Source organism: Neisseria sp. HMSC070H10, from assembly GCF_001837635.1.
GTDB classification, from domain to species: Bacteria; Pseudomonadota; Gammaproteobacteria; order Burkholderiales; family Neisseriaceae; genus Neisseria; species Neisseria subflava_A.
Window position 1 is genome coordinate 127,250 of the sequence record NZ_KV833368.1, and the last position, 57,671, is coordinate 184,920.

General features: G+C 48.9%; 48 protein-coding genes (1 of these 48 cut by a window edge). 24 read left to right on the forward strand and 24 right to left on the reverse strand.

Annotated features, from left to right (window positions below):
* Positions 1–221 precede the first annotated feature (221 nt).
* Together HMPREF2606_RS04935 and HMPREF2606_RS04940 are read right to left on the reverse strand one after the other, a co-directional pair.
* Positions 222–1,199 (reverse strand): ABC transporter substrate-binding protein, encoded by a 978-nt coding sequence (locus tag HMPREF2606_RS04935; protein WP_004519356.1) that lies wholly within the window; start codon positions 1,197–1,199, stop codon positions 222–224.
* A 57-nt stretch (positions 1,200–1,256) separates the two neighbouring features.
* The gene (locus HMPREF2606_RS04940) at positions 1,257–3,176 is read right to left on the reverse strand and encodes a TonB-dependent receptor (protein ID WP_070713173.1); all 1,920 of its coding nucleotides are present in this window, start codon (positions 3,174–3,176) and stop codon (positions 1,257–1,259) included.
* A 309-nt stretch (positions 3,177–3,485) separates the two neighbouring features.
* Here HMPREF2606_RS04940 and fumC point away from each other — a divergent pair, with 309 nt between their 5' ends.
* Positions 3,486–4,874, forward strand: a complete 1,389-nt coding sequence (gene fumC / locus HMPREF2606_RS04945) for a class II fumarate hydratase (protein ID WP_070843401.1) — start codon at positions 3,486–3,488, stop codon at positions 4,872–4,874.
* A gap of 50 nt (positions 4,875–4,924) precedes the next feature.
* Here the strand turns inward: fumC and HMPREF2606_RS04950 are convergent, their stop codons facing one another.
* Entirely contained in the window at positions 4,925–5,449 is a 525-nt protein-coding gene (locus HMPREF2606_RS04950; protein ID WP_070843402.1) for a hypothetical protein, read from the reverse strand.
* A gap of 167 nt (positions 5,450–5,616) precedes the next feature.
* Positions 5,617–6,996: an argininosuccinate lyase gene (gene argH / locus HMPREF2606_RS04955; protein WP_070843403.1), complete on the reverse strand. Its 1,380-nt coding sequence runs from the start codon at positions 6,994–6,996 to the stop codon at positions 5,617–5,619.
* Between the two features lie 93 nt (positions 6,997–7,089).
* On the opposite strand from argH, the gene HMPREF2606_RS04960 reads away from it, so the two are divergent.
* Entirely contained in the window at positions 7,090–8,127 is a 1,038-nt protein-coding gene (locus tag HMPREF2606_RS04960; protein ID WP_070583547.1) for a sensor histidine kinase, read from the forward strand.
* 200 nt (positions 8,128–8,327) lie between these two features.
* Positions 8,328–10,913, forward strand: a complete 2,586-nt coding sequence (acnB, locus tag HMPREF2606_RS04965; RefSeq protein WP_070583545.1) for a bifunctional aconitate hydratase 2/2-methylisocitrate dehydratase — start codon at positions 8,328–8,330, stop codon at positions 10,911–10,913.
* 180 nt (positions 10,914–11,093) lie between these two features.
* Here acnB and HMPREF2606_RS04970 read toward each other — a convergent pair whose 3' ends face one another.
* The gene (locus HMPREF2606_RS04970) at positions 11,094–12,488 is read right to left on the reverse strand and encodes a DEAD/DEAH box helicase (RefSeq protein ID WP_141759959.1); all 1,395 of its coding nucleotides are present in this window, start codon (positions 12,486–12,488) and stop codon (positions 11,094–11,096) included.
* Positions 12,489–12,919: 431 nt separating this feature from the next.
* Between HMPREF2606_RS04970 and HMPREF2606_RS04975 the strand changes: the two genes are divergently transcribed.
* Positions 12,920–13,153 (forward strand): hypothetical protein, encoded by a 234-nt coding sequence (locus HMPREF2606_RS04975; RefSeq protein WP_070814360.1) that lies wholly within the window; start codon positions 12,920–12,922, stop codon positions 13,151–13,153.
* A gap of 267 nt (positions 13,154–13,420) precedes the next feature.
* Here HMPREF2606_RS04975 and clpX read toward each other — a convergent pair whose 3' ends face one another.
* Positions 13,421–14,686 (reverse strand): ATP-dependent Clp protease ATP-binding subunit ClpX, encoded by a 1,266-nt coding sequence (gene clpX / locus HMPREF2606_RS04980; protein WP_070713150.1) that lies wholly within the window; start codon positions 14,684–14,686, stop codon positions 13,421–13,423.
* 289 nt (positions 14,687–14,975) lie between these two features.
* On the opposite strand from clpX, the gene HMPREF2606_RS04985 reads away from it, so the two are divergent.
* Together HMPREF2606_RS04985 and HMPREF2606_RS04990 are read left to right on the forward strand one after the other, a co-directional pair.
* Entirely contained in the window at positions 14,976–15,908 is a 933-nt protein-coding gene (locus HMPREF2606_RS04985; protein WP_172884817.1) for a serine hydrolase, read from the forward strand.
* 108 nt (positions 15,909–16,016) lie between these two features.
* Entirely contained in the window at positions 16,017–16,790 is a 774-nt protein-coding gene (locus HMPREF2606_RS04990) for a M48 family metallopeptidase (protein WP_003745777.1), read from the forward strand.
* Positions 16,791–16,853: 63 nt separating this feature from the next.
* On the opposite strand, the gene HMPREF2606_RS04995 is transcribed toward HMPREF2606_RS04990, so the two are convergent.
* Positions 16,854–17,348 carry a DMP19 family protein gene (locus HMPREF2606_RS04995; RefSeq protein ID WP_036493773.1) on the reverse strand — a complete coding sequence of 165 codons (495 nt, stop codon included), beginning with the start codon at positions 17,346–17,348 and terminating at the stop codon, positions 16,854–16,856.
* A gap of 113 nt (positions 17,349–17,461) precedes the next feature.
* Between HMPREF2606_RS04995 and HMPREF2606_RS05000 the strand changes: the two genes are divergently transcribed.
* Entirely contained in the window at positions 17,462–17,659 is a 198-nt protein-coding gene (locus HMPREF2606_RS05000) for a zinc-finger domain-containing protein (protein ID WP_003745781.1), read from the forward strand.
* A 3-nt stretch (positions 17,660–17,662) separates the two neighbouring features.
* Entirely contained in the window at positions 17,663–18,019 is a 357-nt protein-coding gene (locus HMPREF2606_RS05005; RefSeq protein ID WP_003745784.1) for a hypothetical protein, read from the forward strand.
* 6 nt (positions 18,020–18,025) lie between these two features.
* Here the strand turns inward: HMPREF2606_RS05005 and mutY are convergent, their stop codons facing one another.
* Complete coding sequence (mutY, locus tag HMPREF2606_RS05010; RefSeq protein ID WP_003745785.1) at positions 18,026–19,060, reverse strand: A/G-specific adenine glycosylase; 1,035 nt, start codon at positions 19,058–19,060, stop codon at positions 18,026–18,028.
* A 162-nt stretch (positions 19,061–19,222) separates the two neighbouring features.
* Here mutY and HMPREF2606_RS05015 point away from each other — a divergent pair, with 162 nt between their 5' ends.
* On the forward strand, positions 19,223–20,263 hold the full coding sequence (locus HMPREF2606_RS05015) for a zinc-dependent alcohol dehydrogenase family protein (RefSeq protein WP_003745786.1): 1,041 nt from the start codon (positions 19,223–19,225) through the stop codon (positions 20,261–20,263).
* A gap of 69 nt (positions 20,264–20,332) precedes the next feature.
* Here HMPREF2606_RS05015 and trmA read toward each other — a convergent pair whose 3' ends face one another.
* The 7 genes from trmA to HMPREF2606_RS05050 form a co-directional block, all read right to left on the reverse strand.
* Positions 20,333–21,418 carry a tRNA (uridine(54)-C5)-methyltransferase TrmA gene (gene trmA / locus HMPREF2606_RS05020; protein ID WP_003745788.1) on the reverse strand — a complete coding sequence of 362 codons (1,086 nt, stop codon included), beginning with the start codon at positions 21,416–21,418 and terminating at the stop codon, positions 20,333–20,335.
* Positions 21,419–21,535: 117 nt separating this feature from the next.
* Positions 21,536–23,038: a phosphate acetyltransferase gene (gene pta, locus HMPREF2606_RS05025; protein ID WP_070843404.1), complete on the reverse strand. Its 1,503-nt coding sequence runs from the start codon at positions 23,036–23,038 to the stop codon at positions 21,536–21,538.
* 161 nt (positions 23,039–23,199) lie between these two features.
* Positions 23,200–24,276: a peptide chain release factor 1 gene (prfA, locus tag HMPREF2606_RS05030; RefSeq protein WP_049329850.1), complete on the reverse strand. Its 1,077-nt coding sequence runs from the start codon at positions 24,274–24,276 to the stop codon at positions 23,200–23,202.
* A gap of 155 nt (positions 24,277–24,431) precedes the next feature.
* Positions 24,432–25,700 carry an Nramp family divalent metal transporter gene (locus HMPREF2606_RS05035; protein WP_003745799.1) on the reverse strand — a complete coding sequence of 423 codons (1,269 nt, stop codon included), beginning with the start codon at positions 25,698–25,700 and terminating at the stop codon, positions 24,432–24,434.
* Positions 25,701–25,987: 287 nt separating this feature from the next.
* Positions 25,988–26,755, reverse strand: a complete 768-nt coding sequence (locus tag HMPREF2606_RS05040) for a TatD family hydrolase (protein WP_070713142.1) — start codon at positions 26,753–26,755, stop codon at positions 25,988–25,990.
* A 13-nt stretch (positions 26,756–26,768) separates the two neighbouring features.
* Positions 26,769–27,752, reverse strand: a complete 984-nt coding sequence (locus tag HMPREF2606_RS05045) for an asparaginase (RefSeq protein ID WP_070713139.1) — start codon at positions 27,750–27,752, stop codon at positions 26,769–26,771.
* Between the two features lie 66 nt (positions 27,753–27,818).
* The gene (locus HMPREF2606_RS05050; RefSeq protein WP_070843405.1) at positions 27,819–28,481 is read right to left on the reverse strand and encodes a DedA family protein; all 663 of its coding nucleotides are present in this window, start codon (positions 28,479–28,481) and stop codon (positions 27,819–27,821) included.
* Positions 28,482–28,730: 249 nt separating this feature from the next.
* On the opposite strand from HMPREF2606_RS05050, the gene ubiD reads away from it, so the two are divergent.
* The gene (gene ubiD, locus HMPREF2606_RS05055; RefSeq protein ID WP_070713134.1) at positions 28,731–30,209 is read left to right on the forward strand and encodes a 4-hydroxy-3-polyprenylbenzoate decarboxylase; all 1,479 of its coding nucleotides are present in this window, start codon (positions 28,731–28,733) and stop codon (positions 30,207–30,209) included.
* A gap of 267 nt (positions 30,210–30,476) precedes the next feature.
* Here the strand turns inward: ubiD and HMPREF2606_RS05065 are convergent, their stop codons facing one another.
* The 4 genes from HMPREF2606_RS05065 to nirK form a co-directional block, all read right to left on the reverse strand.
* Positions 30,477–32,570, reverse strand: coding sequence for an AsmA family protein (locus tag HMPREF2606_RS05065; protein WP_070713127.1), 2,094 nt, complete (start codon positions 32,568–32,570; stop codon positions 30,477–30,479).
* A 177-nt stretch (positions 32,571–32,747) separates the two neighbouring features.
* On the reverse strand, positions 32,748–33,017 hold the full coding sequence (gene rpsO / locus HMPREF2606_RS05070) for a 30S ribosomal protein S15 (protein ID WP_003679932.1): 270 nt from the start codon (positions 33,015–33,017) through the stop codon (positions 32,748–32,750).
* A gap of 211 nt (positions 33,018–33,228) precedes the next feature.
* Positions 33,229–33,984 (reverse strand): formylglycine-generating enzyme family protein, encoded by a 756-nt coding sequence (locus HMPREF2606_RS05075; protein ID WP_049329858.1) that lies wholly within the window; start codon positions 33,982–33,984, stop codon positions 33,229–33,231.
* A 268-nt stretch (positions 33,985–34,252) separates the two neighbouring features.
* Positions 34,253–35,434, reverse strand: coding sequence for a copper-containing nitrite reductase (gene nirK, locus HMPREF2606_RS05080; RefSeq protein WP_070713123.1), 1,182 nt, complete (start codon positions 35,432–35,434; stop codon positions 34,253–34,255).
* 399 nt (positions 35,435–35,833) lie between these two features.
* Here nirK and HMPREF2606_RS05085 point away from each other — a divergent pair, with 399 nt between their 5' ends.
* From HMPREF2606_RS05085 to HMPREF2606_RS05095, 3 genes are all read left to right on the forward strand, one after another.
* Positions 35,834–38,089, forward strand: a complete 2,256-nt coding sequence (locus HMPREF2606_RS05085) for a nitric-oxide reductase large subunit (protein WP_070713121.1) — start codon at positions 35,834–35,836, stop codon at positions 38,087–38,089.
* A gap of 95 nt (positions 38,090–38,184) precedes the next feature.
* Positions 38,185–39,084, forward strand: coding sequence for a 50S ribosomal protein L3 N(5)-glutamine methyltransferase (gene prmB, locus HMPREF2606_RS05090; RefSeq protein ID WP_049348929.1), 900 nt, complete (start codon positions 38,185–38,187; stop codon positions 39,082–39,084).
* Positions 39,085–39,358: 274 nt separating this feature from the next.
* Positions 39,359–40,048, forward strand: coding sequence for a toxin-antitoxin system YwqK family antitoxin (locus tag HMPREF2606_RS05095; RefSeq protein WP_283122347.1), 690 nt, complete (start codon positions 39,359–39,361; stop codon positions 40,046–40,048).
* A 45-nt stretch (positions 40,049–40,093) separates the two neighbouring features.
* On the opposite strand, the gene HMPREF2606_RS05100 is transcribed toward HMPREF2606_RS05095, so the two are convergent.
* A complete protein-coding gene (locus HMPREF2606_RS05100) occupies positions 40,094–40,654 on the reverse strand; it encodes an adenine phosphoribosyltransferase (RefSeq protein WP_003682296.1) in 561 nt (186 codons plus the stop codon).
* A gap of 168 nt (positions 40,655–40,822) precedes the next feature.
* Between HMPREF2606_RS05100 and gmk the strand changes: the two genes are divergently transcribed.
* The 3 genes from gmk to HMPREF2606_RS05115 all read left to right on the forward strand — a co-directional run bounded on the left by gmk (position 40,823) and on the right by HMPREF2606_RS05115 (position 43,961).
* A complete protein-coding gene (gene gmk, locus HMPREF2606_RS05105; RefSeq protein WP_070584275.1) occupies positions 40,823–41,440 on the forward strand; it encodes a guanylate kinase in 618 nt (205 codons plus the stop codon).
* Between the two features lie 52 nt (positions 41,441–41,492).
* Complete coding sequence (gene rpoZ / locus HMPREF2606_RS05110; RefSeq protein WP_003682294.1) at positions 41,493–41,699, forward strand: DNA-directed RNA polymerase subunit omega; 207 nt, start codon at positions 41,493–41,495, stop codon at positions 41,697–41,699.
* 105 nt (positions 41,700–41,804) lie between these two features.
* Positions 41,805–43,961, forward strand: coding sequence for a RelA/SpoT family protein (locus HMPREF2606_RS05115; RefSeq protein ID WP_070713115.1), 2,157 nt, complete (start codon positions 41,805–41,807; stop codon positions 43,959–43,961).
* 117 nt (positions 43,962–44,078) lie between these two features.
* Here HMPREF2606_RS05115 and HMPREF2606_RS10935 read toward each other — a convergent pair whose 3' ends face one another.
* The 3 genes from HMPREF2606_RS10935 to HMPREF2606_RS05125 form a co-directional block, all read right to left on the reverse strand.
* Positions 44,079–44,240 (reverse strand): hypothetical protein, encoded by a 162-nt coding sequence (locus HMPREF2606_RS10935; protein WP_039861975.1) that lies wholly within the window; start codon positions 44,238–44,240, stop codon positions 44,079–44,081.
* A gap of 75 nt (positions 44,241–44,315) precedes the next feature.
* Positions 44,316–44,777 carry a recombination regulator RecX gene (recX, locus tag HMPREF2606_RS05120; protein WP_070713113.1) on the reverse strand — a complete coding sequence of 154 codons (462 nt, stop codon included), beginning with the start codon at positions 44,775–44,777 and terminating at the stop codon, positions 44,316–44,318.
* Between the two features lie 96 nt (positions 44,778–44,873).
* Positions 44,874–45,587 carry a phosphoglycolate phosphatase gene (locus HMPREF2606_RS05125; protein WP_070713108.1) on the reverse strand — a complete coding sequence of 238 codons (714 nt, stop codon included), beginning with the start codon at positions 45,585–45,587 and terminating at the stop codon, positions 44,874–44,876.
* Positions 45,588–46,008: 421 nt separating this feature from the next.
* Here HMPREF2606_RS05125 and HMPREF2606_RS05130 point away from each other — a divergent pair, with 421 nt between their 5' ends.
* The 4 genes from HMPREF2606_RS05130 to HMPREF2606_RS05145 all read left to right on the forward strand — a co-directional run bounded on the left by HMPREF2606_RS05130 (position 46,009) and on the right by HMPREF2606_RS05145 (position 49,673).
* On the forward strand, positions 46,009–47,274 hold the full coding sequence (locus tag HMPREF2606_RS05130) for a Glu/Leu/Phe/Val family dehydrogenase (protein ID WP_070713104.1): 1,266 nt from the start codon (positions 46,009–46,011) through the stop codon (positions 47,272–47,274).
* Positions 47,275–47,435: 161 nt separating this feature from the next.
* Positions 47,436–48,251, forward strand: coding sequence for an FKBP-type peptidyl-prolyl cis-trans isomerase (locus HMPREF2606_RS05135; RefSeq protein WP_070584285.1), 816 nt, complete (start codon positions 47,436–47,438; stop codon positions 48,249–48,251).
* 96 nt (positions 48,252–48,347) lie between these two features.
* Positions 48,348–48,974 (forward strand): phosphoribosylglycinamide formyltransferase, encoded by a 627-nt coding sequence (gene purN / locus HMPREF2606_RS05140; protein WP_070713101.1) that lies wholly within the window; start codon positions 48,348–48,350, stop codon positions 48,972–48,974.
* A gap of 30 nt (positions 48,975–49,004) precedes the next feature.
* Positions 49,005–49,673, forward strand: coding sequence for a DUF3108 domain-containing protein (locus HMPREF2606_RS05145; protein ID WP_070713098.1), 669 nt, complete (start codon positions 49,005–49,007; stop codon positions 49,671–49,673).
* Positions 49,674–49,730: 57 nt separating this feature from the next.
* Here HMPREF2606_RS05145 and HMPREF2606_RS05150 read toward each other — a convergent pair whose 3' ends face one another.
* Positions 49,731–51,224, reverse strand: a complete 1,494-nt coding sequence (locus HMPREF2606_RS05150) for an Rne/Rng family ribonuclease (RefSeq protein ID WP_070843415.1) — start codon at positions 51,222–51,224, stop codon at positions 49,731–49,733.
* 237 nt (positions 51,225–51,461) lie between these two features.
* Between HMPREF2606_RS05150 and grxC the strand changes: the two genes are divergently transcribed.
* From grxC to recG, 4 genes are all read left to right on the forward strand, one after another.
* Positions 51,462–51,719, forward strand: a complete 258-nt coding sequence (grxC, locus tag HMPREF2606_RS05155; protein WP_003684090.1) for a glutaredoxin 3 — start codon at positions 51,462–51,464, stop codon at positions 51,717–51,719.
* A gap of 21 nt (positions 51,720–51,740) precedes the next feature.
* Positions 51,741–52,175, forward strand: coding sequence for a protein-export chaperone SecB (gene secB, locus HMPREF2606_RS05160; protein WP_003745844.1), 435 nt, complete (start codon positions 51,741–51,743; stop codon positions 52,173–52,175).
* Positions 52,176–52,438: 263 nt separating this feature from the next.
* Positions 52,439–55,483 (forward strand): TonB-dependent siderophore receptor, encoded by a 3,045-nt coding sequence (locus HMPREF2606_RS05165; RefSeq protein ID WP_070713421.1) that lies wholly within the window; start codon positions 52,439–52,441, stop codon positions 55,481–55,483.
* A 249-nt stretch (positions 55,484–55,732) separates the two neighbouring features.
* Positions 55,733–57,671: the 5' portion of an ATP-dependent DNA helicase RecG gene (gene recG, locus HMPREF2606_RS05170; protein WP_070843416.1), read on the forward strand. It continues 101 nt past the right edge of the window; 1,939 of the gene's 2,040 nt are visible here — the first part of the coding sequence; its start codon is at positions 55,733–55,735; its stop codon lies off the right edge, out of view.

Below are 57,671 nucleotides of genomic sequence, written 5' to 3' on the forward strand. Positions count from 1 at the left end.
CTGCGCGGAAATGACGGCTCTTTGTGTACTGTTCGAACTATTATCTGATAGGTAGTCTAAAAAGAGTAGGTCGGATACTCGTATCCGGCAGCCCCGTTTAGCCGAAATGTCGGGTTCAAGAATCCGACCTACACTGCTGATAATGTCCTGATAGGCCGTCTGAAAATGACAAGGCAGATTTCATGGCTACGCCACTATTTTCAGACGGCCTCTATCCCATTTTAAGCCAAGAAAAACCCGTTATCCGGCAGCTTGCCGCCCAAGAGTTTCGGGTTAAATTGCATCAGGATTTCGTAAAACTTCAAAATCTCGTTCTTCACTTCGCTGCCTTTGGTTACCGTCAGCCGTGCGCCGTCCAAGCCCATGACTAGGGCGGGTTCGGGAGCGGGGAGATAGTTTTTGCCGATTTTCGCCGCGCTTTGGCGGTTGGCGAGTATCCAGTTGAGCGCGTTTTTCAAATCCTGATGGAAGAGGTCGAACTGTGCTTTGTGTGCGTGGAAATATTCTTCGTTGGCGATGATGCCCGCCATCGGAATCAGCGGTTTGGTGTCAAACGCCTGCCCCCATGCTTTCACCAAATCAAAGCCGCGCACGACGTTTACGCCCATGGTTTTGCCTTTCAGTAGGCTGGCGGTTGCCATCGGTTCGGGCAGGATGGCGGCATGGTAGTCCTTGCTTAAAAACAGTCCCACCGCTTCGGGCGGCGTAGCGGTGTAGGTGATGCCGACTTTGTGCGCGTCGATTTTCAGTTTTTTCAACAAGGCTTGCAGCACGATGTCGGGCATGTCGTTTTTAAACGGCACGAGGATTTTTTTGCCGACCAAATCCTGCGGCGAGGCAATCGCGCTGCCTTTGCACATCAGCTGCGTGATGCCGTTGGTCAAAATATTCACCATGCCGACTTTCTGTCCTTGGTTGCGCAGGTTCACGCCGACATTGCTCGGGCTCATCATTACTTTAAATTGTCCGCTTGCTACGCCTGCACGCAGTTGGTCGGGCGAACGCCAGATTTTCAGCGATACATCTGCCTGTTTCGCCAGCTTGCCCTGTAACGCCGCTACTGCAATGGTAACGCTGGGCATTGCCGGTGCGCCGTATACGGTAAATTGTTCTTTACCAGCTGCCAACAATGAAGGCGAAACGCCTGCGGCTGCCAGCGCGGCGGTCATTTTTAAGAAATCGCGTCTTTTCATATCCATTTTTTATCTCCTAATTCTTAATAAGCCAGTGTAGGCATTCTTTCAGACGGCCTGATTTTAAAAAGCCGCATGCAAACTTAACCAATATGTCCTGCCCGGTGCATACACCACGCTGGGGGATAGGGCGAGGACGTGGTCGCCGCTGATGTATTCGGCGTATTTTTTGTTGAACATGTTGTTCACGCCCAAGCGCAAGCCGTATTTGTCTTTGATGTTCATACCGGCATACACGTCGGCAACGGTAAAGCCTTTGGCGGCTTCGCGTTTGTCTATGCCCAGACCGCTTGCTATATCAAAATCGCCGCGCGTTTGTTTGGCGACAAAGCGTGTTGCCGCGCCGATGTTGTAGCTGCCGTGGGCAAAGTAGTTTTTGTAGTCGGCTTGGACGGCGGCTTCAAACGGACGGATTTGATAGAGCGGCCTGCCGTCGGTTTCGTTGTGCCCGTAGTTGTAGGCGGCTTTGATGCCTGCCGCCCAATGCGGATTGAAGTTGTAACGCGCGTAGGCTTGCGCGGTAAACAGGCGTGCATCCACGTTGCGTGTGATGATGCCGCCGCCTTTGGAAGCCGTGCCGCTTTGTCCGTGGGCGCGGTCAAAAATAATCAGGTCTTTGACTTCGTCCGCCACAAGCGTGCTGCCTACGTTCCAGCCTGCGCCTGCCAACGAGTTCATATAGCCGTTGTAGTAGTCGTTGCGGCTGTCGGCGGTGAGCTTGATGCGGTTGTGTTTTTCGGTTTTCAGCAGGGGATTGCCTGCGATGGCGGCGGCTGGGTTCTGGTTCATCAGCGCGCCGTTCATGCGGTTTTGTACGATGGCGGCAAGCGAGTTGAAGCGTTCGGTGTTGTCGCCGATGCGTTCTAAGTGAGCAAGGGAAACGCTGTATTTTTGCGTTTCAGACGGCGTGAAATCGTATTTGAGTTCGCCTGAGAAGGCATGACGGCGCACTTTGCCGTTGAAGTCGTAGCCGTAATGGGTTTTCCAGATTTGTTGTGATGAGGCGAAGGCAAGGTTACGGTTCATCGGATGGGCGGGCTGAGCTGTATTTTTGCGTACGTCTGCTTCGTTGATTTCGTAGCTTAAGCCCAAGCCCAGTTTGTGTTGGTCGTCAAACTTGTAAGACAGGGTATCGGCAATGCGCCAGCGGTCGAGGTGTACATCGGCGAAACGGTAGCCGTTGAGGAAATCGCGCATGGCGGTGTGGGCGTTGCGCTCGCCGTTTTGGCTGTCGTTGCGGTAGCTGACGGTGGCGTTGTTGTGGAATTTGCCGAAGTCCGCGTCGTGTTTGAGCGAGAAGTCGTACACTTTGCGGTCAAGTTCTACAAACATTTGTTGCGGCGTGTTGTTTGGACGCAGTGAGTAATTGTCGGCATGGCGTTTGAGTTTGATGATGCCTGCTTCCGCGCTGACCGTATTGCTCAAATCGGCATTGCCCCAACGCGCGTTGAGTTTAGCGATGTGGCGTTCGGTGTCCAATGCGTCGTTAACGAACTGCGGCTGGCGGTCATCGTTGATGTCGTCGTGTAGGTAGGTGAGGCGGTATTCTTGATTTTCAGACGGCACGAAACCGAGTACCAAAGCTTGATTAAAACGGCTGTATTTCCAATCGGTCTGATTGCCGTCGCCGTCTTTATAGCCGTTGGTTTTGGTGTGATTGAGGTTGACCACGCCGTACACTTTCGCCCCACGCGCTTGTGCGGTAACGGAGTTGTAAAAGCTTTTGCCGTAAAAACCGCTGTTTGCTTTCAACGGACGGAAGGCTTGGTCTATGTTTTCGGTAACAAAGTAATGATCGCTGCGGTCGGTGCGGTCGAATTGGTTTTCGGGGAAATAGCCTTGTGCAGCGGTCGGGGCAATCGGTTTGGGAGGGGAAAAGGTTTTGACAGGCTGGATTTCATCGGGGTCTGCCAAGGTTTCGGCAAAGCCGTTTGCGGCGGCAAAACCGCTCATTAACAGGTAAACCAAATGTTTTCGTTTCATCTTCATCTCCTGATAATCATTTTTATTCATTATGCTCTTGGAGAGAAACAAAGTAAAGAAACGATAAGGTATTTATTGTCGATAAACACCTAGCGCAAAATACAAATCGGCAAGGAGGAAAATTTTTAGAAGAGGGGGAGTGGCGGCGCAGGTTGTGTTTGCTCCGAAATCGGGTTTTATCTTCTATTAATATTTCAGGTTGATAAAGCAAAATGTCGTCTGAAAACCTCTCTCTTTTCAGACGGCCTTTTGCTGGGTATAATAAATTTACGAATCATTATTATTTCTGTTTAAATATAGGAGAAACGCATGAGTACTCGTACCGAACACGACACCATGGGCAATGTCGAAGTCCCATCCGAAGCCTATTGGGGTGCGCAGACCCAGCGCAGCCGCAACAATTTCAAAATCGGCGGCGAAACCCTGCCGCAGCCTCTGATTTATGCTTTGGCGCTGGTGAAAAAAGCCGCAGCCGCCACCAATGTTTCCCTCGGCAGGATTAAGCCCGAACAGGCGGATTTGATTACGCAGGCGGCGGACGACGTGTTGAACGGCAAGCTCGACGGGCAGTTCCCCTTAGTGGTTTGGCAGACCGGCTCCGGCACGCAATCCAATATGAACATGAACGAAGTGTTGGCAAACCGCGCCAATGAAATTGCCGGTACGGGCTTGGCGGCGTATCAGCCCGTCCATCCCAACGACCATGTGAACCACGCGCAATCGACTAATGATGCGTTCCCAACTGCCATCCACGTCGCCGCCGCGATTGAAATCAACCGCCACCTTATTCCGGCGGTAAAAGCCCTGCGCGACACGTTGGACAAAAAAGCCCAAGCCTTCGCCCCCATCGTCAAAATCGGCCGCACCCACTTACAAGACGCGACGCCGCTGACTTTGGGTCAAGAGTTTTCCGGCTATGTTTCCCAGCTTGATCACGGTTTAGGCCGTCTGAACGATGCGCTTAAAGACTTATATGAACTCGCTTTGGGCGGCACGGCGGTCGGTACGGGTTTGAACAGCCATCCCGAATACGCCGAAAAGGCCGCTGCCAAACTCGCCGAATTGTCCGGCTTGCCGTTTGTCAGCGCGCCGAATAAATTTGAAGCCCTGGGCGGACGCGATGCCGCCGTTGCCGCTTCGGGCGCATTGAAAACGCTGGCGGCAAGCCTGAACAAAATCGCCAACGACATCCGCTGGCTGGCAAGCGGTCCGCGCTGCGGTTTGGGCGAAATCAAAATCCCCGAAAACGAGCCGGGTTCGTCCATCATGCCGGGCAAAGTCAACCCAACCCAATGCGAAGCGATGACCATGGTGTGCTGCCAAGTGTTCGGCAACGACGTTACCATCGGCATGGCAGGCGCATCGGGCAACTTTGAGCTGAACGTCTATATGCCCGTTATCGCCTACAACCTCTTGCAATCCATCCGTCTGTTGGGCGATGCGTGCAACAGCTTCAACGAACACTGCGCCGTCAGCATCGAACCCGTACCGGAAAAAATCGACTATTTCCTGCACCATTCCCTGATGTTGGTTACTGCGTTAAACCGTAAAATCGGCTATGAAAACGCCGCCAAGGTCGCCAAAACCGCCTATAAAAACGACAAATCGTTGCGCGAAACCGCCATCGAATTGGGCTTGCTGACAGGCGAAGAGTTTGATGAATTGGTCGTTCCTGCCGATATGGTTCATCCGCGTTAAGCTTTAATAATGAAACATGCCGTCTGAAAATGTTTTCAGACGGCATGTTTTTATGCTGCGGTTGTTTTTTCCTCGAATAGGGTAAAAATCATTGGCGTCAGATTGACGACCATTAGAAACATTATTGAGCTCAAAAATGTACGCCAGGCATAATGCCACGCTTCCGTTCTGTCTGCTTGGGGGAGGAGCGATGCAGTATAGCGGTTGTGTAGGGTTTTTGCGGTGTCATTGTTTTCCAAATAGTCCAACGAAAGTACCAATAATTTGCCCGTGTCTTTGTGTTGTAAGAATTTGGCATGTTCAACCCAGATTCCTGGCTTGGCTTGTTCGCATAAAGATTCAATGCCGACGCAAGAGGCTAAGCTGTTTTGGTTGTTTTGCAAAATCGACAGCTCGTTTTTTTCAGCCTGCATGGTGGCGGCGGAGGTTTGATGAAGGTATGCGCTCATGCCGTTGCTCTCTATTGCTTGAAAATCATGGAGCTGGCTGAATCCGCCATTTTCCCAGGCGACGAATACGGCATAGCATCCGCAGCATAGGCAGATCATGATCAATTTTAAGACAATGTTTTTCATCCTTGCTCCTTTTGTATGAAGATGGCGGCAAAGTCAGGAGGCGTGTTTTCTCGTTTGGAGGTAAGTTTAGGTTTGTCTGTTTTTATTGTGAGGTTGAGTGTAACACAGGTAATCAAAAGGCCGTCTGAAAATTTTCAGACGGCCTTTTATTATGTGTTTAGATGGGTTTAAGCCAACAATTCACGCCAGCGTTTAATTTGGAAACGGACTTGTTCAGGCGCGGTGCCGCCCAAGTGGTTACGTGCGTTTAAGCTGCCTTCGGGTGTCAGCACAGTGTACACATCGTCGGCAATCAAACCGCTGAAACCTTGCAGGACTTCAAGCGGCAATTCGCTCAAATCAACGCCAGCTTCATCGGCATAGCGCACGGCTTGAGCGACGATTTCGTGGCTGTCGCGGAAAGGCATGCCCTTTTTCACCAAGTAATCCGCCAAATCGGTGGCAGTGGCGAAGCCCTGCATCACGGCGGCGCGCATATTGTCGGGTTTGACGGTCACGCCGCGCATCATGTCGGCGTAAATGCGCAGGGTGTCGATAAGCGTGTCGGCAGTGTCAAACAGTGGCTCTTTGTCTTCCTGATTGTCTTTGTTGTACGCCAAAGGTTGCGATTTCATCAGGGTAACCAGGCCGATCAGGTGGCCAATCACGCGACCGGATTTGCCGCGCACCAGTTCGGGTACGTCGGGATTTTTCTTTTGCGGCATGATGGACGAGCCGGTGCAGAAACGGTCGGCAATATCGATAAAGCCGAAACGCGGACTCATCCACAAAATCAATTCTTCGGAAAGACGGCTCAGGTGAACCATAATCAGGGAAGCGGCGGCTGTGAACTCAATGGCAAAATCGCGGTCAGACACGGCATCGAGCGAGTTTTGGCAGATTTGTTCAAAGCCCAATAGTTCGGCGGTGATTTCGCGCTGAATCGGGTAGGTGGTACCGGCCAGTGCGGCGGCGCCGAGCGGCATACGGTTGACGCGTTTGCGGCAGTCGGCCATGCGCTCGAAATCGCGGCCGAGCATTTCGACGTAGGCGAGCATGTGGTGTCCGAAGCTGACCGGCTGGGCAACTTGCAGGTGGGTAAAGCCGGGCATGACGGTTTCCACATTTTGCTCCGCCAAATCAACCAAGGCCGTCTGAAGGTTTTGAATCAGGCTTTGGATAACGGTAATTTGATCACGCAGCCACAGGCGGATGTCGGTAGCGACTTGGTCGTTGCGGCTGCGGCCGGTGTGCAGGCGTTTGCCGGCGTCGCCGATTTTGTCGGTGAGGCGGCGTTCGATGTTCATGTGGACATCTTCCAAATCCAGCGACCAGGAAATAGTTCCTTCCTTGATTTCTGCTATAATCTCGGCCATGCCTTGACGGATGACGGAGAGGTCGTCTTCGCTCAAAACGCCCGACTGTGTCAGCATTTGCGCGTGTGCCAGCGAGCCTTGGATGTCCCATTCTGCCAGTCGTTTGTCAAAATCAATCGAGCCGGTATATTTTTTGACCAGCTCGGAAACAGGTTCGTTAAAACGGCCTGACCAGGTTTTGTCCTTGCTCATATCAGCATCCTTAAAATATAAATAAAAAAACAGGGTCTACGTCTTCAATATAGCAGACCCGTCTATACATTATGAAAGAAAACGGTTGAAATCATGTCTATTATACGTCAAATAAACCAGAATTTCGCAGTGCCGGATTTGCGCAATTCCGCAACTTTGGTGCGCCTGCTCATTGTTTTGTTAATCAGTTTGTTTATCTTTCCGTTGATGACGGTATCGGGCGTGCCTTATCCGGAACAGATTTTCCAACATTTTTCATGGGCTTGCCCCGTCATCCTTTTAATTTTACTCAAGGTCTATTTCTTACAGGCATTTGCGCCGTCCCTGCTTCGCTCGCAGTACAGCGTCGTGGTTTCCTACGTCTCCAACCTGCTGATTTTCTTGTTTGTCGATCTAGTGATTTTGAAGACGGAAATTTGGCCGCTGATTCAACACTTCTTCTTGCTGACCTTTTTTTGTTTCAGTTTCATGTACATCGAAGCAGCCCGCCGCAACAGCCTTGCGCCTTCCATTTCCGAAGCCAGACTGAGCGCGTTGACAGCGCGTATCCGTCCGCATTTCTTGTTTAACAGCTTGAATGCCGCCATCAGCTTAATCCGTCTGCGTCCGTATGACGCGGAAACTTTGCTGGAAAATTTGGCCAACTTGTTCCGCGCACAACTGCGCGACGGTAGTCAAAACAGCACCTTAGGACAGGAAATCGAGTGGGCGCAGGAATATATTGCCATCGAGCAAATCCGCATGGGACATATGCGCGTACAGGTTATGTGGCAACACCATGCACCCGACGATGCAGAAACGCCGCATTTGCTGTTGCAACCGCTTTTGGAAAATGCTGTATTCCATGGTGTCGAATCTATCCACCGTCCAGGGATAATTACGGTATTAACAAAATTGGAGAAATCATCTATTTTCATCAGTATCGAAAATCCGTGCGGAACGGAACCTAACGAAAATACCAAGCCGCATAAAGGCAATTCTATGGCTCTGCGCAATCTGAAAGAGCGCCTGACTTTGATGTATGACACCGATGCGAAAATCAGAAGCATCCAATCAGACGGCCTGTTCCGCGTTGAAATCATATTGCCGTACCGTAAAAAATCAGCCGAAGTTTCCCGTCTGTTTGGCTAAAACGCTTAGAAGAGGGCGGCTTTGGATAGGTTGGACTATTAATACATTAAACAAAATAGTTTAAATTTATTACGTTCAGTAACATAACTGTTCCCATTTTTTGAAAACTGGTCTATGATACTTAAAAGGATTGTTTACAATCCTTAATTGCAAATCATTTGCAATTGTCCAGAAGAAAAAACAGAAAAAGGAACAAAGAGATGTTAGAAGCCTATCGTAAAGCCGCCGCCGAGCGCGCCACCCTTGGTATTCCCCCCCTTCCTCTGACTGCTCAGCAGACTGCTGATTTGGTTGAGCTGCTGAAAAATCCACCTGCCGGTGAAGGTGAGTTCTTGGTTGAGCTGTTGGCTCACCGCGTACCACCCGGTGTGGACGATGCCGCCAAAGTTAAAGCCTCATTTTTGGCAGCCGTTGCCGAAGGCAGCGCATCCAGTCCGCTGATTTCCCCTGAGTATGCTACCGAGCTGTTAGGTACCATGCTTGGCGGTTACAACATTCATGCACTCATCGAACTCTTGGACAACGACAAACTTGCACCTATCGCTGCAAATGGTCTGAAACATACTCTGTTGATGTTTGACTCTTTCCACGATGTTCAAGAAAAAGCCGAAAAAGGCAATAAATACGCGCAAGAAGTATTGCAATCTTGGGCAGATGCCGAATGGTTCACTTCTCGTGCCAAAGTTCCAGAAAAAATCACTGTTACCGTATTCAAAGTCGACGGTGAAACCAATACAGACGACCTCTCTCCTGCACCTGACGCATGGAGCCGTCCTGATATCCCTCTGCACGCGCTGGCGATGTTGAAAAACCCGCGCGACGGCATCAATCCTGACAAACCGGGCGAAGTCGGTCCGATTAAATTATTGGAAGAACTCAAAGCCAAAGGCCATCCGGTTGCTTACGTTGGCGACGTGGTCGGTACCGGTTCTTCACGTAAATCTGCTACCAACTCTGTGATTTGGCATACAGGCGAAGATATTCCGTTCGTACCGAACAAACGTTTCGGCGGCGTATGCCTGGGTGGCAAAATTGCTCCTATCTTCTTCAATACTCAAGAAGACTCCGGCGCACTGCCGATTGAAGTCGATGTTTCCGCGCTGAAAATGGGCGATGTCGTCGATATCCTGCCTTATGAAGGCAAGATCGTGAAAAATGGCGAAACCGTTGCCGAATTCAGCCTGAAATCACAAGTATTGCTGGATGAAGTACAAGCCGGTGGTCGTATCAACCTAATTATCGGTCGCGGTCTGACTGCCAAAGCGCGCGAAGCACTGAAATTGCCTGCTTCTACCGAGTTCCGTCTGCCTCAAGCACCAGCTGAAAGCAAAGCCGGTTTCACCTTGGCGCAAAAAATGGTTGGTCGTGCCTGCGGTTTGCCGGAAGGTAAAGGCGTGCGTCCGGGTACTTACTGCGAACCACGCATGACTACTGTCGGCTCGCAAGATACTACCGGCCCTATGACTCGCGACGAATTGAAAGACCTGGCTTGCTTGGGCTTCTCAGCAGATATGGTGATGCAGTCTTTCTGTCACACCGCCGCTTATCCAAAACCTGTCGATGTGAGAACCCATAAAGAATTGCCCGCCTTCATTTCTACCCGTGGCGGCGTATCCCTGCGTCCGGGCGACGGCGTGATTCACTCATGGCTCAACCGTCTGTTGTTGCCTGATACAGTCGGTACCGGCGGCGACAGCCACACCCGTTTCCCTATCGGTATTTCTTTCCCTGCCGGCTCCGGCTTGGTTGCTTTCGCAGCAGCTACTGGTGTAATGCCGCTCGATATGCCTGAGTCTGTATTGGTACGCTTCAGCGGCAAACTGCAACCGGGCGTAACCCTGCGCGATTTGGTGAACGCCATTCCGTTGTACGCGATTAAACAAGGCCTGCTTACTGTTGCTAAAGCCGGTAAGAAAAATATCTTCTCCGGCCGCATCCTCGAAATCGAAGGTCTGCCTGATTTGAAAGTGGAACAAGCCTTTGAATTGACTGACGCGTCTGCCGAACGTTCTGCTGCAGGCTGTACTGTGAAGCTCAACAAAGAGCCGATTATCGAGTACATGAAATCCAACATTGTGTTGATGAAAAACATGATTGCCGACGGCTATCAAGATTCGCGCACTTTGGAACGCCGTATCAAAGCCATGGAAGCATGGTTGGCAAATCCGGAGCTGCTCGAAGCGGATAAAGATGCCGAATACGCCGCCGTGATTGAAATCAACATGGACGACATTAAAGAGCCGATTATTGCCTGCCCGAACGACCCTGACGACGTGTGCTTCATGTCTGAACGCTCCGGCACCAAAATCGACGAAGTGTTCATCGGTTCGTGCATGACCAACATCGGCCACTTCCGCGCAGCTTCCAAACTCTTGGAAGGTAAAACCGACATCCCGGTGCGTCTGTGGATGGCGCCTCCAACCAAAATGGATGCGAAAGAGTTGTCTGACGAAGGCCACTACGGCGTACTCGGCCGTGCAGGCGCGCGTATGGAAATGCCGGGTTGCTCATTGTGTATGGGTAACCAAGCACAAGTACATGAAGGCGCGACTGTAATGTCTACTTCTACCCGTAACTTCCCGAACCGTTTGGGTAAAAACACCTTTGTTTACCTCGGCTCGGCTGAGTTGGCGGCAATCTGCTCTAAACTGGGTAAAATCCCGACAGTTGAAGAATACCAAGCGAATATCGGTATCATCAACGAGCAGGGCGACCAAATCTACCGTTACATGAACTTCAACGAAATCGACAGCTACAACGAAGTAGCCGAAACCGTGAATGTTTAATGTAACAAGGTAAACCGATTTTCAGACGGCCTTAAATAATAAAGGCCGTCTGAAACGGAAAAATAAAGGACATGTTCATCACGTCCTTTATTTTTAGTTTAATAAAAGGCCGTCTGAAAGATAAGTTTCAGACGGCCTTTGTTAGGATAAATAATCAGAAAACCGATTAATCAGCGTTGTTTACTTTACGCCAAAACCAGGTTGGAGCAGGGCGCAAGGCTGACGCTCGTGACGGCTGCGGCGTGTTCTGCCGGCAATTTTACCGCAGACAATACCCGGATCGTTTTTCTCTTCTGCTTTTTTCGAGTTTTTGTCTGATTTATTCGCGTATTCGCTGCGTTTGTTTCTATCTTCGCGGCGAGAGCGGCTGTCGTTGTGCTGAACTGGTTGCGCTTCGGCTTCATCTTGATTGTCGGTGCCCCACCAATACGGCTCGAAGCCTTCGATGCGTTCCACATTCAAATCGCTGCCGATCAGCTCTTTAATGGATTCAAACATTTTCTGTTCGGTTTTATCCATCAAGGAAATGGCAACGCCGTCGGCACCGGCCCGGCCGGTACGTCCGATGCGGTGGACGTAGTCTTCAGGTTGGGTTGGCAGCTCGTAGTTGATGACGAAAGGCAACTCGGCAATATCCAGGCCGCGCGCTGCAACGTCGGTGGCAACCAAAACGCGTAATGTACCTTCTTTAAAGGCGTTGAGGGTTTCCAGTCGGCTTTGTTGGGATTTGTCGCCGTGGATGGATTGCGCGGCAATGTTGCGGCGGACGAGGTCGCGGGTAACTTGATCGACGCTTTGTTTGGTTTTGCAGAATACAATGACTTGATTCATATGCAAATCAACAATCAGACGTTCGAGCAGGTTGCGTTTTTTGAGTGCGTCAACGGCAATGATGTGTTGCTCGACATTGGCGTTGGTGGTATTTTGCGCAGCCACTTCAACCATTTCGGGCGTGTGCATAAAATCTTGCGCAAGCTTGCGGATAGGCGGTGAGAAAGTGGCGGAGAAAAGCAGGGTTTGCCGCTGTTTGGGCAGCATCTGCATGATTTTGCGGATATCGTCGATGAAACCCATATCAAGCATACGGTCGGCTTCATCGAGTACGACGATTTCAACTTTATTTAAATTGATGTTTTTTTGTTTGACGTGGTCGAGCAGTCGGCCAACCGTGGCAACAACGATTTCACAACCGGCGCGCAAGTCGGTAGTTTGTTTGTCCATATTGATGCCGCCGAAGAGGACGGTATGGCGCAAAGGAAGATTTTTAATGTATGCCTGGACGTTTTGATCGATTTGATCGGCCAGTTCGCGGGTCGGGGTCAATACCAACATGCGGACAGGGTGCATGGCAGGGGAGGTGCTGGATGTAGCGTAGCGTTTCAGGCGTTCGAGGCTGGGCAGCATAAAGGCGGCGGTTTTACCTGTGCCGGTTTGTGCTGCGGCCAAAAGATCGTGTCCTGCCAAGGCTTTAGGAATTGCTGCGGCTTGGATAGGCGTCGGGTTTTCATACCCTTGATCGGTCAGGGCAGAGACCAATTCGCTGCCTAAACCGAGTGAAGAGAAAGGATTCATGATGGTGGCTTTCTGTTCAGACGGCCTTTTGAATAATGAGGCCGTCTGAAAAATCTGATTCTGAAATGGACAAACCGCAGTATGATTTTGATTCTGCGGTTTGAAAAAAATGGGGAGCGGAACAATCCGTCAAGTAGTCCATTATGCCATAAAAAGAGGGACTCCCCAAATGATGGTTGCGATTAGGAACAGCCACGTTTTGATATTTTTACAGTGAAAAAAACAGAAAAAATGACTGGTCTGCAAGATTTTGAGTTTATTGAGGATTAAGCATTTGTCTTAACTTCAATAGAATTAATTTATCAAAAACTTACAGGTTGAAATGAAACTAAATTGCACTCATGTACTCAATATTGAGGTACAGAGCTTGTTTTGTAGCCTGTATCTCCCGTTTAACGGTAAACCATAAAATCAAAATTTAGGAATATATAATTATGAAAACTTTATTAATCGCTCTTGCCACCGGTAGCCTGATGTTGGCAGCTTGTTCTTCTTCCAAACCTGAAGAAGCGGCAGCGCCACGCATCACTGTTGAAGAAGCGATGACTCAATGTCAACAAGCATCTGGTGAAAATGCTGATCGTGCTGTATTTGATGCTTGCATGAAAGGCAAAGGCTATCAACGTACAGCTGAATCAGTTGCTTCCGATCCTGCTGCGAGCCTGTAGCTGATTCTGAAACTGCTGTTCCTGCTAAAAAAGCAGCTGTTAAGAAAGCAAAAAAATAAGCTTCATAAAATTCAAGGCAGTCTCGTTCATCAATACTCCGGATGAAAGCAGGCTGTAGAGCAACTTGAAGACAAAGGCCGTCTGAATATGTTTCAGACGGCCTTTGTTTTTTCATGTATAAGGCCATTATTCAAAGATATGCTTTTGGTTTTATTAAAAAATAAAAAAGACGTGTAACGGTTACACGTCTTTTTTAGAGAATGATCCTTATTGCTTATATTCGCTGCCGTCTTCACGGAAAAGTTTTGGCTGATCGCCTTTTTCCACGACCTCTTTATTGATGACGACTTTTGCTACGCCTTTCAAATCTGGCAGGGCGTACATGGTGTCCAAGAGGCAACGTTCGACGATAGAACGCAGACCGCGCGCACCGGTTTTGCGTTCCATTGCCAGTTTGGCGATGCTGCGCAAAGCGTCTTCTTCAAACTCAAGGCCGACATCTTCCATTTCAAACAAGGTTTGATATTGTTTGACCAAGGCATTTTTCGGTTCGGTCAAAATGTTGACCAAAGCATCTTCGTCCAATTCTGCCAATGTGGCAATCACGGGCAGACGGCCGATAAGCTCGGGAATCAAACCGAATTTAATCAAATCTTCAGGCTCGACTGTTTCAAACAGTGCTGAAATATCGGCGTTTTCATCTTTGCTGTGTACCGCTGCACCAAAGCCGATACCGCCTTTTTCAGTACGTTGTCGGATGACTTTTTCCAAGCCGGCAAATGCGCCACCGCAGATAAAGAGGATGTTGGTAGTATCAACGTTGATGAATTCTTGGTTTGGATGTTTGCGGCCGCCTTGAGGGGGAACGCTGGCTACCGTGCCTTCAATCAGTTTCAGCAAGGCTTGTTGCACGCCTTCGCCGGATACGTCGCGCGTGATGGACGGATTGTCGCTTTTGCGTGAAATTTTATCGATTTCATCGATATAAACGATGCCGCGCTGGGCTTTTTCAACGTCAAAATCACATTTGCCCAAAAGTTTGGTGATGATTTGTTCGACGTCTTCACCGACATAACCGGCTTCGGTCAAAGTTGTGGCATCCGCCATGACAAAAGGTACATCCAGTTTGCGCGCCAAAGATTGCGCCAACAGGGTTTTACCTGAGCCGGTAGGGCCGATGAGCAGGATATTGGATTTGGACAACTCGACTTTGCCCTCCGCTTTCGGGTGGCGCAGGCGTTTGTAGTGGTTGTAAACCGATACTGCCAACGCTTTTTTTGCGTGTTCCTGACCGATAACGTGGTCGTTGAGGTTGGCAACGATTTCGGCCGGGGTAGGCAGTTTTTTCTCGGCGTTTTCTTCTTTCGCTTTGACAAGCTCGTTTTCAATTTCGCCGAACTCGTTGTCTTGCAGCATTATGCCGCAAGTTTCTACACATTCGTTGCAGATGAAGGCGTGTTCGCCTTCGATCAGGTTTTTAACGTCGTTTTCGGACTTCCCGCAGAATGAACAGGTGCGTTTTTCTTCAGACATAATAATTTCTTCGTATGGTTGTATGGAGGCTGTGTTGTAAAGGGGGAACAGATATTTCGGGCGTATTGCCGGATTGAGGGAATGCCTCTGACAAAGGAGCCTAAGTATAATGACTATCTTGTGTTTTTTCAAATCAGAGCAGGCATTGCGCCGTATCGTCTAAGAAACAGATGCGGACGTTGGATTTGAATATCTCGCAAACAAACGCAAAGTTTTCTCAACTCGCTTTACAATTGTTGAAAAATTTAACAGAATGTTGAATTAAATGTATTTTTTTGAATTGGCAGATATGAAAATCTATAAAACTTTAGGAATGGTATGGACAGGTGTGGCATTGGCCTTTGCTTCTGCGCCTGCCGTTGCCAATGATATGGATGTATTGGGACAATTTTTGGAGCAAAATTTCCCAGTGCAAAATGACCCGCTGGAAGCTTTTGCATTGAGTCATGCCGACCAAGTCGAAGCTCAAGCCGCTTTGGCAGGTCCTCTGCTGTCTTCGCAATCTGCTTTGATTTTCAATAATAAAACCGGTGAAGTGCTGTATCAGAAAAACCCTGATCGTGTCATGCCGATTGCCTCTATTTCTAAATTGATGAGTGCGATGGTGGTGTTGGATGCGCATCTCGATATGAACGAGCCGATTACGATTACCGAGGCTGAAATCGACCGCCTGAAAGGTACAGGCAGCCGTTTGAGCATCGGCACGACGCTGACACGCGGCGAACTGTTGCACCTGAGCCTGATGAGCAGTGAAAACCGTGCTACTCATGCATTGGGCCGTACTTATCCGGGCGGTATGAGCGCATTTGTTGCGGCTATGAATGCCAAAGCGCAAAGCCTGGGCATGAGCAGCAGCCGTTTCTATGAGCCTACCGGTTTGAATTTCCAAAACGTTTCCACTGCACGCGATTTGAACCGCATGGTTGCGGCAGCCAGTAAGTATCCGCTGATCCGTAAAAATTCGACTTCAAATTACGGCTCGGTTTGGACGGCAAATGGTCGTCAAAACTACAAAAACTCCAATGCCTTGGTGCGTGAGGGCAGCTGGAATATCGAATTGCAGAAAACCGGCTATATTCGTGAAGCAGGACGTTCTATGGTGGTTAAGGCCAATGTACAGAATCAGCCGATTACCATTGTATTGCTCAACTCTCCGTCTTCCACAACCCGCGTGAACGATGCGCGTAAGATTGAGTCTTGGATGCTGCAGCGCCGTTCTTAAATATTACGCTTAAAGGCCGTCTGAAACCGTTCAGACGGCCTTTTGTGTAAAGGGTATTAAATTTGGGTACAATGTCGTTACATTAATTTTAAAACACAGAGAGAAAACATGTTGAAAAAATGGAATAAAAAATATTGGGCCGGTATGGGTGTGATTTTGGCGTTGACCGGCTGTACTTCTGTAGCGGATATGGTTGGCTATGATACTGCGACTTTGAATGAAGATGCTGCCAAAAGTTACTCACAAGTCATTCAAAACGCGCGTGGTCAAAAAGCTTTGGATGTTTCATCTCCAACTGCTCAACGCGTTCAACGCGTGTTTGCACGTCTGCGTCCTCATGCTGAGCGCGCCAACAAAACCGGCGTGCCTTTCAACTGGCAGATGAACGTTATCCGCAGTGATGAAATGAACGCATGGGCAATGCCAGGCGGTAAAATGGCCGTGTACACCGGTATAGTAGAGAAATTGAAGCTGACTGATGATGAAATTGCCGCCGTTGTCGGCCATGAAATGACCCATGCTCTGTTGGAACACAGTAAAAAAGCCTTGGGCGGACAAGTATTGACCGGCTTGGGCGGTTCGATTTTGGCCAGCTCAACCGGTGTGGATGGTGATTTGGTCGGCTTGGGTGCAGATTTGTTGGCAACCAAACCGTTCTCACGCCATCAGGAAAGCGAAGCGGATGCCGGCGGTGTGCGTTTGATGGCTGAAGCAGGCTACAACCCTGAGGCTGCGGTAAGCGTGTGGGAAAAAATGAACAAAGTACAGGGCGGCAGCTCATTGTCTATTTTGTCGACCCACCCGACCAATCAGGCGCGTATCAATGCAATCCGTAAAATGTTGCCTGAAGTAATGCCGATTTATCAGAAAAACAAGCGTTAATTCGATGTATTGATGATTTTGCCGGTTTGAACAGATGATTCAAACCGGCAAAGTTTTATGGTTTCAGCCTGACAGTTTGGCAAATTTATCCCAATTTGCCTGAACGTAGGCTGCCGCAGTTTCCAAGTCTTCGTCGGCAACGTCATAATAATCGCCGTCAAGCTCTTCAAAATCGGGAAAAGCTTTGCGGATTTCGTCGAAATCCTTTTGCTCGTCTGCCATTTTTTCAATGGCTTCGCCGTGTTTTTCGTACAAGGCTTTGGCTTTGTCTAAGATTTTCGGTATCGGTTTGATGCGCCAGCGGCGCAGGCTGTCGGCAACCGGGTTGCCAAAGATGTATTCTCCGTATCCTGAAGCGATAAGCTGTACGAAGCCGCCTTCTTGAACTTGGCTGTCGAGGTAGCAAAGGGCGGTCAATGTATGCTGTTCGTCGTTGAGGCCGGACATTTCCTCGTCGCCTGCCTGTTCGGTGTGGTCCAAATAGGCTGCGCTGAGTGTATAAAGAAATGAGGCGGAATCGGAAGTATCGAAATCTTGAAGGCGGAGCAGGGTAGTCATCATCATCAAAGGCCGTCTGAAAAAAGTGATTATATAATGTTTTCAGTCTGAACCTAGCAGCCGTTTTGCTTTACAATATCGGAAGATAAGAAAACATAGTGAGGAACCAAACCATGAGTACACAGTCTGAAAAAAACGTTGTAGTCATCAAACCGCAGGATTTGCCGCTGCATTGCTCCGGCCCTAATCATGAAACATGGAACGGCCATCCGCGCGTGTTCTTGCCGATTCAGTCCAATAGTGAGATTGAATGCCCGTATTGCGGCACTTATTACCGTCTTGATGGCGAGATTCCGCATCATCATTACTAATCTATGTCTATGTCGAACAAAATCATCTGCGCTTTGTGCGTGAGTTTGTGCGCTGCGTGCGGCTCGTATAAGGCCGTGCGCCCTGACGCGCCGTTACCGGTCATTGCACAGGCGCAGACGTATTCTGTCCGTTATCAATCCGCACAAGGTCGGACGATTACTGCAATTTATATCAACAGCCACAGCCCGATGATGGTTGAGCTGCGTGAAGGCAATACGGTTGAGAAACTGGTGCAAGTCCGCTTGCGGAGTCAGGGCGTCGAGTACGCCAATCCAAGCTCGCGTTGGCAGATTGGCGACGGGTTTGCCGTACTGATTCGCGGCGGAAAAGAAGTTGTATTTAAAGAGATTGTGGAATAGGGCGGTTTAGCCTTTAGTCAAATATTTGATTAAAGGTTTGGGCAAACCATAATCCGCCAAATGTTCCAATGATACCCAAAGGCCGTCTGAAAGATGTTCAGACGGCCTTTGTTGCGTCTGAAAAGGGGTAATCATCAATAAACGGTGGGTTAGGCGGTGGGTAAACGTGGTTTGTTCTTCAAGGCCGTCTGAAATAATGCCGAAGCGTTCGGCGTAAGCATACAAATCGTCTAATTTTTCAAAACAGGGTACGCAATACAGACCGCCCCAAATGCCTTTGGCAGGGCGTTTTTCAAGCAATAATGCGCCGTCAGTGTTATGGATAATCAGCCAGTAAAGCGGTAGGGTTTGCACTTCGGGAGCAGTTTTTTTGCGGGGAAGCTCGTCAATGCGGTTTTGTTTTTTTGCTTCGCAGATGTCTGCCATAGGGCATTGATGACACAAAGGTTTTGTCCGTTTGCAGACGGTTGCGCCTAAATCCATCAGCCCTTGTGTATAGGCAGGCATATCGGCGTTTTCAGACGGCAGCAGGCTTTCGGCAAGTGTCCAAAGCGAATTTTCAAATTTTTTATCTTGCGGATTGCCGTCTTGGGCAAAGACACGGCAGAGAACGCGTTTGACGTTGCCGTCCAAGATGGTTTCTCGTCGGTTGAAAGCAAAGGCAGAAATGGCGGCAGCGGTACTTCTGCCTACGCCGCAGAGCGACTCCAAGTCCTTGCGTTCGGATGGAAAGATACCGCCGAATTGTCCGATGACTTGTTGCGCGGCTTTGTGCAGGTTGCGTGCGCGGCTGTAATAGCCCAAGCCTGCCCACAAGGATAAAACCTCGTCTTGCGGCGCAGCGGCAAGCGATTGCACGGTTGGGAATTTGGCTAAGAAACGCGGATAGTAGTCCAATACGGTAGCAACCTGTGTTTGTTGGAGCATGATTTCTGAAAGCCAGACGGAATAAGGGTCTTTGACCTGCCAAGGCAAGTTGTGACGGCCATGCAGCCGTTGCCAATCGATGAGTCGTCGCGCGAAGGATGTGGGTGTGTTCATTAATATTTACTTTTTAATTATTCATTTTTAAAACATAGTGTTACACTATAACATACGAAATAATAGTCAGGATTGACTTATCTGGTGGAGGGGTATATAAATATAGTTAACGTGGATTTACGCTGTATTGTTAAAGTTTATTAACCGATCAAGGAGATTCACATGAAAGCAATGGTTTATCATGGCGCAAACGACATCCGTTTCGAAGAAAAACCTCGTCCTCAAATTATCGATCCGACCGATGCAGTCGTCAAAATCGTTAAAACCACGATTTGCGGTACTGACTTGGGTATTTGGAAGGGTAAAAACCCTGAAGTTGCCGACGGTCGTATTCTCGGTCATGAGGGCATCGGTATTGTAGAAGAAGTCGGCGACGCTGTAAAAAACATCAAAGTTGGTGATAAAGTCATTATTTCATGTGTCAGCAAATGCTGTACTTGCGACAACTGTAAAATCCAACTTTATTCACACTGCCGCAACGGCGGTTGGATCTTGGGCTATATGATCGACGGTACGCAAGCCGAATACGTCCGTACGCCTTATGCCGACAACAGCTTGGTTCCGCTGCCTGACAACGTCAACGAAGAAGTTGCCCTGCTGTTGAGCGATGCCTTGCCTACCGCCCACGAAATCGGCGTGCAATATGGCGATGTGAAACCTGGCGATACCGTATTCATCGCCGGTGCCGGCCCTGTCGGTATGTCTGCGTTGCTGACTGCGCAACTGTATAGCCCTGCCGCCATCATCGTTTGCGATATGGATGAAAACCGCTTGAAACTGGCGAAAGAATTGGGCGCGACCCATACCATCAACCCTGCTTCCGGTGATGTGAGCAAGCAAGTTACCGCTATCGTCGGCGAAGACGGCGTAGATTGCGCCATTGAAGCGGTCGGTATCCCTGCGACTTGGAATATGTGTCAAGACATCGTGAAACCCGGCGGTCATATCGCAGTGGTCGGTGTACATGGTCAATCCGTTGATTTCAAACTGGAAAAACTGTGGATTAAAAACCTTGCCATTACTACCGGCCTGGTTAACGCCAATACCACCGAAATGCTGATGAAAGCCATTTCCAGCAGCTCAGTAGATTACACCAAAATGATGACCCACCATTTCAAATTCAGCGAATTGGAAAAAGCTTACGATGTATTCAAACACGCTGCTGAAAACCAAGCCATGAAAGTAGTTTTGGAAGCGGATTGATTTGAAAATCGCTTAATATGCCGTTAATTAAAGGCCGTCTGAACATTCAGACGGCCTTTTTGTATGGTTTTATTTTTTCTTCTTCAACCAAACGCCGCTTTCGATATGGTGGGTAAATGGGAATTGGTCGAACAGGGCGGCGCGTTCAATGGTATGGGTTTGACAGAGCGTGTCGAGATTGGCGCGCAGGGTCTCAGGGTTGCAGGAAATATAGAGGACGTTGTCGAATCGGGCCACCAATTTGAGCGTCTCATCATCAACACCGGCGCGTGGAGGATCGACAAAAATAGTTGAAAAGTCATAGTTTTTCAAGTCGATGCCTTGTTCTTGCAGGCGGCGGAATTCACGGTTTTGCGTGTAGGCCTCGGTAAACTCTTCCGCAGACAGGCGGGCGATTTTAAGATTGGTAATTTGGTTGGCTTCAATATTCCATTGGGCGGCGTTGACGGAAGTTTTGGAAACTTCGGTTGCCAGCACCTGATTGAAATGTTGTGAAAGCGGCAGGGTAAAATTGCCGTTGCCGCAGTACAGCTCAAGCAGGTCTTTGCCTAAGTTTTGTGCTGCATTACACGCCCACGTCAGCATTTTTTGGCACACTTGGGCATTGGGTTGGGTAAAGCTGCCCTCGATTTGACGATAGCAGAAGGTTTTGCCGTTGACTTCCAATGCTTCGGTCACAAAATCTTGGCTCAATACGATTTTTTGTCCGCGGCTGCGGCCGATGATGTGGATGCCCAAATTGTGCGCCAGCTCTTGCGTGGCTTGTTGCCATGCTTCGTTCAGCTTCTTGTGGTAAATCATGGTTACCAGCATTTCGCCGCTTAAAGTGGACAAAAATTCGACGGCGTACCAGCGGTTTTTCAGCTCGGGATGATTGGATGCGGCTTCAATCAGTTTCGGCATCAAGGCATTGATGGATTCGGATGCGGCAGGAAATTGGTCGCAACGAATCAGGCTTGCCCCGCTTGCCTTTTGCCCGCGCTCAAACATGGCGTAAAACATTTCGCCGCCCTCATGCCAGATGCGGAACTCGGCACGCATTCTGTAATGCTGTTCCGGAGATTCAAAGACTTCGATTTCAGGGAAATCCAGTCCTTGGAAAAGTTGCTGAAGATATTGCTTTTTATCGGCTAGTTGTTGCTGGTAGGCAGTCATCAGGGCAGTCTTTCAGAAAATAATGGCGAATTATAATATAGTTGGTGCAAAGATACGAAAGACCGTCTGAAACATTGGTTTCAGACGGCCTTTGATTTCAAAGCATCAGCTTGTCAATCAGCCTTGCATTTGTTTGGCTTGAACGGCAGTCAGGGCGATGGTGAAGACGATGTCTTCAATCAATGCGCCGCGGGACAAGTCGTTAACCGGTTTGCGCAAACCTTGCAATAACGGACCTACGCTCAGGACGTTGGCGCTGCGTTGTACGGCTTTGTAAGTACAGTTGCCGGTATTGAGGTCTGGGAAAACCAAAACGGTTGCTTGACCAGCGACAGCGCTGCCCGGAGCTTTGGATTGGCCAATAGATGGAACGGTAGCCGCATCGTATTGCAACGGACCTTCGATGGCCAAATCAGGGCGTTTTTCATTAGCCAGTTTGGTTGCTTCGATCACTGCATCGACATCAGGGCCGCTGCCCGAGTTGATGGTAGAGTAGGAAATCATGGCTACTTTTGGATCGATACCGAAAGCTTTGGCGCTGTCGGCAGATTGGATGGCGATGTCGGCCAGTTGTTCAGGCGTTGGGTTCGGGTTAACCGCGCAGTCGCCGAATGCCAATACTTGGTTAGGCAGCAACATGAAGAATACGCTGGATACAAGGCTTGCACCCGGAGCGGTTTTAATCAGTTGCAGGGCAGGGCGGATGGTGTTGGCAGTAGTGTGGACTGCGCCGGAAACCAAACCATCCACGTCGTTTTGAGCCATCATCATGGTGCCGAGTACGACAGTGTCTTGCAGCTGTTTGCGTGCATCTTCAGGAGTCAGGCCTTTGGATTTACGCAATTCGCACATTGGCTCGACGTATTGCTCAACCAAAGAAGCAGGATCGATGATTTCCAAAGAATCAGGCAGGGAGATGCCGCGCTCTTTCGCTACGTCCTCAACTTCTTCGCGGGTCGCCAACAGTACGCAACGGGCGATGCCTTTTTCGTGACAGATAGCAGCGGCAGCGACGGTACGTGGTTCTGCACCTTCAGGCAGGACGATGCGCATATCGGCTTTGCGTGCGAAATCGATCAGGTTGTAACGGAATTGAGCTGGAGACAGGCGTTTGGCTTCGCGTTTGGCCAAAGCGGATACGTCTTGTAGTTTGTCGCTGGAGCCGAAGAAAGTCAGGCCGGTTTGCTCGGCAACTTGTGCGCCTAAAGCAGTGGCTGCGCCGTCAATGATGAAACCTTCCAATAAGCCCGGGGAGTTGGTGTAGAGCTGTTTGGTGAGGTTTAATTGTTGGGCGATGGCGGCCGCGTCAGTATTGTCGGATTTCAGCGCCAATACAACGCCTGCGTCCAAAGACAACGCCAATTCGACGTTTTTGCCTGCCAAGAACAATTTGTCTGCATCAGGAGTGATGCCTTCGATAACGAGGTTATCTGCGTTCAATGCTGCAACTTTACCGACAAGTGCGTCAAACCAGTCATCGCTCTTGCCTTGAGCCAACAGGGCTTCTGTAGTGGAGTCAACGGCTTGGAAAACTTGCGCATTCAATGCCGCTGCAAATGCTTTTGCCGCAGCATCGGCGCTCAGGCCGGTAGATACCGGTGCGATCAGGATTTTTGCCATTTTGTGTCCTCTCTTTCGTTAATTGTAGAAGGGTGTTGCTGGGGCGCAGCTGGTGCTGCATTTTAACACTTCAGGATTGAAGTTTCTTTAATATATTCACGGTCATATTGACATATGTCATCAGGCCGTCTGAAAAGTATAAACGCAATGGACCAAATCCATCAATCCCCCATTGCCGCCAAAAGCTCGGCTTGATGCTCGGCAATCAGGGCATTGGTGATTTCTTCCAAATCTCCGTCCATTACAAAATCCAGTTTGTGCAGGGTAAGGTTGATGCGGTGGTCGGTCACGCGGCCTTGTGGGTAGTTGTAGGTGCGGATGCGTTCGCTGCGGTCGCCGCTTCCGATCAGGGATTTGCGTTCGGCGGCTTCTTTGGCTTGGGCTTCGCGTTTTTGCGCATCGTTTAAGCGGGCGGCGAGGACTTTCATCGCCTGCGCTTTGTTGGCGTGTTGGCTGCGGCCGTCTTGGCATTCGACCACCATGCCTGTCGGCAAGTGGGTAATACGGACGGCGGAGTCGGTTTTGTTGATGTGCTGACCGCCGGCACCGGATGCGCGGAAGGTGTCGATGCGCAGATCGGCGGGGTTCAACTCGATGTCTTCGAGTTCGTCTGCTTCGGGCATGACGGCAACGGTACAGGCTGAAGTGTGGATACGGCCTTGGCTTTCGGTGGCAGGAACGCGTTGCACGCGGTGGCCGCCGGATTCAAATTTCAGACGGCTGTATGCACCCAAGCCGATAATGCGGGCGATGACTTCTTTATAGCCGCCTAATTCGCTTTCGTTGGCGGAAACGATTTCAACCTGCCAGCGGTTGCGCTCGGCGTAGCGGCTGTACATACGCAGCAAATCGCCTGCAAACAGCGCGGCTTCGTCGCCGCCGGTACCAGCGCGCACTTCGATAAAGATGTTTTTGTCGTCATCGGCATCTTTTGGCAGCAGCAGTTTTTGCAATTCGGTATCGAGTTCGTCGATTTTGGCTTTGGCCGCTTCGATTTCTTCGGCGGCAAAGTCTTTCATTTCAGGGTCGGACAGCATTTCTTCGGCATCCGCCAAGTCGCTTTGCGCCAGCTGATAGTTTTGGAACACTTCGACCACGGGGGTCAGTTCGGCGTGTTCGCGCGTGAGTTTGCGGTAGTTGTCCATGTCGGACGTGGCTTCAGGCTGTCCGAGCAGATGCGTGACTTCTTCCAGTCGGTCGCTGAGTTGTTGTAGTTTTTCTAAGATAGACGGCTTCATAAATTTTCCAAAATACGGATGCCGTCGAGTGGTCTGCAACGGCGAAATAAGGAGTCATTATAATGGGTTTGAATGAAAATTCAACAAGATATGATGGATTGGAAAGGCCGTCTGAAACTTGTTTTTGAGTTTCAGACGGCCTTTTTCATATGGGCTTATTTAGGAGCAGCCAAGATGCCTGTTTGGTTCAGCAGGAACAAAACGGTAAAGCCGGTCAAGTAAATCAAACCGATAATGGCAAGGAAATTCATGCCCATGGTCAGTTTGTGGCGTTTGTCGCCTTTGACGAGGCGGTAGTTCAGCCAAGCGAACACAGGGGCGGCAACGAAGGCAGTAATCATGGCGAATTTGAGCAGCTCTGCCATCGCGCTGTTGAACCAGAAAATCACGGCCAAGCCTGAGCCTGCGACCCAGACGTTCCAAGCAAACAGTTCGACGTTGCCGGTTTTGTCTTTACCGCGCAGCAGGCGTACCGGTTCGGCAATCGCGCGCGCGTAGCCGTCTACTACGGTAATTGTGGTGCCGTACATACAGGCAAAGGCGATAAATGCCACTAGTGGACGCGACCAGTCGCCGATGGTAACGGCGTACATATTAATCAGTTGGCCAACATATTTGCCGCCCGCCATTTGTACTTCCTCGCCGTTGCCGTATTGTACATATGCACCCAAGGCGAGGAAAACGACCGCCAAAATCGCGCTGGTGATGTAGCCGACGTTGAAGTCGAAAATACCGTCGCGGTAGCTGGAAGGGTTGATGCGTTGTTTTTCGGTAACCCACAAAGAGTTGATGGCGGAAATTTCAATCGGCGCAGGCATCCAGCCCATCAATGCGATGAGGAAGCCCAAGCCTGCCAGTGTCCACGGGGTAGGCTCGATAAAGTCGGGTTTCATCTGCATGCCGCGAGACATGGCCACGGCGGCTGCGGCGACGGTGGCGATGGTCAGGCTGACGATGATGATTTTGGAAACGTTGTCCAATGCTTTATAGCGGCCGCTTGCCAAAATCAGCAGGCAGGAAACCATAATCATGACGGATACCATGCCGGTATCGAAAGTCAGCGACGGGATTGCCATTTTGACGATGGCGGCGGTAACGATGGCGACCGCACCGGCATTAATCGTTGCCGATGCAATACATAAAATCAAAAATACCCACAAATAAACGCGGCTTTTCTCGGCATAGCCCTCAATCAGACTTTTGCCCGTGTCCAGCGTGTAATGTGCGCTGAAGCGGAAAAACGGGTATTTGAACAGGTTGGTCAGAATAATAATCAGCGCAAGCTGCCAGCCGTAAAGTGCGCCTGCCTGCGTGGAGGCAATCAGGTGCGAGCCGCCGACTGCCGCCGAAGCCATCATGATACCCGGGCCGAGGGCATTGATTTTGCTCTTCCAGGTGGAAGCGTGTGTATGTTGTTCAGTCATAATTAGTTTCCGCCTTTTTCAGACGGCCTTATTATCAAAAAAAAGCATATTTTAACGTAAATAAAAAGTTTGCCCAATAATATGCGTAATACTTTTTATCAATCAAAGGGAAAATACGGTGTTAAAAAGCCGAGACGACGGAGTGAACGATATTTTGTGCCAAAAACATTTTTTCAGACGGCCTTGTATCGCTTTTTATTCATGAACATGGGGTAGGGAGGGCTGAGTGTGTCCGTTTGGAAACGGAACGGCCGGGCGAGGCTTTTTGATGCCTTGAGGTCGGCATATTAAGGGGAAGTATGGAGCAGGGAATCCACGTTTTGCTCGGTTATCTCGGCCAGTTGTGCCAGCGGTACGCCGCGCAGTTCGGCGGCAATTTCGGCGATACGGCGGATGTTGGCTGGTGTATTGGTTTCGTGGCCGAGCATAAAGGGGCTGTCGGTTTCGAGAACAAAATCCGTGTCGTCTAAGGCTTGTAAGGCGGCACGGACTTTTTTGGCATTGGGATTAAGCAGCAGCGAGCCTATGCCGATTTTGAAGTTGAGTTTTACCAAAATCCGCGCTTCTTCTACGCTGCCGGAGAAGGCGTGGACGATACCGCCTTGCGTGAAACCGGCGGTTTTGACGGCGGCGGCAATGGCGGCGGTGGCTTTCAGATTATGGATGATGATGCGGCGGTTGAGGTGTTGGGCGAGGATGAGTTGGCGGATAAAAACGTCGGTTTGCGTGTCGCGTTGCGCTTGGGTTTGCTCTTTGCCATAAAAATCTAAACCGATTTCGCCAACCCATGCTTGCGAATGCCGGATTAATTCTTTCTCTAACTCTTGGAATGCCGTTTCGTTGAGGCCGTCTGAAAACCATGGATGAATGCCCAAAGCAATATGGATGTTTTCAGACGGCCTTTCCAACTGCGCAACAGAGTGCCAATCTTTTGGGGACGTAGCCGGTACAATAAAACGCGCCACGCCGACGGCTTGCGCTTCGGCAAGCACAGCAGGCAGCGTGTCGGCAAGTTTAGGATCGGCAAGATGGCAGTGGGTATCGGTGAAAGTCATATTAAATGGCGGTTTACAGCAGATTTAATTGTTGCAATTCTTGTTGCACCTTATCCGCATTCCAGTCATGAGATACGGCAAGGGTCATCAGCGCGGTAGCCGTTTCAAGATTGCATTTGCCGCCGTTGATGATGCCTGCCTGACGCAAAGCATTGCCTTGGGCATAGACGGCGGCGGCGCAACCTTGCGGCACTTGGCTGATGTTGAGCAGCAACTTGCCTTGTTGCGTAAAGGCTTGGACGGCTCGTACAAACGCATCATTACTCGGCGCATTGCCGTGTCCGTAGCTTTGTAGTATTAGGGCTTGGGCGCAAAGGTGGGGCAGGCCGTCTGAAAGTTCTTGCGCGGCATAACCGGGAATCAGCGTGCGGACGGAAACTTTGGCTTCAGGATTGGGAAGACGCGGTTTGAGGCCGTCTGAATGTTGGGTCGAGGCGGTACGGATATTATGCCAACCTTTATTTTTATCCCATTCGGCGAGTGCGCCAAAATGCAGGTTGTCGAAACCTGCGGCAGTCTCGGTGCTGACCTTGCTGCTGCCGACGGCGGGGAAGAGCTTGCCGTCAAAGGCAATCGCCACTTGTTTGAGCTTGAGCGAGAAAGCGGAAACGGCAGTGGCCAGGTTGCGTGGCGCATCGCTGTTGGCGGCATCGTAAGGCCATTGCGATCCGGTCAGGATAACGGGTTTGTCCAAACCTTGCAGCGAGAGGGCGAAGAGGTTGGCGGTGTATGCCATGGTATCCGTGCCGTGCAACACCAAAATGCCGTCATAGTCAGGCAGCTTGGCGATAATAAGCTCCAACCAGTCGCGTTGGTTTTGCAGCGTTACCGCGGAAGAATCGATGAGCGGCTGACAAACGTGCCATTCGAAATCAAGGCCGTCTGAAAAGGGGGCAAGGGCTTTATCGACGAGTGCAGTATCGGGACGCAGGCCGGCGCTGCTTTGGGTCATGCCGATGGTGCCGCCGGTGTAGAGGACGAAGATTTTTTGTTTCATGGTGTTTCTGATGAATGATTGAGGCCGTCTGAAAGAGGGGAAGTGTTTCAGACGGCCTGGAATGATTTATTGATTGGTTTGTTTTTTGGCTTTTGCGGCGCGTTTTTCGTGCAGTTTTTCACGGAAGAAGGTATGGCGGCGGTGTTTTCTCCACCAAATCCAGCCGACAATGACTGCGCTGATGCCCAGTACGATAAAGATACCTGATTGCAGGCTGTGCATTTTTTTCATCAGCCAGTCGGTATTGCGTGCGCCGTATTCGCCCAAATAAATCCAAACCGGAACGGAAATCAGCGCGGCCAAACCGTCCATCAGGATGAAGCGCAGGTAGGAAACCTTGCGGCTGATGCCTGCGGTCACGAAAACGGCGGTACGCAGGCCGGGCAGGAAACGGGCGACGAATAAAACCCAGTTGCCGTATTTGTCGAATTTTTCCTGTACTTGGGCATAGCGTTTGGGCGTCATCACGCGCGCAATCGGTTTGAATTTAAGGATTTTTTGCCCCCAAATCCGGCCGGCAGCAAACATAAAGCCGTCGCCTACCAATACGCCGAGCATACCGACGGCAAACATAATATGCGAGTTGGTATAACCCAGGCCGGAAATCACGCCGCCGGTTACCAGCGTCAAATCTTCAGGAATCGGCACGCCGAAGCCGCAAATAACCAAAACGAAAAACACGGCCGCATAGCCGTATTCAACGAAAAAAGATTCTAAAAATGCAAACATGGCCGCCGTCCCACGATAGATATTGATTGATGACTGGATTAAGTTGGAATTCTACCAAAGATAAGGCAGTCTGAAAGCAATCACAAGCAGATATTGTTTAAATTTGACGGTAGTTTGCAAAAAATATGGAAATTCGGATGCGGAAAGTTGGGATATGGACGGATTTGGCAGGTACAATAGCCACTGGTTTATCTTTCAAACCCGAAATGGCGGTCTGCTTTCAGACGGCCTGTTCAGGAAAATGAAATCATGAAATACAGAGATTTGCGAGAATTTATCGCCGGATTGGAAGCCGATGGCAAACTCAAGCGCATTCAGCATCCGGTGTCGCCGCATTTGGAAATGACCGAAATCGCCGACCGCGTGCTGCGCGCCGAAGGGCCGGCGTTGCTGTTTGAAAACCCGATTAAGCCCGACGGCACGCGCTACGATTATCCCGTGTTGGCGAACCTGTTCGGCACGCCCGAACGCGTGGCGCTGGGCATGGGGGCGGACAGTGTGTCCAAGCTGCGCGAAATCGGGCAGACGCTGGCGTATTTGAAAGAACCCGAACCGCCCAAAGGCATTAAAGACGCGATTTCCAAACTGCCGTTACTGAAAGATATTTGGAGCATGGCGCCGAACGTGGTGAAAAACGCGCCGTGTCAGGAAATTGTATGGGAAGGCGAAGACGTTGATTTGTATAAACTTCCGATTCAGCATTGCTGGCCGGAAGACGTTGCGCCGCTGGTAACGTGGGGCTTGACCGTCACGCGCGGTCCACACAAAAAACGCCAAAATCTCGGTATTTACCGCCAACAATTAATCGGCAAAAACAAGCTGATTATGCGCTGGCTGTCGCATCGCGGCGGCGCGTTGGATTATCAGGAGTTCCGTAAACTCAATCCCGATACGCCGTATCCTGTCGCCGTCGTACTCGGTTGCGACCCTGCCACTATTCTCGGAGCGGTAACGCCTGTACCCGATACCTTGAGCGAATACCAATTTGCCGGACTGTTGCGTGGTTCGCGGACGGAGCTGGTAAAATGTATCGGCAATGATTTGCAAGTGCCTGCCCGTGCAGAAATCGTATTGGAAGGCGTGATTCATCCAAACGAAACCGCGTTGGAAGGCCCATACGGCGACCACACCGGCTATTACAACGAGCAGGATCATTTCCCTGTGTTTACGGTTGAGCGCATTACCATGCGTGAAAACCCGATTTACCACTCCACCTACACAGGCAAACCGCCCGATGAACCCGCCGTTTTGGGCGTGGCGTTGAACGAAGTGTTCGTCCCGCTTTTGCAAAAGCAGTTCCCCGAAATCACCGATTTCTATCTGCCGCCCGAAGGCTGCTCCTACCGCATGGCGGTGGTCAGCATGAAAAAACAGTACGCCGGACACGCCAAGCGCGTGATGATGGGCTGCTGGTCGTTCCTTCGCCAGTTTATGTACACCAAATTCATCATCGTAGTTGATGACGATGTGGATGTGCGCGACTGGAAAGAAGTCATCTGGGCGGTAACCACGCGCATGGATCCCGTACGCGATACTGTTTTGATGGAAAACACACCTATCGACTACCTCGACTTCGCCAGCCCCGTCAGCGGACTTGGCGGCAAAATGGGTTTGGATGCGACCAACAAATGGCCGGGCGAAACCGACCGCGAATGGGGACGAGTAATCAAAAAAGACCCTGCCGTTACGGCCAAAATCGATGAGATTTGGGAGAGTTTGGGCTTGTAGATGTCATTTCTATTGGAATTTATACTTCAAATCGTGATGGAAATGATTGGGGCGATGTTTAAGGGTACGATAGAAATATTGAGGCTCGATTGGAGAAAAAGAAAACTCTCCAAAAAAGGCTTGATAATGTTGGCCATATGGTTTGTCATCATTGTTGCACTGATTGCGTATATAGTCATTTCTAAGTAAACATCTTATTCTGACAATGTATCTGTTAAAAGGCCGTCTGAAACTTTTTGGATTTCAGACGGCCTTTGATTTGAAAACCTAGCGTGGTTTGAGCCACTTCCATTGTTCTTGTATGGTTTCTTGCAGGACTTTTTGTTTTTCTGCCGGTGTGTTCATGCCATTGGTCAAGCGGCTGTAATCAAGGGTAATGGAAGGGTTTTGCACGGTTCCGCCGATTTTGAGAGGAATCGGTTTGTTTTTTGGCTGCAGTACATTGCTGATAAGCAGGTTTTCGGACAGCTTTTGGGTATTCAAATCGGTATAGCCGCTGCTGACAACGTGCAGGCTGTCGGAAAACAGTTCGGTGTTGATATGATGGCTGATGCCTTTCTCAATTTCGCTATTGAGGGTGAAATGATGGAAAGGGGTTTTGAGGTTGCTGTTGTCGATTTTTTCCGAAGAGATGCCGTTTTTCAGAATGCTGTCCATATCGATGCCGTGCCATGCGCCGTTGGTAATATCGAGGAGCAGGCTGCCGTTTAGGGCTTGTATCATTTGGGCACGGTCGTTGCCGGTGGTTTTAATGTCGATAACGGCATCGCCGCTGCCGCTAAAGCTGTGGAAACCGAACAGGTCTTGCAACAGCGGCTGAATTTGTATGCCTTTTGCGTTTTGCTGAAGGTGGTAGGAAGCAGGTTGGGTCGCCGCAATACTCAGGCCTCCCTCAGTTTTGCCGCCATAAAGCCCGGCTTTGAAACGGTGCAGGGCGATATGTTCTTTATCGGCGGTGAGCAGGGATTCGACGTTTTCTAATTGCAGGCCGGCAGTTTGAATGCTGCCGATTTGGAGGTTGGCCTCAATGTCGGGCAACCAGGATTTGGCCAGCAGGGAAGGAAGATTCAGTGATGGCTGGGTTTTCAGATCTTCCAAGTAAGGGGTCAGATTGAGTTTTTGTAAGGCAATACCGGCGTCAAGGTGCGGACGCGGTTGGGCATCGCGTTGGTATTTAAAGGCTAAGGCAAGGGCTTGTCTGTCAAATGCGCCTTTCAGACGGCCTTCCCATGTATTGAGGCTGAAATTGGCCTGTCCTTCGAGTGTACTGATGAATCTGGGGCGGGGAAGGCGGTTGATGGTGTCTTGCAGGGTGCTGAGGTGCAGTTTGGGCGCATCAATGCCTTTGCCTTTTTGCCAAACCAATGGACTGGAAAAGGTAAAGTTGGTTTGGAGGCGGTCGTTTTTATGGCTGCCTTTGAGTTCAAAATTAGCGGCGGTCAAAACGGTTGGATAGAGGTTGGTTTTGTCCAGTTTGAATGAACCATCCCATTGGTTGTTTTCACTGCCGGCAGTCAATGCGCCGTTGAGTGTGTTTAGGTGTAAATAGCCGTTTTTGAATTGCAAGAGGGGAGAGCGTGCGTTGATATGCAAGTTTTGGTAGCCGCTTTCGGCTTGCAGATTGAAGTCGCGGAAAAGGGCGGTTTGGTTTTGCCAATTAAGGCTGCCTGCGATTTGGGCATCCAGCTTATTTTTGAATAATACGGTTTGCAGGTTTAATTTGAGGGCGGGGACGCTCCAGCCGACATCATCTTGTACAAGATGGCCGACGCCTTGCCAACTGATGGGGTTGCCGATGTTTTGCAGTGTGCCGCTGATATCGAATGGACGGCCGTCTGAATCGGCTCTGCGCAGGGAAAATTGCAGATCGTTTAAGGCAATATCTTGCTCTTTATTGTGATAGCGGATGCTGCCGCTATTGATGATAATGCGGTTGAGCTGGAAGCTTTCTTTTGACGATGGGTCTTGTTGCAGGCAGGTGGGCAGATGGTGTTTTGAGTCCAGTGTCAGTGTCGGGTTTAAAAGAATCCATTTCTCAAGTATGGGCGCATCCGACCATAGGCTGCTCCAACCAAAGCCCATTTTGGACTCGGCGATGTTCAGCGTCGGCGTATCAGGTTCGGAAGAGGAAAGGCTGAGGTCTTTTAAAATTAGCGTGGGGCGCGGCAGCCATTTTCTGCCGATAGTGGCGTTGTATTTGATTTGGCAGCCATGGGCGGAAAAGTTTTTTTGTATAAATGCGTCGATGTTTTCTGTGTTGAATATGCGGAACATTAAGGCACTCAATACCGCCGCGAGGCATAAAAGCACGGCAATGCTGAAAACCAGGGTTTTCAGCCAAAATTTTCCTGAGTGCAACATGGAATGAACAGACAATTCAGATTCTCGCTTTGATGGGAGCTTTTAGGAGTAATTGGAAGTTTAAGCCTTGCTGCTTAAGCGTGTGGAAGTATAACACAGAGCGTGGGCCTGTGTTTCAGACGGCATCGGTATATGAATAAAAACACCGCCCGAAGGCGGTGTTGATTTAAGCATAAATTATTTACGCAGACCCAGGCGGGTAATCAGTGTACGGTAAGTATCAGGCTGAGTACGACGCAGGTAAGACAACAGGCGACGACGTTGGCTAACCATTTTCAACAGGCCGCGACGGCTGTGGTGGTCTTTAGGGTTGGCTTTGAAGTGAGGAGTCAGGTCGTTGATGCGGAAAGTCAACAGAGCGACTTGTACTTCAGAAGAGCCGGTATCGCCTTCTTTGCGTTGGAAATCTTTAACAATTTGTGCTTTTTGTTCTACGGTCAATGCCATGATGGATAACTCCGAAAATAAAAGAACCTTTTCAGGTTCGGACAAGTTTGCCAAGCCGAACGACCTAAGCAAACTCCTAAGTGCCTTTTTATAAAGACGGGCGGATTATGCCACAATTTGTCTTGATATGCCACATCTTTTCAGACGGCCAAAAAAAGCGGCGATACCTTTCAGTACCGCCAAAGCTGCTTTGGTGATAAAAAACTAAACTTTATTTGCTCGCACAGCGGAAGCCCAAGTTATTTAAAACATATTTGGACTGCAGGCTGGTGCGGATGCCGTAGCGTAAGAATGCCGCATAGTTGGACGGATCGCTTGAACCCACGGATGCGCCGCTACAGAACATTTGTGTGTTGGACGAGCCGGCAGAGAGTTGGCTGCTGTTGAAGTCTTCAGTCCATTCCCAAATCAGGCCGTGCATATCGTATACGCCCCAGTAGTTGGGTTTGTTTTTACCGATGTCGTGCAGGCCGTTGCGGCCGCCATCTGCATACCAATCCAAGATGGTGCGGTTGTAGCCAGGCTCGGCAGAGCCGTCTTTTTGAGTGGCAGAAGCCAAGCCTGCAAATTCCCACTCGTCAATAGTTGGCAGACGTTTGCCTTTGGAGACGCAGTAAGCATTTGCGGCAAACCACGAAACATTGGTTACCGGATGTTTGAGTTCGCTGGCTTTAGGCGCAAAACTGTTGCTGCCATTTTTTACCCAATGTTTCAGGTAAGCTTTTTCAGCATGTTTGGAATTGATTTTTCCTTTTTGCCATTGCGGATGTGTGTTCACAAATTCGGCAAACTCAGCATTAGTCACCGGATATTTGTCAAGCTGGAAGGGTTTGACTTTAATAAGGGAAGTTTCTTTTTTGAGATAGAGAGGACGGTAGCTGCCGCCTTCAACTTTTGCCATTTCGGCCGCCGCTGCACTGCCGCTTGCGACAAGGGTAAATAGGGCGATGAGTGGTATGAGTTTCATAACGGGCTTTCTAATCTGAATACGGGGATTATTAGGCTTTGATTATATAGCGGAACCGGATAAAAATCATGAAAAGCCTTCTGATTATTGTGCTTTTGGCTTGTCGGGTTCGTGAATGCTTGAAACCGGTTTTTCAGACGACCTTCGATGCTTCAGAGGTCGTCTGAAAAACCAATCTTTCGATTGGTCGTGGAAGAAAGCCACTGTTGTCCTTGCATCAGCCGGAACAGCAGTGGCTTTTTTCTGTTTCTATGCCGAGATGACTGGATTAGTAGCCGCCTTTATCTGCAGATGCTGCGGAAGCAGGCGCTGCTGCGGAAGCAGCTGCTGGAGCAGAAGCGGCAGCACCGGCAGGTTGGTAAACGGTGTCGCTCAGTTTTTTGGTCATGATTTCAGGGTTTTCATCACCTTCAACTTTCAATTGACCCAAAGCACCTTTGTTGAACGCACGGAAGATAGAGTGGTCAACCAAAGTGTAGCTGCCTGGAATGTCGACTTTGAATTCAACGATAGCGGCACCACCGGCAGGAACAATTGTACTTTGTACGTTTTCGTTAATCAGTTTACCACCTTCAACATATACTTTGTCGAAGATTTCGCCGATAACGTGGAAAGAAGATACCAAGTTAGGACCACCGTTACCGACGTACATACGAACAGTTTCACCAGCTTTAGCTTTCAGAGCGTTGTCGCCTGCGATAGAGCCTACGTGACCGTTGAATACAACGTATTCAGGTTGTTCAGCAATCGCTTTATCCATATCGAAAGGTTGCAGGCCTTGAGCACCTTTTTTACCTTTAGTATAGAAGTCACCTTGTACGATGTAGAACTCTTTGTCCACTTTAGGCAGACCTTCTTTAGGTTCAACCAAGATCAAACCGTACATACCGTTGGCGATGTGCATACCTACAGGAGCAACGGCACAGTGGTAGATGTACAAACCAGCTTGCAGTGCTTTGAAGCTGAAGGTAGAAGTGTGGCCAGGAGCAGTAAAGGTAGCTTCTGCACCACCACCTTGACCGGTAGCAGCGTGGAAGTCAACGTTATGAGGAACGGTAGAAGAAGGATTGTTAGAGAATTCTACTTCTACGGTATCGCCTTCGCGTACACGGATCATTTGACCCGGAACGTCGCCGTTGAATGTCCAGTAGTGGTACTCAACGCCGTCTTCCATGGTCATGGTTTTTTCGACGGTTTCCATTTTAACGCGTACTTTAGCCGGATGATCGCGATCAGTTGGAGGTGGAACTTCCGGAGCGTGAGTTACGATAGCATCGATTACAGGCAGTTCTGAAGAGGGAGTCTCTGCAGCAGCTTGTGAGTTGGAAGCGGCAGGAGCTTCAGCAGAAGCGGTAGCAGCTGGAGTTTCAGCAGGTTTAGCAGCTTGCTCGCCGCATGCGGCCAGTGCAAATACAGAAGCGATAAGTGCGGCTAAGGTTTGGCGTTTCATGTTTAAAGTTTCCTTATAGTAAGAAAAGTTAAGAATCCTGATAGGATGGTTTGAAGTTTTGTATGATTATGTAGGCGCTTGTTTGGTCATATTTTGATGTAAATCAAATTGTTCAGGGAATATGAATCTTTTAATCCCTAAATACTCCTTTAGAAGTATAAAAAAATACATCGAAAAGTTTAATTTTGTGTGAAAATGTTAGCGAGAACTTAACACAAAATACGATAAAGGAGGGTCTGTATAGGCAAATGGGAATCAATATCATATAAGTTAATGGTTTTAAAGGAATATTATTGACAAAATATTTCTTTACTTATTAAACCGTGATACAATCTTTAACATTCATATTTGATGAATTAATACCCAACCACTTTTTACCAAAATCAAGGAGTACTTAAAATGGGACAGTACAAGAAGCTTTGGTACTTGCTGTTTGCCGTGCTGGCAGTATGCTTTACCATTCTTGGTTATATGGGTAGCGAAGTCTATAAAAAGGCTCCGCCATACCCTGAACAAGTCGTTTCTGCATCCGGCAAAGTCCTGATGACCAAAGACGATATTTTGGCAGGTCAATCTGCATGGCAAACTACCGGCGGTATGGAAGTCGGCTCTGTATTGGGTCACGGTGCATACCAAGCTCCGGACTGGACTGCCGACTGGCTGCACCGCGAGCTGGTTGCATGGTTGGATCTGACTGCGCAAGAAACTTACGGCAAAAAATTTGACGAAGTTTCTCCTGAAGAACAAGCTGTTCTGAAAACCCGTTTGGCTGACGAATACCGCAACCAAAGCCGTGTTAAGGAAGATGGTTCTGTCGTTGTCAGCGAAACCCGCGTGAAAGCGATCGAAAGCATCCTGCCTTACTACCACGGTGTATACAGCGACGATCCTAAGTTCCAAACCACTCGCGAACACTTTGCAATGAAAAACAATACATTGCCAAGCCAAGAAGCGCGTGAAAAACTGTTCAACTTCTTCTTCTGGACTTCTTGGTCTGCTTCGGCCAACCGTCCTGACGAGAACTTCACTTACACCAACAACTGGCCGCACGAGCCTTTGATCAACAACGTACCGACTACTGAAAACTACATGTGGTCTTTCACCAGCGTGGTATTGTTGCTGATGGGTATCGGCTTGCTGATGTGGGGTTACTCTTTCTTGACCAAACATGAAGAGGTTGAAGTACCTACTGAAGATCCTATTTCTAAAGTACAACTGACTCCTTCTCAAAAAGCGTTGGGCAAATATGTATTCCTGACTGTTGCGTTGTTTGTCGTACAAGTACTGTTGGGTGGTTTGACCGCTCACTATACTGTCGAAGGTCAAGGCTTCTACGGTATCGATACCGCACTGGGCTTTGAAATGGCCGACTGGTTCCCATATGCGCTGACCCGTACTTGGCACATCCAATCCGCTATTTTCTGGATTGCAACCGGCTTCCTGACAGCAGGTCTGTTCTTGGCTCCGATTGTGAACGGCGGTAAAGATCCTAAATTCCAACGTGCCGGTGTGAACTTCCTGTACATCGCCCTGTTCATCGTAGTCGGCGGTTCTTACGCAGGTAACTTCTTTGCTTTGACTCACATCATTCCACCTGAGCTGAACTTCTGGTTCGGTCACCAAGGTTACGAATACTTGGATTTGGGTCGTTTCTGGCAACTTCTGTTGATGGTTGGCTTGCTGTTGTGGCTGTTCCTGATGCTGCGTTGCACCATCTCTGCCTTTAAAGAAAAAGGTACAGACAAAAACCTGTTGGCTATCTTCGTAGCTTCTATGGTCGGTGTGGGTGTGTTCTACGCTCCTGGTCTGTTCTACGGTGAGAAATCTCCAATCGCTGTGATGGAATACTGGCGTTGGTGGGTGGTTCACTTGTGGGTAGAAGGTTTCTTCGAAGTGTTCGCTACTGCCGCTTTCGCATTCATCTTCTACAACATGGGCTTTGTCCGCCGTAGTACTGCCACAGCTTCTACTTTGGCTGCTGCTGCCATCTTCATGTTGGGCGGTATTCCAGGTACATTGCACCACTTGTACTTCTCCGGCTCTACCTCTGCCTCTATGGCAATCGGTGCATGTTTCTCCGCTTTGGAAGTTGTACCTTTGATTCTGCTGGGCCGTGAAGCTTACGAACACTGGTCTTACCAACACCTGTCCGACTGGGCGAAACGTCTGCGTTGGCCTTTGATGTGCTTCGTAGCAGTTGCCTTCTGGAACATGATCGGTGCTGGCGTATTCGGCTTCCTGATTAACCCGCCGATTTCCCTGTTCTACATCCAAGGTCTGAACACTACTGCAGTTCACGCTCACGCGGCTCTGTTCGGTGTGTATGGTTTCTTGGCTCTGGGCTTCGTATTGCTGGTTGCACGCTACCTGAAACCTAATGTTCAATTTGACGACAAACTGATGACTTGGGGCTTCTGGCTGCTGAACGGCGGTCTGGTCGGTATGATTGCCATCAGCCTGTTGCCGGTCGGCGTGATTCAAGCTTACGCTTCTATCACTCATGGTCTGTGGTATGCACGTAGCGAAGAATTCTTGCAAATGGAAATCTTGGATACCCTGCGTTGGGTTCGTACCGCTGCTGACTTGATCTTTATCGGTGGTGCTGTCTGCGTTGCTATCCAAGCTACCAAAATCGTATTCAGCCGCGATAAATAATCTTAAGCTGAATTAAATCGAAGGCCGTCTGAAAAGTTTTCAGACGGCCTTTCTGTTATAATTTCAACATTCTTAAATTGACAAGACAAAACATTATGTTCAACCAAGCTGCTCAAGAGCTGACTACTGTTCGCGATTTATTGCGTTTTGCCGTCAGCCGTTTTAATGATGCCGGACTGTTTTTCGGACATGGAAGTGATAATGCCCATGACGAGGCAGCCTATCTGATTTTGCATACTTTGAACCTGCCGTTGGATACGTTGGAGCCTTATTTGGATGCTAAATTGTTGCAAAGTGAGAAGGAAGAGGTATTGTCCATTCTCGAACGTCGCGCAGTTGAGCATATTCCTGCCGCGTATCTGACGCATCAGGCATGGCAGGGTGAGTTTGATTTTTATGTCGATGAGCGTGTTATCGTGCCTCGTTCTTTCATTTACGAATTGCTGGGCGACGGTATCCGTCCTTGGATTGAACATGATGAGTTGGTACATCGAGCTTTGGATTTGTGTACCGGTAGCGGTTGTTTAGCCATTCAAATGGCGCACCACTATCCCGATGCACAAATCGATGCCGTTGATTTGAGCTTGGATGCGCTGGAAGTGGCCGCCATCAATATCGAAGATTATGGCTTGGAAGACCGCATCAGCTTGGTGCATACCGATTTGTTTGAAGGTCTGGATGAAACCTACGACTTGATTGTTTCCAATCCGCCTTATGTCGATGCGGAATCTGTGGAAGCGTTGCCTGATGAATACCTGTACGAGCCGGAATTGGCTTTGGGTAGTGGTGAAGATGGTTTGGACGCTACACGTCAAATTATTCTGCAAGCGGCGAAATATTTGAATCCAAAAGGTGTATTGTTGGTTGAAATCGGTCACAACCGTGAGGTATTGGAAGCGGCTTATCCCGAATTACCGTTTACTTGGTTGGAAACCAGCGGTGGCGACGGGTTTGTATTCTTATTGACCCGTGAGCAATTGTTGGGTGAAGAATGAATTGTTTTAATGTAATTGAAACAGAGGCCGTCTGAAAAAAAATTCAGACGGCCTCTATTTTGTAATGTCTTTAATGTTTTAAGAAAATACAAATGCCTATGATATGTCGGCTGTGAAATCCAAGCAGGCTTTGAAACTATGGCTTATAATATTTGTCATAGTTTCTAATGTCAGTGGATTTTTATTACTGACTTTTTGTAGAACATATACTGCCAAACTCCATATTATGAATAATTATTTAAAATCAGGCCTGTTGGCTGCTGCCTTGTTCAGTATGCCCGTTGCCGCCTTTGCCCAGCAACATACCGTTTATTTCAATCAAAACGGTAAACTGACGGCGACCATGCCTTCGGTTGCTTATGTCCGCCAATACAAGATTGAGGCAGGTAAGGCGCAGGTGCAGGATTTTTACTATCCATCGATGAAAAAATATTCTGATCCTTATGAAGTACCTGCCGGTCAGATTAAGGTTTTTGTGCCGGCTCTGGACAATGGCACACTGACCCTGTGGCATTTTAACGGGCAGAAAAAGATGGTTGGCAGCTATCGCAACGGCAAGCCGCACGGTGAGTGGATTAACTGGTATCCAAACGGCAAAAAATCTGCAGTCATGCCTTATCAAAACGGCTTGAGTGAGGGCGTAGGCTCTCGTTATTACCGCAACGGCGTCAAAGAAAGTGAAATCCAATTCAAGAACGATAAGGCCAACGGTCATTGGAAACAATGGTATTCAGACGGCAGTCCAAAAACCGAAATGATGATGAGCAATGATAAACCGACGGAGATTATCAGTTGGGATGAAAATGGCCGCATTGTGTCTGAATTAAGTATTCGCAACGGCAAACGCAGCGGCATTATTTTGGATTGGTATGATGATGGTGCGAAGAAATCCGAGTTGGTTTATAAAGACGACCAGTTGGTGAAAAAAACCTTTTGGGATACAGACGGATACGTTCTCGAATAGTTTTGATAATAAAAAACCGCAGGCTGATTGGCTTGCGGTTTTTTATTACATACAGCCTTTGTTTTGGCACAGGGTAAATAATGGCGCGCCGCTTTCACGGATTTTTTTGCCGCCATCCAAGTCGGTAAATTCCAAAATGGCAGCCGCTTCGATTACTTCACCACCCAGTTTGCGGATAAGCTCGACACCTGCCAGCATTGTGCCGCCGGTTGCCACTAAATCATCTACCAACAAAACGCGTGCGCCCGGCTTGATGGCGTCGGTATGGATTTCTACCGTTGCTTCGCCATATTCCAAAGCGTAACTTTGAGAAACCGTATCAAACGGTAGTTTGCCTTTTTTACGGATGGGAACAAAGCCGACGTTCAGTTGATAGGCCAAAGCTGCACCAATGATGAAGCCGCGCGCATCCAAGCCCGCAACAACATCAACTTTTTGCCCCATATAGCGGTAAACCAGTAAATCGACCAGCAGGCGGAAATATTCTGCGCTTTGCAAAACGGGAGTAATGTCATGAAACAAAATCCCTTTTTGAGGCCAGTTTTCAATTTTACGGATTTTGTCCGCCAAAGCCTCTACGCCCATTACTTCAGGATGAATCAACATCTCGACATTCCGAAATCAAAAAGTTTTTAACACGATATTGTAGCGGTCATATGCGGACTTGCCAAATTAATCGATACAATAGCCAAATTTTGCAACATGCCGTCTGAAATTCCGAGAAACATTGTGTTGTGTTATAATTTACAGATACATACCATCGGCTGAACCACCATGCAAAATCATAAAAAAGGCAATATTTACATCATTTCTGCCGCTTCCGGCACAGGTAAAACGACCTTGGTGTCACGCCTGTTGAAAAATCATGACGACATCCGTGTTTCCATTTCTCATACCACGCGCCAGCCACGTGAGGGTGAAACACATGGCGTGCATTACCACTTTGTTCTCAAAGAAGAATTTGAATCACTGATTGATCAAAGAGCCTTTTTGGAACACGCCAATGTGTTCGGTAATTATTACGGCACCAGCATTGCCGGCGTGAATTCGCTGAGTGAAGAGGGCTATGACGTAATTTTGGAAATTGATGTGCAAGGTGCGGCGCAAGTGCGTAAATCGTTGCCTGAAGCCAGCAGCATTTTCATCCTGCCGCCTTCCTTTGAAGTTTTGGCGCAACGTTTGATCGGCCGTGGTACAGACAGCGAAGAAGTTATTCAAACACGCCTGTCTAAAGCCCGTCATGAGATTGAACAATCCGTTTTGTTCGATTACGTCGTCGTGAATGACGATTTGGATCGTGCCGAAGCCGATTTGTTCCACATTATTAAAGCAGGCCGTCTGAAAAAATCCGCCCAGCAGGGATTTATCTCAAACCTGTTGGAAAATTCGTAAAAAACAGCGAAAATAACCGTTTATTTGAAACATAGAAAGAAAGCAAGCAAACATGGCACGTATTACTACTGAAGACTGCACAGGTAAAATCCCTAACCACTTCGACCTTACCCTCGTTGCCGCCCGTCGCGCACGCCAGCTCGAAAACGGCAACACGCCTTTGGTTGACGACATTCGCAACAACAAACCAACCGTAACCGCCCTGCGCGAAATCGCAGCCGGACAAATCGGAACCGAGTTGCTGACCCGCAACAAATAAACCAACCGGCAAACCGATAAAACCGCCGCGCGGACTGTATCGGTGCGATATCACAACCGATACAGTCTGACGGCTTAAAAAATAGCCATAAAAGGCCGTCTGAAAATGCCAGCCCCACTGCCTACCGCCCCCTATGACCCGCTGACAGCAGAAGCGCGCGAGCTTCTGTTTCGCACCGCATCCTATCTCAATACCAATGAGCAGGCCGAGCTTGAAAGAGCCGTTGCCTACGCTTTCCACGCCCATGACGGACAAACCCGTAAAAGCGGCGAACCTTACATCACCCATCCCCTTGCCGTTGCCACGCAGCTTGCGATTTGGCACATGGATGTTCAAGGCCTCTGTGCAGGCGTTATGCACGATGTATTGGAAGATACGGGCGTAACCAAAGTCGAAATGGCGGCAGAATTCGGCGATACCATTGCCGAAATGGTAGACGGCCTCTCCAAACTGGAAAAGCTCAAATTCGAAGATCATGCCGAGCATCAGGCGGAAAGTTTCCGCAAGCTTATCCTCGCCATGACTAAAGACGTGCGCGTCATCGTCGTCAAACTTGCCGACCGATTGCACAATATGCGCACCCTTGGCTCTATGCGTCCGGAAAAACGCCGCCGCATCGCCAAAGAAACCCTCGAAATCTATGCTCAAATTGCCAACCGCATTGGCCTGAACAATGCGTATCAAGAGCTTCAAGACTTATCGTTCCAAAACCTCCACCCAAGACGCTACGAAACCCTGAAAAAAGCCATGGACAACAGCCGCAAAAATCGCCGCGATGTTGTCGGCAAAGTGTTGCGTGCATTCAGTCAGCGTTTGGTCGGTATCAATATTGAAGCCAAAATCAAAGGCCGCGAGAAAAACTTGTACAGCATCCATCAAAAAATGCTGGCTAAAAAGCTGCGTTTTGCCGAAGTGATGGATATTTACGGCTTTAGGGTCATTGTAAACAGCATTCCTGCCTGTTATGCCGCGTTGGGTGCATTGCATAATTTATACCACCCCAAGCCCGGCCGTTTTAAAGACTATATCGCCATTCCGAAAAGCAACGGTTATCAAAGCTTGCACACAACCTTGGTCGGCCCTTACGGTTTGCCGATCGAAGTGCAAATCCGTACGCGTGAAATGGACGCTGTGGCTGAGGGCGGTATTGCCGGCCATTGGATTTACAAATCCGGTGAAAACACTCCGGACCAAGCCGTCCTCCATATGAACCGATGGATGAAAAATATTCTTGACCTGCAAGCCAGCAGCTCAAATGCCATCGAGTTTCTGGAGCATGTCAAAGTCGATTTATTCCCCAACGAAGTCTATATCGTTACCCCGAAAGGCGATATCCTTACCTTGCCGAAAGGTGCAACGCCGATTGACTTTGCCTATGCCGTTCACACCAATATCGGTCATAAAACCGTTGCCGCGCGTATCAATAACGTCATGATGCCGTTGCGCACCAAGCTGAAAACCGGCGATACGGTAGAAATCATTACTTCCGAGCATGCCAAGCCTAATGTAGCATGGCTGAACTTTACCGTTTCCAGCCGTGCGCGCAGCGCCATCCGCCAATACATTAAAAATCTGAATCGTCACGATGCCGTTGTTTTGGGTGAGAACCTGCTGCAAAAAGCTTTATCCAGCCTGTTGCCTAAAGATATCCTGCTTTCAGACGACCTCAAAGAAAAATACCTTGCCGATTTGAATACCAAACAAACCTCGTTTGAAGAGGTTCTCTACAATGTCGGTATGGGGCATACTTTGCCGGTACACGTTGCCATGCACATTGCCGAGTTGGCAGGCCAACATTTTGGCAGCGCGGTCAAACTCAGCCCGATCAAAGTCAACGATCAAGAAACCGGCCGGATTCATTTTGCCGAATGTTGCCATCCGATTCCAGGCGATGCGATCCGCGCCTTATTGGTCAAAGACAAGGGTATGATTATCCACCGTGATACCTGCCAAACTCTGGTCAAAGCCGATCCGGAAGAGCAACTGGATGCGGGTTGGGACAGTTTACGCAATCAAACGTACCGCACCATACTCAATGTCAAATCCGAAGATGCGCATGGTTTGTTGGCCTCAATGGCGCAAGCGATTTCCAATTCCGGTGCGGACATCGAATCTGTCGATACGCCAACCAAAGCGCAAGCAGGAACGGAAGGTTTTGTAGAATTTAAATTCACAATTAAAGTCAAAGACTTGGATCAGGTTAATCAGATTATTCATGCAATGCATGCCAATCCGAATATCCGTAAAGTAATCCGAGGATAATCTGTGATTAGCATGATTAGAAAAGGCCGTCTGAAAGTGTGTTCAGACGGCCTTTTGAGTATGTACAAACAAACTCTGTTAGTTTGTTTTGAAGAAAAATAATGCTTCAGGTTGGATTTAACTTAACCAAAAACGGAAAACCAAGAAGAAAACCAAGGCCAAAACGCCGGCCCAAACCAGCAACATGAATCCGGCTACTGCCTGACCCAAGCGGTAAACAGGATTTTTGCGTTCGTCTTCGAGTAGGGGATTAGGTGTATCGTGCGGTTTGTCGGACATAATGAAGCTCTGATTGAATTATTGAATAAAAGCGTAAGAGTACGCCGATAGAAGCAAAGATTCAAGTGGGAATGATTATTGATAGAAGTCTTCGTCTTCATTCCACGCGGTTTTTAAGGCCGTCTGAATGGTGTCGGCACCAAAGCCGCGATAGGCAAGGAAACGCGCCTGTTTTTGTTTTTCTTTCAAATCTTGAGCTTCTTGCTTGAATTTTTTACGCAAGACGGAAATAGCGGTTTGCAGCTCGTCCTCTCTGTCGGGTAGGAACTCCCGACAGTCATCTGCATCAATACCTTGTTGAGCCAAGGCTTGTTTGAGGCGGAGCGTGCCGTAACGGTTGCTCTTGCTGTGAATATAGGCTTCTGCGTAACGTTGGTCGGATTGCCAATTTCGTTCGGCGAATTCGTCCAAAACCTTTTCCAATTCTTCTTCGCTTTCAGCGTGTGGGGCCAGTTTACGTTTCAAGCCGACACGGCTGACTTCCTGACGGGAAAGAATATCCAAGGCGTGGGCACGTAAGGTTTTAGGGGGTCTCATGGGATATGGTGGAGGTGAAGTGACTACATTGAATTACATTTTCAGACGGCCTGATTGGAAAAATAGCCGAAAAGGCCGTCTGAAAATAAAGCCGAATTATTCTTCGTCTTTATTTTTTTGCGGTTGTAGATTTTCGTAGATTTCAGGCAGGGCTCGAATCAACAAATCAGGTTTGGTCGCTTTGTCTTGAGAGAGCAAGGTCATGTCGCCGTAGCCGAATGTTACGCCGACGCTGAAGCAACCGGCCGCTTTAGCAGCAATAATGTCATTTTTGGAGTCGCCTACCATCAGCATATTGGCAACGTCGATGCCCAGAACTTCGGCCGCATGTTGAAGCGGCAATGGGCTGGGTTTTTTCTCAGTCAGGCTGTCTCCGCCGAGAACCAGGCTGAAATAGTCGTCGAGATTGAGCTGTTTCAGCAGCTCGGCTGCCAGAATTTCATTTTTGTTGGTAATGACAACCAATGGAATACCCAAAGACTTGAGCAGGCCGAGACCGGCTTCGGTTTCAGGGTAGGGGCGGGTAAAGTCGCTCAAGTGTTCGCGATAATATTTCATAAAGAACACAAAACCTTTTTCCCAGATTTCAGGATCGGCTTCTTTTTCACGATCATTGGTAATGACGCGATGAACCAACTTGCTGATGCCGTCGCCGACATAACTTTCAACCGTTTGGGTAGGCAAAACAGGTAAACCCAAGTGCGAACACATGGCTTGGGCTGCTGCGGCCAAATCGGGAACGGAATCACATAAGGTACCGTCCAAATCAAAGGCAACGGCTTGAACGTGTTCTAAAGCAGCAGTGGTCATTGAGTAGCTTTCCGTCATATTATTTAAGCGGTTATTTTAACATTGTTTGCCTGATTTGCCGATGTTTTGCTGATTCTTTAAAGGGATATTTGTTTAAATTGTTAACAATTTTTGTTGGTGTAAGTCTGTCCGTCTGTTGGTAATATGGAAGGGATTTTGTCAACAAAAAGGGTGGTTTGGTAGGCATTAAAAAACAAAGGGTTTGTGTGTTTTTTTGAATGGTTTGATGAGCATTTATACTAGACCGTCTGAAAATTTTTTGGTCGGCATACCGATATTTTCAGACGGCCTCAAACTAAATTTATATATAAATGAATGGATTTGCTTTTTATCGACTACATGCTATTACATTTTTTCCTGTTTTTGTATATAGTAACAAGTATGGCTCTCGTCTAATCATGTGTATGAAAAGGAAAAATACATGTCCGCATCTGCTGTTAAAGAAACACTGAATCCGTTTGAAATTGCACAAAAACAAGTAAAAATTGCCTGTGATCGCCTGAATGCCGACCCGGCAGTATTTGAAATCTTGAAAAAGCCGCAACGTGTTTTGGAAGTCAACTTTCCTGTAAAACTCGACAACGGTACAGTAGAAAACTTCACCGGCTACCGTTCACAACACAATAATGCCGTCGGCCCTTACAAAGGCGGCGTGCGCTTCCATCCCAATGTGAATCTGGACGAAGTCAAAGCCCTGTCAATTTGGATGACCATCAAATGCTGCGTAGCCGGTATTCCTTACGGCGGCGGTAAAGGCGGTATCACTTTGGATCCGCGCAATTATTCCGAAGCGGAGTTGGAACGCATTGCCCGCGCTTATTCTGAAGCCATTTCTCCGCTGATTGGCGAGAAAATCGATATTCCTGCACCTGATGTGAACACCAACGGCAAAATCATGTCTTGGATGGTTGATGCCTATGAAAACGTGGTAAAACATTCCGCACCGGGCGTATTTACCGGCAAACCGGTTGAGTTCGGCGGCTCTTTGGCGCGCACCGAAGCCACTGGTTACGGCGTAAACTTCGCCGCTGTCCAAGCTTTGGAAAAACTGGGCAAAGACGTGAAGGGTGCCACTTACGCCATTCAAGGTTTCGGTAATGTGGGCTACCACACCGGTTATTATGCACACAAAGCCGGTGCGAAAATCGTTGCCGTTTCTACCGTTGACGTTGCCATTTACAACGAAAACGGCTTGGATATGGAAGCAATCATCAAAGAATTCCAAGAAAAAGGCTTCATCACCAACGAAGCCGGCTACGGCAAAGAAATCAGCAATGCCGAACTTTTGGCTCTGGAAGTGGACGTACTCGCCCCTTGCGCGCTGGAAAACCAACTGACTTCTGAAAACGCTGGTAAAGTCCGCGCGAAAATCGTGGTTGAAGGCGCAAACGGCCCGACTACTCCTGAAGCCGACGTTATCCTGCGTCAAAACGGCGTATTGGTTGTTCCTGATATTTTGGCAAACTGCGGCGGCGTGGTGGTATCCTATTTTGAATGGGTACAAAACCTGCAAGGCTACTACTGGGAGTTTGACGAAGTTCAAGAAAAAGAAACCGTTGTCCTGCGCCGTGCGTTCCGCGATATTTGGAACTTGGCTCAAGAATACGATGTCGACCTGCGTACCGCTTCTTACATGATGAGTATCCGTCGTGTTGAAAAAGCAATGAAACTGCGCGGCTGGTATTAATTGTTTGAGCGATAGCATAAGAGTAGGCCGTCTGAAACCTGTTTTCAGACGGCCTTAATGTTTTTGATAAGAGCCTTTACAAATTTTAATCCACCTTGATTCCATTTCAATCAAACTCAGCTATAATCCCCTTTTTTGACCTTTCCGGAAAAGACATAATCATGAACAAAACTTTCAAATTCAGCGCATTGGCTTTGTCTGCTTTGTTGGCACTGACTGCTTGCAACCAAAAAGACACTGCCGCTAAAGACGCTCCTGCTGCTTCCGCAGCTTCAAATGCGACTGCAGATGCTTCTGCCATCGGTTCTACTGCCCAACAAGCCAGCTACGCAATGGGTGTGGACATCGGCCGTTCATTGAAACAAATGAAAGACCAAGGTACGGAAATCGATTTGAAAGTCTTCACCGAAGCCATGGAAGCCATGTTTGAAGGCAAAGAAGTCAAAATGACTGAAGCCCAAGCTCAGGAAGTGATGATGAAATTCTTGCAAGAGCAACAAGAAAAAGCTACTGCCAAACGTGCTGAAGATGCCAAAGTAAACTTGGAAAAAGGCGAGGCGTTCTTGAAAGAAAACGCGACTAAAGAAGGCGTGAAAACCAGCGCTTCCGGTCTGCAATACAAAATTACCAAAGAAGGCGAAGGCAAAAAACCGACTAAAGACGACATCGTTACCGTTGAGTACGAAGGCCGTCTGATTGATGGTACCGTATTTGACAGCAGCAAAAACAGCGGCGAACCTGTAAGCTTCCCTGTAAGCCAAGTAATCCCAGGTTGGACTGAAGGTATCCAACTCTTGAAAGAAGGCGGCGAAGCAACATTCTACATCCCGGCCAAACTGGCTTACCGTGAAGTTGGCGCCGGCGATAAAATCGGCCCGAACGCTACTTTGGTATTCGACGTGAAACTGGTTAAAGTCGGCGCGCCTGATGCCGCTGCACAACAACCTGTACAAGTTGACGTACAAAAAGTTCAATAATCCGAATCAAGGCTTACGCCCTTAAACAACGGATAAAAGGCCGTCTGAAAAATTCCGTTTCAGACGGCCTTTGTTCCAAACAAACAAGGAATTGTGATGAAAAATATCGTCATCCTTATTTCCGGACGCGGCAGCAATATGCAGGCGATTGTGAATGCCGATATTCCCGATGCCAACATTGCAGCCGTATTGAGTAACAGCGAGACCGCAGCCGGATTGGCATGGGCGGCAGAGCGCGGTATAGCCACCGACAGTTTGAACCATAAAAACTTCGACTCGCGTCTGGCATTTGATCAGGCTATGATGGAAAAAATCGATGCCTATCAGCCGGATTTGGTTGTATTGGCGGGCTTTATGCGCATTTTGACTCCGGAATTCTGCGCCCATTATGAAAACCGCCTGATCAATATCCATCCGTCCATCCTGCCTTCTTTCACCGGTCTGCATACCCACGAACGCGCATTGGAAGCAGGTTGCCGAGTGGCAGGCTGCACCATCCATTTCGTGACCCCCGAGCTGGATTGCGGTCCGATTATTTCTCAAGGCATTGTTCCTATTTTGGACAGCGATACCGCTGACGACGTTGCTGCACGCGTGCTGACGGTTGAACATCAGCTTTTCCCGCAAGCCGTTGCCGACTTTGTTGCAGGCCGTCTGAAAATCGAAGGCAATCGCGTTTTGAATGCTCAACGCAATGCCGCCGGTCAAAGCCTGTTGGCTTAATTAAAACACCATACACACAAGGAAAACATCATGAATACGATTAAAACAACCCTGCTGACACTTTCCCTGCTCACTGCCTCCATCGGCGCGCAAGCCGCTGAATTGCCACAATCTGCTGTTTTGCAATACTCAGGCAGCTACGGTATTCCTGCGACCATGACCTTCACACGCAGCGGCAGCCAATACAAAATCGTCTCTACCATCAAAGTACCGCTTTACAATATCCGCTTTGAATCAGGCGGCAGCATCAACGGCACGACCTTGCATCCGTCTTACTACAAAGATGTACGCGGCGGTAAATTGTATGCCGAGGCCAAATTCTCCGGCGGCAACATCACTTACGGCAAAGCAGGTGATTTGAAAACCGAAAAATCCGGCCCGGCTATGGACTTGTTCACTTTGGCATGGCAACTGGCCGCCAATGACGTGCGCCTGCCGTCAGGTTTGAAAATTACCAACGGTAAAAAACTGTACACCGTCGGCAGCATGAACAAAATCGGCAGCGAAAGCTATAAACTGAACGGCGGTACAACGCCTGTGAGCAAATATCGCGTCCGCCGTGGCGACGATACCGTGACTTACTCGTTTGCTTCCGATATCGACAATATCCCTGCGCAAATCAGTTATACCGATGACGGCAAAACCTACAACTTGAAACTGACTTCCGTCAAAATCAACGGTAAAGTAGTGAAACCGTAATCTTTATTTGCTCAAACAAGAAGGCCGTCTGAAAAGTTTTCAGACGGCCTTTTATTTTTACAGCAACACAATATCGTATTGTTCCTGCGTGTAGGCGGTTTCGACTGCCAGCGAAATCGGCTTGCCGATAAAGTCTATCAACATCGCCAGCGATTGGGATTCTTCATCTAGGAACAAGTCGATGACATTCGGAGCAGCCAAAATGCGGAAGGCTTGGACATCGTAGCGTCGCGCTTCGCGGACGATTTCACGTTGGATTTCGTAGCACACGGTTTGCGGCGTTTTCAGACGGCCCCTGCCTTGGCAGGAAGGGCAGGGTTCGCAGAGGATTTGACTTAAGTTTTCACGCGAGCGTTTGCGGGTCAGTTCGACAAGGCCCAGGCTGGTAAAGCCGTTGAGGGTGACGCGGGTACGGTCGAAACTGAGGGCTTTGGCAAGCTCTTGCAGGACGGCTTCGCGGTGGACTTCCTGTGCCATATCGATGAAGTCGATGATGATGATGCCGCCGAGATTGCGCAGGCGAAGTTCGCGGGCGATGGTGTGGCAGGCTTCGAGGTTGGTGCGGAAGATGGTTTCATCAAAATTGCGCGCGCCGACAAAGCCGCCGGTGTTGACATCGATGGTGGTCATGGCTTCGGTGGACTCGATGATGAGGTAGCTGCCGAAGTTGAGATTGACGCGCGGTTGCAGGGCGCGGGCGATTTCCTGCTCGATGTTGTGGGTTTCAAATAGGGGGCGTTCGCCTTTGAACAGCTCGATTCTGCCCAATGCGCCTTGAACGTATTGTTCGGCAAACTGGGTCATGCGGCGGTGGTTTTCGGTGGAATCAACCAGGATTTTGTGCGTATCGAGGCTGAACATATCGCGCAAAACGCGCAGGCTCAAAGGCAAATCTTGATACAGCAGGGTTTCGGGCGGCTGAATTTTCGCTTGTTTTTGAATGTATTCCCATACTTTGGTCAGATAGTTGATGTCTGATTGCAGTTGGTCATCGGAGGCGTTTTCAGCATTGGTGCGGATGATGTAGCCGTGGCAGGCGTTTTCGGGCAGCAGGTTGTTGAGGCGCTCCCTCAAGCTGCTGCGTTCGGCATCGTCTTCAATGCGTTGGGAAATGCCGATGTGGTCTTCTTGCGGAAGATGGACGAGGAAACGGCCGGCCAGTGAGATTTGGGTGGATAGGCGCGCGCCTTTGGTGTTGATGGGGTCTTTAATGACCTGAACCAAGACAGACTGACCTTCAAAGAGCATATGTTCGATGCGTTGGGTTTCGTCCGGGTTGCGGCGTTGTTCGAGGACATCGACGATATGCAGAAACGCGGCGCGTTCCAAGCCGATATCGATGAACGCGCTTTGCATGCCGGGGAGGACACGTTTGACGACGCCCAAATAAATATTGCCGACCAAGCTGTGGCCGCTGTTGCGCTCGATGTGCAGCTCGCAGATATTGTTCTCTTCCAAAACAGCCACACGCGTTTCTTGCGGCGTAATGTTGACGAGGACGGTTTCGGGCGGACGCACGGCGTCCTTGGGGATGGGAATTCCTGAAAGCATGGCGATACCTGATTTTGAATAGAAAAACTTTTGCGATGTGTTCTTCTCCAAAAAACAAATGGCAAAAGTCATTCTGCGAAAGCGCTTATCATACTTTAATTATGGTTTTTCCGCATCTGCACAAATGTTTATAGCTAAGAGGCCGTCTGAATGTTTTTTACAACCGTACGGCGGGAACACTTGTAAAATAGCACCTATGCCCATATAGTCATGAACATTGGTATTTTGGAAGAAATCATGCAAACCGTTACTGTTTATACCGGTCCATATTGCCCGTACTGCACCATGGCGAAAAGGCTGTTGCAGGCGGTGGGTGTGAAAGAAATCAACGAAATCCGCATCGACGGCAATCCGGAAGTTTTTGCCGAAATGCAGCAGCTTTCCGGCCAGCGCAGCGTGCCGCAGATTTTTATCGGCGATACCCATGTCGGTGGCTTTACCGATTTGTACCGCTTGCAGCAGGAAGGCAAGTTGGACGAATTACTGAATCCTTAACCCTTAACTTAGGAAAATAAAATGAGCGAAGAATTGCAACCCGTATTCAGCGTTGAGCGTCTGTATGTAAAAGACTTGTCTTTGGAAGTGCCTCACGCACCACAAATCTTCTTGGAACAAGGCGAGCCTGAAGTCGATATGCGCGTTTCTACCGGCAACACCAAACTGGAAGACGGTTTCTACAGCGTTGACGTTACCGTTACCGTGACTGCCAAACTGAACGAAGAGCGCACCATGTTCTTGAACGAAGTTACCCAAAGCGGCATCTTCCGTTTGGAAAACATTCCTGAAGAAGACGTACAACTGCTGCTGGGCGTTGCTTGTCCGAACATCCTGTTCCCTTACGCACGCGAAGCCATTTCCAACAGCGTAACCCGCGCAGGCTTCCCGCCTGTACTGCTTGCCCCGATCAACTTCGAAGCCATCTACCAACAACAACAGGAAGCTAACGCTTAATCGCGTTATACCTAAATTAAGGCCGTCTGAAACATTGCGTTCAGACGGCCTTTTTTTATCTAAAAATCAGGACATAAGAAAAAATCTATAACAAAAAGTTCATATATTAATGCAATAAGTATATAATGATATCGTTTATCATTACGATCTAATTTTAAATTTTATAGGTTATATACCATTTAAAATCAATAAATTGTAATTTTTATCTAGCAGATAAATAGATTCTATTAATTAAGGAAATAGTTGTGAAACCTGATTTTCAAATGAAAACAATTTGTTTGTTATTGGTGCTGCCTTGCCAAACCGTTTTTGCAGATACAGGACATCAAGAAGTGGAACATGTAGACATGGATACGGTCAAGGTCAGTGGCAAACGGCAGGCACAAAGTAATACCGAGCGCAGTCAGTCTTATACAATCGGAACGATGGCAACGGCGACTGGCTTGCGTATTTCAGGCAAGGATACGCCGCAGTCGGTGAGCGTAATGACGCGTCGGCAGCTAGATGATAAAGCAATATATTCTTTAGAAGATGCAATGAAAAACACTACGGGAATCAACGTGGTTCGCGATTCGGGCCTACAAACTCGTTTTTTGTCTCGTGGTTTCTATGTTGATCAGATTGGTGAAGACGGTATTACCACTAATGTGTCTGGACGTTCGGGCTATACGGCAAAAATCGATGTCTCACCCAGTACAGACCTGGCTGTTTATGATCACATTGAGGTTGTCAGAGGTGCAACCGGTCTTACTCAGTCCAATTCTGAACCGGGTGGAACCATTAATTTAATCCGTAAGCGGCCAACAGCTCTGTTTAAGCATACAGGTGAAATCAGCACTGACCATAGGGGCAGCAAGCGTTTGGCTTTGGATGTATCTGGAAGCTTGAATAATGAACATACGGTACGCGGTAGGCTGGTTGGTGTTCATGAGGACCACCGCTCTTTTAAAGAGGGTGTATGGAACAAGAAAGACATGGTTTATGGTGTGATTGATACGGATTTGAGTGATAACAGTATGCTGACTTTGGGTGGTACTTATCAGAAAAATAAAGATATTCCCGATTTTGCCGGCGTGATTTTACCTTGTGAGGATCAAAAAACTGCGGCCTTCAGCTCCAGTCCGGCCTGTAACAATCCTTTGAAATTGCCACGTAATACTTATTTGGGTGAAACCTCATGGTCACGCCTGAAGGCTGATAAATACAATATTTTTTCCGGTTTCAAACATGTTTTTGACAATGGATGGCAACTCAATGCCGAAATTTCTTATACGCGTAATGATTCAGATGCCAAAGTCGGACAATTTTTTCTGAAAAACGAACACGCGGCAGGTATTTCAGCATCTGCGGCAACAGGTTTCCTAACTGAAAAGGGAGAGGTGATCCCTTTTGAGCCTAAAGACAAGGCGTTGGCAAAATTAAAAGAATATCGTGATGGCGTCACTAAAACATATGAAGAGAAAAAAGTAGATTACGTTGCCCATCATTTCGATGCATCTGCTTTTGAACAATATCGCTCCCAAAGGGCGGCAGCACGTCGGGCAGGTTTTGATCAATGTATGCAGGACATTGGTTTGGATTTCCTGTGCAACGACTGGCAGGATCCTGGTGTAGAAGTAGATAAAAAAGAGTTTGTTGATAAGGAGCTTGCAAAGCAAGGCATTATTAACAATGCAGAAGGTTTGTTTCCCAACCGTCTATACAACTCAGCATACAATCTTCGCCACACATACAACCGCCGTTACAACTTCATGCCGTTGCACTATACCAAACACGATGTGCAATGGGGCTTTAAGCTGGATCTGACAGGTAACTACCGCCTGCTTGGACGTGAACATGATTTCTTTGTCGGCTATGCGTATAACAATGAAAAAATCCGTTCTGCCTATACGGAAATATATCAAAACCGTTATTTTGTCCGTCCTCAAGGTTATGCAGGTGCAGGCAGTTGCGGTATTCATCCCGATGGTCCGGAGCGTAATCCTTTAGAAAAGGGCATTGTCGAACCAGATTGGCATATTTATAACGAAAAAGGTAATAACAAGATCTATGTGCCGGAATGCAGTGGCGCGCATGTTACTAAATATACTCCCCGTTTGGATGCTGAGGGCAAGCCTGTCTGGACAGTCAACGACAATGGTGAGCGCGTAATGGTGCAAGATCCTGTTTACGAATTGGATGCAAATGGAAACAAAATACAGGAGCGGGATGAAGAGGGGAATTTGAAATGGGCAAACCAATATCTGAAAACGCCGCTGTGGAAAACTGTTCAGGTTGCAGATGATCATGTTCCGGCGTTATACAATTATTCGAAATACCTTAACACGAATAAAACACATTCTTTGACTTTCAGTACCCGCTTTAATGCAACCAACCGTTTGCATCTCTTGGGCGGTATGCACTATACGCGCTATGAAACCACACAAGCCAAAGAAATGCCTGTACGCTACGGCCAGCCTGCTACGGCATTTCAAACTGAGAGCAGTAATAAAATCGACAAAGAACACTACACCTCAAAAATGCAAAGTCATCGGTTTACGCCATATGCAGGCATTACCTACGACCTGACACCGCAACAAAGCTTGTATGCCAGCTATACTAAGATTTTTAAACAACAGGATAACGTTGATGTAACCAGCAAATCCGTTCTTCCACCACTCATCGGGACTAACTATGAAATAGGTTGGAAAGGGTCGTTCTTGCAAGGCCGTCTGAATGCTTCGCTTGCCTTATTTGTTTTACAGCAGAAAAACCGAACCGTTGTCGATTTCGGATTTGTTCCCGATACTAGTCGTAACGGAGGTTCATTCCAAACCATCGCCAAACCTGTGGGTAAGGTTAAGAGCAGCGGTGCAGAACTTGAATTGGCTGGCGAATTGTCGGAAAACTGGCGTATTTTTGTTGGCTACACATATAACAAAAGTAAGTATAAAAATGCTGCAGAAGTCAATGCGGAGCGGTTGGAGAAAAACACGACTGCCGACCCGTATAACTTCAGTAACTTCACGCCGGTACATATGTTCCGCCTCGGTACAAGCTACCACTTGCCTCAAACTAAGTTGACCTTGGGTGGCGGAATATCCGCGCAAAGTCGCACAAGTAGCCTTTACAATATTCGCCAAGGAGGCTACGGACTTATAGATGGCTTTGTTCAATATGACTTTCACAAACACGGTAGAATCAGCCTGATAGGAACTAACCTGACTGACAGGACGTATTTTGAAAACAACTACAACCGTACGCGAGGTCAAAACAATTTCTATGGTGAACCGCGGACAGTCAAACTGAAATTGGATTGGCATTTCTAGAGCGAATGGATCATTATTTGGTATGTGAACATTATTGGCCAAATTCCTGATAAAAGTATGGGTTGAATATCCTTCTTTTTTGAAAGCTGTTTCCTAACAATGGCTGAAGTTGATTCGATAGCCGGCGTATTTTCAAATATTAATTTGTTTCAAGTATTCAGCTTTGAAGGCCGTCTGAAACATTGCGTTCAGACGGCCTTTTTGTTTTCGGATAAAATACAGCAAACTTTCAATCAGCTGCCTTTTAAGATGACTCCCGAAACCCAAAAACAGCTCAAAATCACCGACGTTTCCGCCAAGAAGCTCGACAAACTCAACCTCAACACCGCATGGGATTTGGTTTTGCATCTGCCGCTGCGTTACGAGGACGAGACGCACATCATGCCGATTAAGGATGCGCCGATCGGCGTGCCGTGTCAGGTTGAGGGCGAGGTCATCCATCAGGAAGTAACGTTCAAACCGCGCAAGCAGCTGATCGTTCAAATTGCCGACGGTTCCGGCAGCGTCCTTTTTTTGCGTTTCATCCACTTTTACGCCAGCAACCAGAAACAGATGGCGGTCGGCAAACGCATCCGAGCCGTGGGCGAAATCAAACACGGGTTTCACGGCGACGAGATGATTCATCCCAAAATACGCGATGCCGAAAGCAGCGGTTTGGCGGAAAGCCTCACGCCCGTTTATCCGACCGTAAACGGCCTGAACCAGCCCACATTGCGCCGTATCATTCAGACGGCGTTAGACGTTACGCCGCTGCACGACACTTTGCCTGATGCTTTATTAGGCCGTCTGAAACTGCCACACCTTGCCGAAAGCCTGCATCTTCTGCACTCGCCGCCGCCGAGTTTCACCATTCACCAGCTTTCCGACGGCGCGCTGCCCGCATGGCAGCGGCTTAAATTCGACGAACTTTTGGCGCAACAGCTTTCCATGCGCTTGGCGCGGCAGAAGCGTGTCAGCGGTACGGCGGCGGCATTGGGTGGCGACGGCACGCTGACCCAAGCACTGCGCCATGCGTTGCCGTTTGCCCTGACTGATGCACAAGAAAAAGTTGTTTCCGAAATCCGCCGCGACATGGCGCAAACCCACCCCATGCACCGCTTGCTGCAAGGTGATGTCGGCAGCGGCAAAACCATCGTCGCCGCCTTGTCCGCGCTGACCGCCATTGAGTCCGGCGCACAGGTGGCTGTAATGGCGCCGACCGAAATCCTTGCCGAACAGCACTTCATCAAGTTCAAACAATGGCTTGAGCCGTTGGGCCTTGAAGTCGTCTGGCTCTCCGGCAGCCAGCGCAAAAAAGCCAAAGACGAAGCCAAAGCCAAACTCGCCGACGGCGCTGTCAAAATCGCCGTCGGCACGCACGCCCTGTTTTCAGACGACGTCGAGTTCCAAAATCTCGGCTTGGTGATTGTGGACGAACAACACCGCTTCGGCGTCGCCCAACGCCTCGCCCTCAAAAACAAAGGACGCGACGTCCACCAGCTGATGATGTCCGCCACCCCCATCCCGCGCACGCTCGCCATGAGTTTTTTCGCCGACTTGGATGTGTCCGTCATCGACGAATTGCCGCCCGGGCGCACCCCGATTAAAACCCGCCTCGTCAACAACGTCCGCCGCGCCGAAGTCGAAGGCTTCGTCCTTAATATTTGTCGCAAAGGGCAGCAGGCATACTGGGTCTGCCCGCTGATTGAAGAAAGCGAAACCCTGCAACTGCAAACCGCCACCGAAACCCTAGCCCAGCTTCAGGCAGCCTTGCCCGAACTCAACATCGGCTTGGTACACGGGCGCATGAAGGCCGCTGAAAAAGCCGAAGTCATGGCGGATTTTGCCGCAGGCCGTCTGAACGTTTTGGTCGCCACCACCGTTATCGAAGTCGGCGTAGATGTGCCCAACGCCGCCCTGATGGTGATCGAACACGCCGAGCGCATGGGCTTGGCGCAGCTGCACCAATTACGCGGTCGGGTAGGGCGCGGTGCGGCAGAAAGCGTGTGCGTCCTCCTGTTTGCCGAACCTTTAAGCGAGCTTGCCAAAGCGCGGCTGAAAGTCATCTACGAACACACCGACGGCTTCGAAATCGCCCGCCAAGACCTCAACATCCGCGGCCCCGGCGAATTTCTCGGCGCGCGCCAAAGCGGCGTCCCCATGCTGCGTTTCGCCAACCTCGAAGAAGACCTGCATCTCTTGGAACAGG

Bases quoted from the DNA above. Each gene is read 5' to 3' on its own strand.
- HMPREF2606_RS05165 (WP_070713421.1), top strand. From the start codon at position 52,439: ATGAAAACAATTTGTTTGTTATTGGTGCTGCCTTGCCAAACCGTTTTT.
- HMPREF2606_RS04975 (WP_070814360.1), top strand. From the start codon at position 12,920: ATGAAAACTTTATTAATCGCTCTTGCCACCGGTAGCCTGATGTTGGCA.
- HMPREF2606_RS05150 (WP_070843415.1), bottom strand. From the start codon at position 51,224: ATGCTTTCAGGAATTCCCATCCCCAAGGACGCCGTGCGTCCGCCCGAA.
- pta (WP_070843404.1), bottom strand. From the start codon at position 23,038: ATGGCAAAAATCCTGATCGCACCGGTATCTACCGGCCTGAGCGCCGAT.
- HMPREF2606_RS05100 (WP_003682296.1), bottom strand. From the start codon at position 40,654: ATGTTGATTCATCCTGAAGTAATGGGCGTAGAGGCTTTGGCGGACAAA.
- HMPREF2606_RS05050 (WP_070843405.1), bottom strand. From the start codon at position 28,481: ATGTTTGCATTTTTAGAATCTTTTTTCGTTGAATACGGCTATGCGGCC.
- HMPREF2606_RS04960 (WP_070583547.1), top strand. From the start codon at position 7,090: ATGTCTATTATACGTCAAATAAACCAGAATTTCGCAGTGCCGGATTTG.
- HMPREF2606_RS04940 (WP_070713173.1), bottom strand. From the start codon at position 3,176: ATGAAACGAAAACATTTGGTTTACCTGTTAATGAGCGGTTTTGCCGCC.
- acnB (WP_070583545.1), top strand. From the start codon at position 8,328: ATGTTAGAAGCCTATCGTAAAGCCGCCGCCGAGCGCGCCACCCTTGGT.
- HMPREF2606_RS05065 (WP_070713127.1), bottom strand. From the start codon at position 32,570: ATGTTGCACTCAGGAAAATTTTGGCTGAAAACCCTGGTTTTCAGCATT.
- HMPREF2606_RS05095 (WP_283122347.1), top strand. From the start codon at position 39,359: ATGCCCGTTGCCGCCTTTGCCCAGCAACATACCGTTTATTTCAATCAA.
- purN (WP_070713101.1), top strand. From the start codon at position 48,348: ATGAAAAATATCGTCATCCTTATTTCCGGACGCGGCAGCAATATGCAG.
- mutY (WP_003745785.1), bottom strand. From the start codon at position 19,060: ATGAACACACCCACATCCTTCGCGCGACGACTCATCGATTGGCAACGG.
- nirK (WP_070713123.1), bottom strand. From the start codon at position 35,434: ATGAAACGCCAAACCTTAGCCGCACTTATCGCTTCTGTATTTGCACTG.
- HMPREF2606_RS04995 (WP_036493773.1), bottom strand. From the start codon at position 17,348: ATGACTACCCTGCTCCGCCTTCAAGATTTCGATACTTCCGATTCCGCC.
- HMPREF2606_RS05115 (WP_070713115.1), top strand. From the start codon at position 41,805: ATGCCAGCCCCACTGCCTACCGCCCCCTATGACCCGCTGACAGCAGAA.
- HMPREF2606_RS05035 (WP_003745799.1), bottom strand. From the start codon at position 25,700: ATGACTGAACAACATACACACGCTTCCACCTGGAAGAGCAAAATCAAT.
- HMPREF2606_RS05075 (WP_049329858.1), bottom strand. From the start codon at position 33,984: ATGAAACTCATACCACTCATCGCCCTATTTACCCTTGTCGCAAGCGGC.
- HMPREF2606_RS05125 (WP_070713108.1), bottom strand. From the start codon at position 45,587: ATGACCACTGCTGCTTTAGAACACGTTCAAGCCGTTGCCTTTGATTTG.
- HMPREF2606_RS05135 (WP_070584285.1), top strand. From the start codon at position 47,436: ATGAACAAAACTTTCAAATTCAGCGCATTGGCTTTGTCTGCTTTGTTG.
- ubiD (WP_070713134.1), top strand. From the start codon at position 28,731: ATGAAATACAGAGATTTGCGAGAATTTATCGCCGGATTGGAAGCCGAT.
- secB (WP_003745844.1), top strand. From the start codon at position 51,741: ATGAGCGAAGAATTGCAACCCGTATTCAGCGTTGAGCGTCTGTATGTA.
- HMPREF2606_RS05000 (WP_003745781.1), top strand. From the start codon at position 17,462: ATGAGTACACAGTCTGAAAAAAACGTTGTAGTCATCAAACCGCAGGAT.
- grxC (WP_003684090.1), top strand. From the start codon at position 51,462: ATGCAAACCGTTACTGTTTATACCGGTCCATATTGCCCGTACTGCACC.
- HMPREF2606_RS10935 (WP_039861975.1), bottom strand. From the start codon at position 44,240: ATGTCCGACAAACCGCACGATACACCTAATCCCCTACTCGAAGACGAA.
- HMPREF2606_RS05045 (WP_070713139.1), bottom strand. From the start codon at position 27,752: ATGAAACAAAAAATCTTCGTCCTCTACACCGGCGGCACCATCGGCATG.
- HMPREF2606_RS04935 (WP_004519356.1), bottom strand. From the start codon at position 1,199: ATGGATATGAAAAGACGCGATTTCTTAAAAATGACCGCCGCGCTGGCA.
- recX (WP_070713113.1), bottom strand. From the start codon at position 44,777: ATGAGACCCCCTAAAACCTTACGTGCCCACGCCTTGGATATTCTTTCC.
- HMPREF2606_RS05085 (WP_070713121.1), top strand. From the start codon at position 35,834: ATGGGACAGTACAAGAAGCTTTGGTACTTGCTGTTTGCCGTGCTGGCA.
- gmk (WP_070584275.1), top strand. From the start codon at position 40,823: ATGCAAAATCATAAAAAAGGCAATATTTACATCATTTCTGCCGCTTCC.
- trmA (WP_003745788.1), bottom strand. From the start codon at position 21,418: ATGACTGCCTACCAGCAACAACTAGCCGATAAAAAGCAATATCTTCAG.
- HMPREF2606_RS05130 (WP_070713104.1), top strand. From the start codon at position 46,009: ATGTCCGCATCTGCTGTTAAAGAAACACTGAATCCGTTTGAAATTGCA.
- HMPREF2606_RS04990 (WP_003745777.1), top strand. From the start codon at position 16,017: ATGTTGAAAAAATGGAATAAAAAATATTGGGCCGGTATGGGTGTGATT.
- HMPREF2606_RS05040 (WP_070713142.1), bottom strand. From the start codon at position 26,755: ATGACTTTCACCGATACCCACTGCCATCTTGCCGATCCTAAACTTGCC.
- clpX (WP_070713150.1), bottom strand. From the start codon at position 14,686: ATGTCTGAAGAAAAACGCACCTGTTCATTCTGCGGGAAGTCCGAAAAC.
- rpoZ (WP_003682294.1), top strand. From the start codon at position 41,493: ATGGCACGTATTACTACTGAAGACTGCACAGGTAAAATCCCTAACCAC.
- rpsO (WP_003679932.1), bottom strand. From the start codon at position 33,017: ATGGCATTGACCGTAGAACAAAAAGCACAAATTGTTAAAGATTTCCAA.
- prmB (WP_049348929.1), top strand. From the start codon at position 38,185: ATGTTCAACCAAGCTGCTCAAGAGCTGACTACTGTTCGCGATTTATTG.
- prfA (WP_049329850.1), bottom strand. From the start codon at position 24,276: ATGAAGCCGTCTATCTTAGAAAAACTACAACAACTCAGCGACCGACTG.
- HMPREF2606_RS05145 (WP_070713098.1), top strand. From the start codon at position 49,005: ATGAATACGATTAAAACAACCCTGCTGACACTTTCCCTGCTCACTGCC.
- HMPREF2606_RS05005 (WP_003745784.1), top strand. From the start codon at position 17,663: ATGTCTATGTCGAACAAAATCATCTGCGCTTTGTGCGTGAGTTTGTGC.
- HMPREF2606_RS04985 (WP_172884817.1), top strand. From the start codon at position 14,976: ATGAAAATCTATAAAACTTTAGGAATGGTATGGACAGGTGTGGCATTG.
- HMPREF2606_RS05015 (WP_003745786.1), top strand. From the start codon at position 19,223: ATGAAAGCAATGGTTTATCATGGCGCAAACGACATCCGTTTCGAAGAA.
- HMPREF2606_RS04950 (WP_070843402.1), bottom strand. From the start codon at position 5,449: ATGAAAAACATTGTCTTAAAATTGATCATGATCTGCCTATGCTGCGGA.
- fumC (WP_070843401.1), top strand. From the start codon at position 3,486: ATGAGTACTCGTACCGAACACGACACCATGGGCAATGTCGAAGTCCCA.
- argH (WP_070843403.1), bottom strand. From the start codon at position 6,996: ATGAGCAAGGACAAAACCTGGTCAGGCCGTTTTAACGAACCTGTTTCC.